This window comes from Stutzerimonas kunmingensis (genome assembly GCF_014764705.1).
In the GTDB taxonomy this organism is placed as follows: domain Bacteria; phylum Pseudomonadota; class Gammaproteobacteria; order Pseudomonadales; family Pseudomonadaceae; genus Stutzerimonas.
In genome coordinates this window covers 1-56,049 of the sequence record NZ_JACXXG010000025.1, presented here as the reverse complement: position 1 = coordinate 56,049, position 56,049 = coordinate 1, and the positions used below count along the sequence as shown (strand labels likewise).

Sequence of the window (56,049 nt, the reverse complement as noted above, 5' to 3'; positions counted from 1 at the left end):
CTTGGCCGAGCTGAAAAAGGCGCGTGGTTTCGGCTTCGATCTGGAATTGCTGACACGCGACAGCGCCAACCTCGATGACGACCAGCGTCGGCGGCTGGACGAGGGCGACACGGTGATGGCGCTCGCTCGCGGCGGTGATGCCGTGCGGGTGTTCGCGGCCATCGCCGGCACCGGCTGGATCATGCAGCTCGGTCCGCTGTACCAGATGAATCCCTATCCGCCGCAGCTGCTGATCTTGATCGGCCTGCTCGGCCTGTCGTTGATCGGTCTGACGGTGTACCTGCTGGTGCGCCAGCTGGAGCAGCGCCTGAGCGTGCTGGAAGGCGCGGCGACCCGCATCGCCGCGGGCAATCTGGAAACCCGCGTGCCGGATGTCGGTACCGATTCGGTCGGGCGCCTGGCGGCGGCGTTCAACGGTATGGCCAGGCATCTGCAGCGTTTGCTGGCGGTGCAGCGGGAGATGGTCAGCGCTGTGGCCCATGAGCTGCGCACGCCGGTCGCGCGACTGCGTTTCGGCCTGGAAATGAGCGCCGAGGCGCAGACCGACGAGGCCCGGCGCAAGTACCTGGAAGGCATGGACGGCGACATCGACGACCTCGATGCGCTGGTCGACGAAATGCTGGTGTATTCGCGGTTGGAGCGCGGCTCGCCGACCCTGCATTTCCAGCAGGTCGACCTGGGTGCGCTGGTCGATCAGGTGATCGGTGAGCTGGCGCCGTTACGTCCCGATGTCAGCGTCAGGCGTGGCGAATGCGCAACGGCAGCCGATGGCAGCTGCTGGGCCGAGGCGGAGCCGCAATACCTGCGCCGCGCCCTGAGCAACCTGATCACCAATGCAATGCGCCATGCCGAGAGTCGGGTGCAGGTCAGCTTCACCATCGATGGGCAAACGGTGCGGCTGGAGGTGGACGACGACGGCCCCGGCGTGCCGGAGGTGGATTGGGAAAAGGTCTTCACGCCGTTCCTGCGTCTGGATGACAGCCGCACCCGCGCCTCGGGTGGGCACGGGCTGGGCTTGTCCATCGTGCGGCGGATCATCTACTGGCACGGCGGCCGCTCGCAGCTGGGGCACAGCGACCTGGGCGGCGCGCGTTTCAGCCTGGTCTGGCCGCGGCGCAGGGCGGACCGAGCAGCGGCTGGCTGAAGCCAGCGCAGCTCGACCCAATCTCTCAAAGCAGTCCGAACACCTTTTTCGCCAGGCTGGTGGCCGCGGCGGCGGGATTCTTGCGAATGCTCGCTTCCTGCTCGGCGATCACGGTGAACAGGCCATCGAGCGCCTGTTCGGTGACGTAGCTTTCGATATTCGCGTAACTGCCGTTCATGCCAGCCGGCACCTTGGCGGCGACGGCGTTGTATTGCTGTGCCAGGCCGACCTGGTCGGTGGCCTGTTTGACGATGGGCAGGAATTTCGCGCGAATCTGCTCGCGGCTGGATTGGTTGAGGTACTGGGTGGCCGAGTCATCGCCACCGGCGAGAATGGCCTTGGCGTCCTGCACGGTCATCTTGCGCACGGCATCCAGCAGCAGTTGCTGGGCTTCCGGCACGGCCTTCTCGGCGGCCAGGTTCATGCTGTTCTCCAGCTGTTCGACCTGCGCACCCATGCCGAGCATCTTCAGCATCCGCGAGGCCTTGCCGATGTTGCCCGGCAGCTCGATACGCACGTCCGGATCGCTGCTGAAACCGCCAGGGCGACCGAGCTGCTGCACGGCGACCTTGGCGCCCTGGCTCAGGGCATCCTTGAGGCCGGCGCTGGCGTCGCTCTGGGTCAGGTCGGAAAGTGAAAGGGCGAAAGCGCTGGCGGAAAGCGCCAGGCCTGCAACGAGAGTGGTGATGCGCAACATGGCGTTAACCTCATGTTCATTGAATGGTGCAGATGCAGAAGCGGCGGGCTGCTAACTGCCGTATGGCCTGGCGCCGATGCTAAAGCAATACCGGGCAAGGCGCAGGCGTTTACCAGCAGTATGGGTCAGGCAGGCGGGGGACACGTTGTTACTGATGCGCTAAGGTTGCGGCCCCCGTCGTTATGGAGCCGACTCGCATGATCCGTCCCTTTCGCCCCGATGACCTGGAGCCGGTGCTGGCGATCTGGCTGGCTGCATCGATCCGCGCCCATGACTTCATTGCCCCGGCGTTCTGGGCGTCGAAGCTGGATGACATGCGCGATATCTATCTGCCGGCGGCGCAGATCTGGGTCGATGAGCGTGAAGGCGAGGTGCTGGGATTCGTCGCGCTGGTCGGGGACGTGCTGGCGGCGATCTTCGTGGCGCCGAGCGCTCAGGGCGGCGGTATCGGCTCGGCACTGATCGAGCAGGCCAAGACCGTGCGTGAGCGGCTCGAGCTGACGGTCTACAGCGCCAATGCCGCCAGCGTCGCCTTCTATCGCCGACATGGCTTTGCCGTGATCAGCGAACAGCTGGACCCGCACACTGGCCATCCTGAACTGGCGATGGCCTGGCAGCGGGACTGACTGTGTCAGGCAGCCTCGGGAGGCGTCGAATCGGAATCGTCATGATGACGCTCCAGCGCCACCTGACGGATCGACAGGCGAATCTCCGCCGGTAGCACGCGCTTGGCTGCGCCCTCGGCCAGTTCCGCGAGCTTCTCGTGATAGCCCAGCCGGCCGTTTTCGTCCGGGCTGACCACGCCCTGTTCCTGCATGCTCTGGATGAAATGGCGGAACAGCGCCTTGTCGAAGAACTCCGGCGCGTTGAGCCCATGCAGGATCGACAGGCGCTGGGCCATGACCGTGCAGAGGTTTTCCAGCTCCTCGGCGCTCAGGCTGTGCTGGCCACTGTTGAGCAGCAGCGAGGTGGCCATGTAGAAGCGCTGCAGGGTTTGCACCACGACGCGAGCGAGAAGGGTGAGCAGGACGAACTGCCGCGAGCTCGGGGCCGGGCGCACGTAGTGGTTGCCGTCCACCTTGAGCAGGCCGCGCTCGACGAAGGCCGCCAGCCACTGGTCGACCACGGCTTCCAGCTCCTCGACTTCCCAGCGCATGAACAGCTCGGCACGCAGGTACGGGTACAGCGCCTCGGTGAAGCGCTGGATCTGCTCGCGGCTGATGCGCGAACTGCTCTGGAAGAAGCTCGCCAGCAGTGCCGGCAGCGCGAAGATGTGCATCACGTTGTTGCGGTAGTAGGTCATCAGGACGGCGTTCTGCTCGTCCAGATAGAGGATGTTGCCCAGCGCGTCCTTCTGTTCGGCGAGCAGGTCGAGGCTCTTCACGTACGCGATCAGCGCGTTGCCGTCGCCTTCCGGCAGCGTGGTGTGCGGCGAGTAGGGCACCGCACGTAACAGCGCCTGATAGAGATCGAGAATCCGCGCCAGGGATTGCTGGTCCAGGGCCTGGCGGCTGGTGGAGAGCATCGCCAGCGCCACCAGGTTGACCGGATTGACCGCCGCCGCCTCGTTCAGGCGCTGGGCGATGCGCTCGGCCAGGCGATTGGTGGCGCCGTTCAGCCATTCGGGACGGTAGTCCGGCGCGTAGGTCTGCTGGCGCCAGCCAGGCTGCTCCTGGTCGAGGAATTCGTTGAGCTTGAGCGGTTCGCCGAAGTTGACCCAGACCTGGCCGAAGCGCTGCTTGAGCGCACCGATGACCTTGAAGATGTCGAAGATCGATTCCTTCTTCTTCGCCGCGCCGCGCAGTTCACCCAGGTAGGTGCGGCCTTCCAGCACGCGCTCGTAGCCGATGTAGACCGGCACGAACAGGATCGGCAGGCGTGACGAGCGCACGTAGCTGCGCAGGGTCAGGGCCAGCATGCCGGTCTTGGGTTGCAGCATGCGGCCGGTGCGCGAACGGCCGCCCTCGACGAAATACTCGACGGGGAAGCCGCGGGTGAACAGGTTGTGCAGGTATTCGTTGAACACCGAGGTGTACAGCGGGTTGCCCTTGAACGAGCGGCGCATGAAGAAGGCGCCACCGCGGCGCAGCAGGCTACCAATCACTGGCATGTTGAGGTTGATGCCGGCGGCGATGTGCGGCGGCGTCAGGCCGTTGCGGAACAGCAGGTAGGACAGCAGCAGGTAGTCGATATGGCTGCGATGGCAGGGGACGTAGATCACCTCGTAGCCGCGCACGGCTTCCTGTAGCGGCTCGATATGGTTGACGCGGATGCCGTCGTAGATCTTGTTCCAGAACCAGGACAGCACCACTTCGAGGAAGCGCACGGCGGTGTAGGCGTAGTCCGAGGCCACCTCGTTGCCGTAGCGCAGCGCCCTGGCTTCGGCCCGCTCGATGGAAATGTTCTCGCGCTCGGCCGCGTCGCGAATCGCCTGCCGTACCTGCGGTGCATGCACCAGGCCCTTGACCAGATTGCGCCGGTGCGACAGGTCGGGGCCGATCACGGCGGTCTTCTGGTTGCGGAAGTGCACGCGCAGCATGCGATGGACCATGCGCAGGGTGCGCTCGTGGCCCTTGTTCAGCGCGATCAGCTCGTTGAGCTGGATTGGTGCGGAGAACTGCACGCGGGTCTTGCGTCCTAGCACCAGGATGCTGAGCAGTTTGCGCAGGCGCCCGGTGACCGCCCAGCTGTCGGCGAACAGCAGCTTCCAGGCGCTGGTCTCGCGATTCGGCGACTGCCCCCAGAACACGCTGACCGGAATGATCTGCGCGTTTTCCACCGCGTTGTGCTCCAGTGCGCCGACCAGCCGGACCAGCGTTGGCGGCGCCACCAGACGCGTGCGTCGGCCAAACCAGCTCGTTGCCGGATTGAGAAAGAAGAACGCGGCCGGCTCGACGTGGTCGCCCACCGCCACATCGGCCACCGGGCGTGGTAACCCGGCCTTGCTGCACTCGACGTCCAGCACCGCGAGATCGCTCAGCGAGGGTTGCTGCAGCACGTAGAACACCGGCTTGCTGCGGTCCAGCTTGAGGGTGAAGGCAGACTGGTTGATGGTCTCCGAGCGCACCCAGAAGTACAGCACGCGGCGCAATACGGAGAAGATCAGACGGCGAAGGGGGGAGCGAGTCATACGGCAGATTCGGCTATGGAAGGGGCAATGCCCTCGAAGGCGGCAAGTGTGCCGCAAGCGGGGAGGGGGGGCAAAACTCTCTGCCGGCGAACCGCCAGCGATTGGCAGGGCTACTCGACGCCCGGATTCTCTGCGCAGACCTAACGCGGACACTGGAGTGTGAGGCGTAAATGGGGCGATAGGATGCGCTGTTTGAGGCTGCGCCTATCGTGCCGATAGGGAAATTCCATACGCGCCATTTCAGCCGCAGTCCGGGTAACTGGAAGCCGCTTGGTTGCTGCGCTGGCGCCGCTTTCAGCCTCGTTCCTGCAGCCCTGAAAACGCCGTCCTGGCCTTTTGTTCGTTCATGAGCTCGGTGCTAGGTTGTTTAAAGCGGCGCCTGATCGCGTCATCGACAACCGTGAGGAGCAGAACATGAACGAAGAGACTGGCGAAAAGACGGGTAGTGGTTGCCCATTCGGTCATGGCGCTGGTGCGCCCCGCAAACGCCCGGGCAATCGCGACTGGTGGCCTGAAGCACTGAGCCTCACGTCGCTCAACCAGCATTCGCCACGTTCCAATCCCTACGGTGGCGATTTCGACTATGCCGCGGAATTCAACTCCCTCGATCTCGACGCTGTGATTGCCGATCTTCACCAGGTGATGACCGATTCCCAGGACTGGTGGCCGGCGGATTTCGGCCATTACGGCGGGCTGTTCATTCGCCTGGCCTGGCACAGCGCCGGAACCTATCGGATCACCGATGGCCGCGGCGGCGCCGGTGGCGGTCAGCAGCGTTTCGCACCGCTCAACAGCTGGCCGGACAACGCCTCGCTGGACAAGGCGCGGCGCCTGCTCTGGCCGATCAAGCAGAAATACGGCCGTAAAATTTCCTGGGCGGACCTTTACGTGCTCACGGGCAACGTGGCGCTGGAATCCATGGGCTTCAAGACCTTTGGTTTCGCCGGCGGCCGTGCTGACACCTGGGAGCCGGAAGAACTCTTCTGGGGCCCCGAAGGCACCTGGCTAGGTGATGAGCGTTACAGCGGCGAGCGGCAGCTGCATCCGGGGCTGGGCGCCGTGCAGATGGGGTTGATCTACGTGAACCCGGAAGGCCCGAACGGCAATCCCGACCCCAAAGCCTCGGCCATCGATATCCGCGAAACCTTCGCCCGCATGGCGATGAACGACTATGAAACCGTGGCGCTGATCGCTGGCGGCCACACCTTTGGCAAAACCCACGGCGCGGGCGACCCCTCGCTGTTAGGGCCGGACCCGGAAGGCGCCGTCATCGAAGACCAGGGGCTGGGTTGGCGCAGCAGATTCCAGACCGGTGCGGGTGCCGATGCCATCACCTCCGGTCTCGAAGTCATCTGGAGCCAGACCCCGACGCAGTGGTCCAACTACTTCTTCGAGAACCTGTTCAACTTCGAATGGGAGCTGACCAAGAGCCCGGCCGGCGCGCATCAGTGGGAAGCCAAGGACGCACCGGAAATCATTCCAGACCCCTTCGACCCCAACAAAAAGCGCAAGCCGACCATGCTCACCTCGGACCTAGCGCTGCGTTTCGACCCGATCTACGAAAAAATCTCCCGCCACTTCTTGGAAAACCCGGACGAGTTCGCCGATGCCTTTGCCAAGGCGTGGTTCAAGCTGACGCACCGCGACATGGGTCCCATCGGCCGCTACCTCGGGCCACTGGTGCCGCAGGAAAAGCTGATCTGGCAGGACCCGATTCCCGAACGTGACCACCCGGTGATCGACGAGGCGGACATCGCCGCGCTGAAGCAGCAGCTGCTCGGTATGGGCTTTTCCGTGTCCGAGCTGGTGTCGGTAGCCTGGGCTTCGGCCGCCACCTATCGCGGATCGGACAAGCGCGGAGGCGCCAACGGTGCTCGTATCCGTTTCGCGCCGCAGAAGGATTGGGAGATCAACAACCCGGCCCTGCTGGATCGCGTGCTGCAGAAAATCGGCGAGATCCAGAACGCGTTCAACGCCTCGGCCAGCGGGGGCAAAAAGGTCTCCATGGCGGACCTGATCGTGCTCGCCGGCTGTGCCGCCATCGAGAAAGCGGCACAGGACGGCGGCGTGGCCATCACCGTGCCCTTCACGCCAGGGCGGATGGATGCGCTCGAAGAGTGGACCGATGAGCCCTCATTCGAAGCGCTGCGGCCGGTCGCCGATGGCTTCCGCAACTACTACCACGAGTCGCACTTCATGGCGCCCGAGGAAGCGCTGGTCGACAAGGCCCACCTGCTACGCCTGAGCGCACCGGAAATGACCGTGCTGGTCGGCGGCATGCGTGTGTTGGGCACCAACGCGGACGGCGGCAGGGAAGGCGTCTTCACCAAGCGCGTGGGCACGCTTTCGAACGACTTCTTCGTCAACCTGCTGAGCATGCAGAACGAGTGGGTCGCGACCGAGCACAAGAACCGCTTCCAGGGCCTCGACCGCAAGACCCGCCAGCCCACCTGGACCGCCACCCGCGTGGACCTCATCTTCGGCGCGCAATCGGAACTGCGTGCCCAGGCCGAGGTATACGGCATGGCCGACGGCAACGAGAAGTTCGTGCAGGACTTCGTCAAAGCCTGGGACAAGGTAATGAACGTGGACCGGCTCGATATCGGCAAGCCCGCCGATAATTTCAGCCAGAAGCTCTCAGCCTAGAGCTCGCGGCGGCGCCATCAGGCGCCGCCACGGGGCGGCTGCTGCTTTCGAGCCTGCCATCTGGTTCGGGCTCGGGAGCCGACATAGGCACCGACGAGAAAGACCAGGGAGCACAGCAGCACGAACACCAGCCCGACGGGGAGCAATGGCCCGGTCGGTAACCATCCGAGCAGATACAGAGTTTGCCCGGCCACACAGCCAACGTAGAGCGGCCACAAGGGTTTCGGCGCGATAGAGCCACACAAGCAGCCACCCAAGGCCAGCGCTGCGGTGTAATACAGGCCACCTGCATCCCAGGGCTCGACATGGCCGGTCATCGAAGGCGACAGGCCCCAGATCGCGGCACCGGCCAACGCGGCGATAAGGAACGAGCGCAACACGGGTTGCTTCATGCTCGGCCGGTCGGATGCAGCCGCCATGCCGCGGCGTTATTGTGCTTCGACCGTTGACCGCGTCGAGTACCAGGCGTGAATCAGCCCGGCCTGGTAGAACAGGACGGGGTCGGTGAAGCCGCCGGATTCGATGATGGCTGCGACCCGCTCGCGAGGCAGCACCGCCACATCGCGGGAGTAGGCTGCGCGCATCTGCTCCACACCGGCGGCCGGGATGCCAGCCGCGGTCATCATGTTCATCCAGGTTTCGAGCAGGGCCGTGTATTCGGCTGAGGCGGTATCCGATGCCAGGTCGGAGCTGGCCAGGCGTGCGCCCGGGCGAAGCCGGCTAGCGATGGCACGGAAAAACTCCGCACGGGCCCCTGGCTCCAGAATGAATTGCGACACGAGAAAGCACGTCGCGGCATCGAAGGCGTCCTGCTCGGGCAGCGATTGCAGATAGCCCTCATGAAACTGGCAGCGCTCGGCGTAGCCGCCCTCGATCGCCTTGTTGCGGCACACCTCGAGCATTGCACCGGAGGGCTCGACGGCGGTGAAGCTCCAGCGCGGGAAGCGCCTCGCCAGGTATGCGATTTCCTCGCCGGTGCCGGCACCGACGCACAGAATCCGGGCGTCGGCTGGAAGCTCGGCAAACACGGCTTCCAGAAGGAAATGCAGGCCGTCGCGAATCGGCGCGGTTCTCGCCCAGCGCTCGTCGTAGCTGGTTGCCTGCTGGTCGAAGATGGCCTTGATTTCATCGTTGCGCATGGCGGATTTCCCAGGAGGTTGTTCAGGATGGGCGCCTAGGCGCACCGTCCGGGTTGCTGCTGAGTTGCTTCAGTCCGCCGGCAGAATGCCTTTGGCTCGCAATGCGTTCAGGGCGATCTGCTGACGCAACGGCAGGTCCCTGACGGTTCGGGTGTCCAGGTTCAAGGCGAACAGCCAGGTATTCTCACCAGTCTCCACGTAGCCGATGTACCAGCCGGTGCCGGGCGTGCTGCGGGCGGCCCAGCCGGTCTTGGCGTAAAGACGATAGTCCTTGGCGGCTTCGGTGAGCATCACTGTCTTCAGGGTGTCGTAACTGCTGGTGCGGTACGGCAGGCTGCGCGCGGTCACGCGTTTGAGCAGCTCGATCTGTTGCTCGGCGCTGATGGTCAGCGAGCCATCCAGCCAGAACTCGGTACCGTTGAAGGGCTCGCTCAGCTGACCGTAATGCGCCTGGCGGATGTGTGGCGGATAGTCTGCAGCACCCACCCGCCGCGCCAGCCACTGATAGCACCAGACGCAACTGACCTGGAAGGCGCTCTTCAGCGTCTGGTCCCGGTTCCAGTCCTCGATCTCGTAACGGGTGTTGTCCCACGGGATGATCTCGTCGGCGCCGGCGATGGCGCCTTCCTCCAGCGCGATCAGCGTATTCAGGACCTTGAATGTGGAGGCGGCGGTGAACGGCTGCTTCGCGCGGGCTTCGTTGTGAACGTAGCGCTGGCCGGTTTCAGCCGATTCGATCACCAGTGTTCCGTCCACGCCAGCCTCGTCGAACAGCCGGGCGATATCGGCATCTTCCGCATGAGCGAAGCCGGAAAAGCCGAGGAACAGAAGCGCGAGGAACAGCTGAGGCATTGAAGAATATCCGTAGGGTGGGGATGAGGGTCCGGCTATGCGCGTGCCGTTCTAACAGGGTTTCCAGCGAAGTCCAGCCAATCGTGAATGAACGGTCATTCAGCTGCAGCCAACTGCGCCGCAAAGCGTTCGCGATCCAGTCGATACAGGCAGTGCCGGCGAAGCGGATGGCCGACGGGAACTCCTGGATGCTCGAACTCCTCCGTTTCACGCATGCCAAGGCGCTCCATCAGCGCACGTGAGCGCCGGTTCTCGATAGCGGTGAAGGACAGGATTTCGGAAAGATCGAGCGTGCCGAACCCTGTCTTTAGCGCGGCCCACGCCGCCTCGCTGGCCAATCCCTGGCCCCAGTAATCAGCCGCCAGGCGCCAACCTATTTCCACACACGGCGAGAACGGCAAGGTTGCCGACGGCGTATGCAGACCGACGAAGCCGATGAATGCGCCGCTGGCTTTCAGCTCGACGGCCCAGAATCCCCAGCCGCGCTCTTCGATCAGTGCCTGACAGCGGTCAGCCATCGCGTCGCTATCTACACGGCTGAGCAGGGCAGGGAAGTGCTGCATGACCCTGGGGTCCGCATTCATTCTGGCGAACGGTGCACGATCGGCTGGCGTCCATTGCCGCAGAAGCAGGCGCTTTGTCTGGAGGTCGCTCAGAACTGTCATCACAGGCCGTTCAATCCAGGGGTGTTCGCACCTTCCGCACGCTATCGGCGGCGTTCAGCAGATGCCTGGCGACCGCTTCATAGGCGGGCAAGGAAGTAGGGTCATTTGCCGCGTTGCTCGCCACTGGATGGCTGGCGAACCGTGCGATCACCATCTCCGCCAGCGGATCTACATAAAGCGCTTGTCCGTGGACCCCGCGGGCCATGAAAGCGCCATGCTCGTTATGGCTGACCCACCACATGTTGCGGTAGCTCCAGCCGGGTAGCAGTCGATAACCGGCTTTCGCAAAGTCGTCTCGATTTGCTCCACCACGGATATCTGCCACGACTTCCGGTGGCAGGATCTGAGTGCCGTTGTATCGACCTTCGTTACGCATCATTTCGCCAAAGCGCACAAGGTCGCGCAGGCTGGCATTCAGGCCGCCACCGGCAAACGGCGTACCGATGGAGTCTACCGACATGTAGGCATCCTGTTCCGCGCCCAATCGACTCCAGATGCGCTCCGACAACAGCTGTGCGACGTTCTGGCCGCTCACTCGCGCAATTACCCAGCCGAGAGCGTCGGAATTTGCGGTGCGGTAATTGAAGGCCTCGCCATGGCGACCTTGCGGTTTGACCGTTTGCAGAAACTCGTAATAGGTCCGTGGCCCCTGGTAATCAGCGGGTTTCGGCAGCGGATTGCCGGCGGCGGCGTGCGCCCATACTTCGGCCTTGGGGTCCGCATAATCCTCGCTGAAGTGAATGCCGGTGGTCATATCCATCAGCTGACGTACGCTGGCATCGCCAAAACCCGACGCTGCCAGCTCGGGAACGTAATCAGCGACCAGACGTTCGGGATCCAGCTTTTCTTCGGCCACAAGAAGCGCCGCCAATGTACCGGTGAAGGTTTTCGTAATCGACATGGCAGCATGCTGTCCTTCCGGCTTCAATACGCCGAAATAGCGCTCGTACACCAGTTTCCCTCGGTGAAGGATGATGATGCCGTCGGTGTAATTGGCTTGCAGCGATTGCTGCCAGGTCATTGGCTCGCCCCCACCAAGAGGGACGAATGTCAGCGCATCGATCTCGTTGCTTGGCTGGTGCTCGAGTAGTGAAGACTCACCTAGGCCGCGTGAGACATTGACGGTAGGCATCAGCTGTCGAAAGTTGACGACGCTCCAGCGCATCTGCGGGAAGCGAAAATAACTGCCATCCTCGAAGCGCAGGATTCGATCAGCCGGTGGCGGCGAGCCAACCATCCATCCCATTGTCGCTGGATCACTGGTTTGTGCGTCTGGAAACTCCGCAGGCTCACTGGCGTACGCTGAGCACGCCATGGCGCCAAACAAACAGCAGAGATGTACTTTCGCTAGCTCTCTGGACCTGCGTAGTTTCATGGTTTGTCCTTGCTAATGGCTTGGCGTTTCGCGGCATGCCGGCTTGGAAGTCTCACAATCTCTGCCGGCATTTTGGGCGTCTGCGATCCGTGCGGCATGGCCTTATAGCGAATTGCGCGCAGAGCGGTGATGACCAGCGTAGTCCTCTCAGTCTAGGGACTGGTTGCATTCGTCGGGTTGCTGTTCTTATAGTGCCGCCGGCATTTTTGCAGGACCTGGCTCGGGTCGCGCGGCGGCACGCCAGGGCCTTTGGTGCACTGGTGAGAGTCCATGATCGAAATAAGCAACCTGACCAAGCGTTTTGCCCAGCACACCGCGGTCGACGACCTGTCATTCCAGGTCCAGCGCGGCGAGGTGCTGGGATTTCTCGGCCCGAATGGTGCCGGCAAGTCCACCACTATGAAGATGCTGACCGGCTTTCTCGCGCCGACGTCGGGCACGGCGAGCATCCTCGGCCACGACATTCGCACCCAGACCCTGCAGGCCCAGCGGCAGATCGGTTATCTGCCCGAAGGCGCGCCCTGCTACGGCGACATGACGGTGCGCGGTTTTCTCGAGTTCATCGCTGAAGTCCGCGGCTTCCGTGGTGCGGACAAGCGCCAGCGGGTCGAAGCCGCGGTCGACCAGGTGGAGCTGGAGAACGTGCTGCGGCAGTCCATCGAGACGCTGTCCAAGGGCTTCAAGCGTCGCGTCGGCCTGGCCCAGGCGATCCTGCACGATCCGCAGGTGCTGATCCTCGACGAGCCCACCGATGGCCTCGACCCGAACCAGAAACACCAGGTACGTCAGCTGATCCAGGGGCTGGCGCAGGACAAGATTGTCATCATCTCCACGCATATCCTCGAAGAGGTCAGTGCGGTCTGCACCCGCGCGGTGGTCATCGCCCAGGGCCGACTGGTTGCCGACAGCACGCCGCTGGAGCTGGAGAGCCGGTCGAAATATCACCAGGCCGTCACGCTGGTCAGCGACGGTCCGATGGACGACGTTGCCCTGGCCGCGTTGCCCGGCGTGGCCGGTGTCGAATTCAACGAGCCCGAGCACAGCCTGACGTTGCTGGCGCAGCCGGGGCAGGTGATTTTCCCGCAGGTCAGTGCGCTGATCGCCCAGCATGGCTGGGTGGTGAAGGAGCTGGACGTGGAACGCGGCCGGTTGGATGAGGTGTTCCGTAACCTGACTCGCGGGGAGTCGCTATGACCCAGTTGCCGGTTATCTTCAAGCGCGAGCTGGGCAGCTATTTCGCCACGCCGCTGGCCTACGTGTTCATTGTGATCTTCCTGGTGCTCTCCGGGGTGTTCACCTTCTACCTGGGCGGTTTCTACGAGCGCGGCCAGGCCGACCTCACGCCGTTCTTCAGCTTCCATACCTGGCTGTACCTGTTCCTGGTGCCGGCGATCGCCATGCGCCTGTGGGCGGAGGAGCGCAAGTCCGGCTCGATCGAGCTCTTGATGACGCTGCCGATCACCCGCTTCGAGGCGGTTACCGGCAAGTTCCTCGCCGCCTGGGTATTCGCTGGCATCGCGCTGCTGCTGACCTTCCCGATGGTCATCACCGTCAATTACCTGGGCGAGCCGGACAACGGTGTGATCGTCGCTGGTTATTTCGGCAGCTGGCTGCTGGCGGGTGCGTTTCTGGCGATCGGCTCGTGCATGTCGGCGCTGGCGAAGAACCAGGTGATCGCCTTCATCCTCGCGGTGGCGGTGTGTTTCCTGTTCATCGTCAGCGGCCTGCCGATGGTGCTGGATGCCTTCGCCTGGGCGCCGCAGTGGCTGATCGATGCGGTGGCTTCGCTGAGCTTCCTGATCCGTTTCGATTCCATCAGCAAGGGTGTGATCGACCTGCGTGACCTGCTGTATTTCGTCACGCTGATCGTCGCCTGGCTGGCTGCCACTGCCGTGGTCGTCGATCTGAAGAAAGCCGCCTGAGGGAACAGACATGAAACGAATCATCTATTCCGGTGCCGGGCTGCTGCTGATCGCACTGGCATTTCTGCTGTTCAACGGCGTGTCCGGCATGCTGTTCACCAATGCGCGGCTCGACCTGACCGAGCAGAAGCTCTACACCATTTCCGAGGGCACCGAGCGCATTCTTGACGGCCTGAAGGAACCGATCGAACTGCACTTCTTCTACTCGGACGAGACCTCCAAGGAGCTGGTGGCGCTGCGCAACTACGCACGTCGCGTCGAGGAGATGCTCAAGGCCTACGAGCGGGCCTCCGCTGGCAAGCTCAAGCTGCATGTGATCGACCCGCAGCCGTTCTCCGAAGAGGAGGACCGTGCCGCCGAGTTCGGCCTGCAGGCGGTGCCGCTCAACCAGGGCGGTGACAAGATCTACTTCGGCCTCGCCGGCACCAATGCCGAGGGCAGCACGCAGATCATTCCGTTCTTCCCGCTGGATCAGGAAGAGTTTCTCGAGTACGAGATCAGCCGCCTGGTGCAGGGCCTGGCTAGTGGCGAGCTGCCGGTGGTCGGCGTGCTGTCAGGGTTGCAGCTGACCGGCGGTTTCGACATGCGGACTCAGCAGGCGACGCCGCCGTGGATGGTGCTGGAGGAAGTCCGCCAGCTGTTCCATATCGAAAGCCTGCGCCGCGATGTGGACATGATCCCGACCAACGTCTCGGTGTTGCTGCTGATTCACCCGAAGGATCTGCCCGAGCAGACGCTGTACGCCATCGACCAGTTCGTCCTGCGTGGCGGCAAGCTGCTGGTATTCGTCGATCCGCACAGCGAGGCCGATCCGGGCATGGGCATCGGTCCAGGAGAATTCGGCGAGGAGCGTGCGTCCGACCTCGAGCCACTGTTCAAGGCCTGGGGCGTGCGCATGGTGCCGCAACAGGCGCTGGTCGATGCAGCCTACGCGATGTCGGTTGGCGTCGGTGCGGAGCGCCGTCCGGTGCGTCACGCAGGCTGGTTGAGCCTGCCGCGCAACGCGCTGGATCAGGATGACGTGACCACCGCCGCGCTGGAAAACATCACCATCGCCAGTGCCGGCATTCTGGAGCCGCTGGAGGACGCGACGACGCGCTTCACGCCGCTGTTCGGCAGTTCCGACTACGCCATGCCGGTGGAGGCCGAGCGCTTCGCCACGCTGGACAACCCGGAAACCCTGCTGCTTGGCCTCGAGCCGACCGGCGAGCGCTACACCCTGGCGGCGCGCATCCAGGGGCCGGCGAAAACTGCCTTTCCGGACGGCATCGAAGGCCGTGAAGAGGGCATCAAGGAAAGCCAGAACATCAACGTGATCGCCGTCGCCGATACCGATCTGCTGAGTGATCGCATGTGGGTGCAGGTGCAGGACTTCTTCGGCCAGCGCGTTCCGCAGCCGTGGGCGGACAACGGCGCGTTCGTGATCAATGCGCTGGACAACCTTTCCGGCACCGATGCGCTGATCAGCGTGCGTTCGCGTGGTCGCTTCACCCGTCCGTTCGTGATGGTAGAAACCTTGCAGCGCGAGGCCGAAGATCGTTTCCGCGAGAAGGAAGAAGTGCTGCAGCAGCGCCTGGCTGATACCGAGCAGCAACTGGCCGAGCTGCAGAGTCCGGACCCGGAGCAGGCGCTGGAGCTGACGGCTGAGCAGGAGCAGGCGTTGCGTCAGTTCCAGCAGGAGAAGGTGCGTATCCGCAAGGAGTTGCGTGAGGTGCGCTACCAGCTCAATGCCGATATCGAAGCGCTGGGGCGTACGCTGAAGTTCGCCAACATCGCTCTGGTGCCCTTGCTGCTGACCCTGGGCGTGCTCGCCTTGTGGCTATGGCGCCGCCGCCGGAGCGCCTGAACAGAGCACCCGTTCCGGCATTGGCCGGGGCGGGTGAGGGTGTCAAATCCGCAGCGGAAAAAAGAGGCTGACAGCGAAAATCGTTGTTTTATACTCCGGCAACGGTCGCGTTCGAGTCGCATTTGCGCCGGAGCCGAATGCACGAAGGCCTGACCGTCGACCCCTCTTCCGAGGAATAACAAAAAGCGAGTTGGAGAAGTGGTAATGGCTGAGCGCGAGACCGGAACCGTCAAGTGGTTCAACGATGCAAAAGGCTATGGATTCATTCAGCGGGGTAATGGCGCCGACGTGTTCGTGCATTACCGCGCGATCCGTGGCGACGGCCACCGCTCGCTGGCCGAAGGGCAGCAGGTGGAGTTTTCGGTAACCCAGGGCCAGAAGGGCCTGCAGGCCGAAGACGTCGCCGGCGTGTAACTTCGGTTGCACAATGACAAAGCCCGTCCAAGTGACGGGCTTTGTTTTGCTATCCGGTGGTTTCGGTCCACCACGGATGAGCGATACGGCCGATGCCGATCAGCCCGTCCGCCATACGATTTCCTCTTCACCGTCATCGCTGATGCGGATCCAACGGTCGGCCTCTTCAACGGCTTCCTCTTCCTGCCAGCCGCCTGGCGCGCAGCGGATTTCCACACCCAAAGCCTGATACGCCGCGCGGGCGCAGGCGAGGTCATCGTCCCAGGGGGTGGCATCGCTTTCCAGCAGCAGACAGTGCCATTTGCCCACAGCCTTCGGCAGCCAGGTCACCGGAATGCTGGCGGCGCTGCACTTGAAGGTCTGGCCTTTCTGTTGCCAGGCGGAACATGAGCCAATGGCTTGGGCCAGCCACTCGCCGACGGCCTCCTGACTGGCATCCCTGAGGTAGATCTCGATATCGGGTTGACGCATGGGCGACTGCCTTATGTGGTGGTGCGAGGTTTTGGTCGTAGGCAAATATACGGACGCTAGGGTGTGCGTTCGATCCAGTCGTAGCGTATCGCAACCCGCACGCTGAGGTGACTGTCGATCACGGCGGCGCGGCGCTCGGCGCTGGCGCGCCAGCCGTGCGGGGTCATCGCCAGCAGGTCGGCACGGGCCTGGGCGTTGTCCAGCTGCAGCTCGTAGCTGAGGGTTTCGCTGTGGGCCAGGCGCATGCCTTCGGGAATCAGCGACAGGTGCTTCTCGTCATCGTAGTCGCGTACCTCGTCGTAGAGCCGGGCGCGTAGCTCCCATAGGTGCTCGCGGGTCGGTCCCATGCGCAGCAGTCCGCCGCCGGGTGCGAGCAGGCGTCGCGCCTCCTGCCAGTCCAGCGGGCTGAACACGCTGGCGAGCAGGTCGTAGCTGGCATCGGCCAGCGGCACGCGGGCCATGCTCGCCACCAGCCATTCCAGTTGCGGCGCGCGTTTGCAGGCGCGCTTGACCGCTTCGCGGGAGATGTCCAGTGCATAGCCTTCGGCGTCCGGTAATGCCTCGGCCAGCTGGGCGGTGTAGTAGCCCTCGCCACAGCCGATGTCCAGCCAGCGCTGCGGCGCGCGTTCGGCGGCCAGCTCGGCGAGGCGTCGGGCCAGCGGCGCATAGTGGCCGCCGTCGAGAAAGCGTCGCCGTGCTTCGACCATGGCCTGGTTGTCGCCCGGATCGCGGCTGTTCTTGTGCTGCACCGGAAGCAGGTTCAGGTAACCCTGACGCGCGCGGTCGAAACGGTGGTTGGCCGCGCAGACCACGCCGTTGTCGAGCGCGCTCAGCGGCGCCTGGCAGATCGGGCAGATCAGCATGCGAGCAGGTTCACCAGGGTCTGGTAGTAGATCTCGGTCAGCAGGTCGAGATCGCTGGCCAGGATGTGTTCGTCGACCTGGTGGATGGTCGCGTTGACCGGGCCGAGCTCGACCACCTGGGTGCCGAGGGCGGCGATAAAGCGCCCGTCCGAGGTGCCGCCGCTGGTGGACGGCGTGGTCTCTCGGCCGGTGACGCTGCGGATTGCCTTGGCCACGCCGTCGAGCAGCGCGCCCGGTTCGGTGAGGAACGGCAGGCCGGACAGTGCCCAGTCCACGTTCCAGTCCAGACCGTGCTTGTCGAGAATCGCGGCGGTGCGCTGCTTGAGTTGCTCGACGGTGGATTCGGTGGAGAAGCGGAAGTTGAACACCGCTTCCAGCGTGCCGGGAATGACATTGGTGGCGCCGGTGCCGGCATTCAGGTTGGAGATCTGGAAGCTGGTCGGCGGGAAGAAGGCATTGCCGTCGTCCCAGTGCTCGGCGGCCAATTCCGCTAGCGCAGGCGCGGCCAGGTGGATGGGGTTCTTCGCCAGATGCGGATAGGCCACATGGCCCTGCTGGCCGCGTACGGTGAGGGTGCCGCCGAGTGAGCCGCGGCGGCCATTCTTCACCACGTCACCTACCAAGGCGGTGCTCGACGGTTCGCCGACGATGCACCAGTCCAGGCGCTGGCCACGCTCGCGCAGGCGCTCGACCACCGCCTTGGTGCCATGGTGCGCCGGGCCTTCTTCATCGCTGGTGATCAGGAAGGCGATCTGCCCCTTGTGCTTCGGGTGATCGGCGGTGAAGCGCTCCACTGCCACGACCATCGCCGCCAGGCTGCCTTTCATATCTGCCGCGCCACGGCCGTGGAGCATGCCCTGCTCGTCGATGCGCGCACTGAACGGCGGATTCTGCCAGGCCTGCAGCGGGCCTGTAGGGACCACGTCAGTGTGGCCGGCGAAGCACAGCACCGGGCCTTCGTTGCCGCGAATGGCCCAGAAGTTCTCCACGTCCTCGATATGCATCGGCTCGATGGCGAAGCCGCAGGCCGCCAGGCGCTGGCTCATCAGCTGCTGGCAGCCTTCATCCAGCGGCGTCACCGATGGGCGATTGATCAGCTCGCAGGCGAGTTCGAGCGTCGGGGAGAGGGCAGGCGCGGTCATCAGGGCTCCGGTGCGGCGGGGAAAGGGCGCCATATTAAAGCAAAGGCGCGGTTGCGGTGACGGCTGGATGCAGTGGTCGTGGCGTGCTGAGGTCTTATAATCGCCAGGTTTTTTCCGGGGAGTCGGCATGTCTATCGATGATCAGCGTTTCGGCGGTATTGCCCGCCTGTATGGCCGCGTCGGCCTCGAGCGGCTGACGGCTGCGCATGTGGCGGTGGTCGGCATCGGTGGCGTCGGCTCGTGGGCGGCCGAGGCGCTGGCGCGCAGCGGGGTAGGCGAGATCAGCCTGTTCGACCTGGACGATGTGTGCATCACCAATACCAACCGGCAGATTCACGCCCTCGATGGCGCAGTGGGCAAAGCCAAGGTCGACGAGATGGCCGCACGTATTCGCGCCATCAACCCGGCCTGCCAGGTTCATGCAGTGGCGGATTTCGTCACCCGCGAAACCATGGCCGAGTACATCACCGAAGACATGGACTGCGTCATCGACTGCATCGACAGCGTGCCGGCCAAGGCGGCGCTGATCGCCTGGTGCAAGCGCCGCAAGATCCAGATCATCACCACCGGCGGCGCCGGCGGGCAGGTCGATCCGACACAAATCCAGGTCACTGATCTGAACAAGACCTTCAACGATCCGCTGGCGGCAAAGGTGCGCTCGCTGCTGCGTCGCGAATACAACTTCTCGCGCACGCCGGGGCGCACCTACAGCGTGCCCTGCGTGTTCTCCACCGAACAGCTGCGCTACCCGAAGCCTGATGGCGGCGTGTGCCAGAGCAAGAGCTTCGTCGGCGAGGGCGTCAAGCTCGACTGCGCCGGTGGCTTCGGCGCGGTGACCATGGTCACCGCCACCTTCGGCATGGTCGCCGCCGCGAAGGCGGTCGACAAACTGGTCGCCGGAGCCCGGCGGCCTAGCGAGCGCAACGCCCGCAGCTGATGAAAACGTGCCGCAGCCGCTCTGCGATGCGGCTCCCCGGAAAGTTCCGCTGTCACAAAAGCTTTACATATCAGTCATTTGGCTGACATACGCCGTCGCCAAGATTGCCCCCAACACAAAGAGCCCATCTCGTGTGTTTCCGACGCTAAACATAAAGGGGAATTTTGATGATCCGTAAGCACTTCGCCGGTTTCGCTGCCAGCGCCCTGGCTCTGGCCGTTTCCGCCCAGGCTTTCGCCGGTACCGTCACCACCGACGGCGCCGATCTCGTTATCAAGACCAAGGGCGGCCTGGAGGTCGGAACCACCGACAAGGAGTTCTCGTTCAAGATCAATGGCCGCCTGCAGGCTGATGCCGACAGCTTCGATGGTTTCTACACCCAGAACGGCGAGCGCGCAGACGAGACCTATTTCCGTCGTGCGCGTCTGGAGATTTCCGGTGTTGCCTTCACCGATTGGGGCTACACCTTCTACCGGAACTTCACCAACGATTCCAGCAACTGGAACGAACTGGCCATCCACTACAACGGCTGGAAGCCGGTCCAGGTTTCGATTGGCCGTATCAAACCGACCTTTGGCCTGGAAGAAGCGGTCAGCTCCAAGTGGATCACCGCCATCGAGCGCTCGGCGATCTATGACCTGGCGCCCTGGCTGAACGACCACGAAGACGGCGAAGGCATCCGCGTGCGTACCACTGTCGGCATGTTCCACGGCGAGGCCGGTGCCTATCGTCAGGATGGTGGCGACGGCGTCGACATGCTCGAGGACGAAGATGGCGCCAACAACACCAGCTTCGTGCTGCGTGGCGTGATCGCCCCGATCGTCGAGAAGGACCAGGTGCTGCACTTGGGCGCGAGCTTCGGTCAGCGTGACGTGGAAGAAGGTTACCTGGAACGCATCCGTCCGCGCCTGTCCGTGCGTGGCACCACCGAAGACAGTGCCAACGGCAACCGCGCCACCTTCGGCGGCACTCGCACCGACGGCAGCGATCAGGCCTGGGGTCTGGAAGCGGCTTACATGATCGGCCCGTTCTCGGTTCAGGGCGAATACCTGACCCGCACCGTCGACGCCATGGAAGGTTTCGAAGACCTCGAAGCCACCGGCTACAACGTCCAGCTGGCCTACACCCTGACCGGCGAGTCGCGTTCCTACAAGCTCGATGGCGGCAAGTTCGACAAGATCAAGCCGGAGAACAAGCAGATCGGTGCCTGGGAAGTGTTCTACCGCTTCGACGACATCACCGTCGATGAAACCGGTGTTGCACCGAGCGGTTATGTCGGGGCGCTGGACAGCGCAGAAGCTGGTGCGAAGACCCACACCATCGGTCTCAACTGGTACGCCAACGAGTCGGTGAAGCTCTCGGCCAACTACCTGAAGACCAGCGTGGACGACGTGGTAAACGCCAATGGCGACGACGACGGCGACGCCATCAGCCTGCGCGCCCAGTACGTGTTCTAAAACATCACCTCATCCGTGATGCTCCATTGAGCCCCGCCCTGGCGGGGCTTTTTTTCGCCTGCGGGACAGGCCAGACTGCGCGCATGCCTATCCAGACCCTGTACCGCCTCGCCGAACTGCCTCCCGCCGAATGGGATGCGCTGCTGAGCGATGATCAGCCCTTCCTTCGTCACGCCTTCCTCTGCGCGCTGGAAGACAGCGGCAGCGTGGGTGGGCGTAGCGGCTGGCAACCTGCCCATCTCCTGCTGCGCGACCCGCAGGGCGCGTTGCAGGCAGCCTTGCCGCTGTATCGCAAGTTTCATTCGTACGGCGAGTACGTGTTCGACTGGGCCTGGGCGGATGCCTGCCAGCGGGCTGGCATCGCCTACTACCCCAAGCTGCTTTGCGCGGTACCTTTCACTCCGGTCGCTGGCGGTCGCCTGCTGGGCGACATGCAGGCTGCCGCCGAGCTGCTCGATGTACTCACCGCTGGGCTTGAAAGGCAGGAGCTGTCGGGGTTGCATGTGAATTTCACCGAGCCGCTGGCCGATCAGCTGCTGGCGGGGCGGGAGGGCTGGCTGGAGCGCATCGGCTGCCAATTTCATTGGCACAACCGTGGCTACCGCGACTTTCAGGATTTTCTCGATGCACTGACCTCGCGCAAGCGCAAGCAGTTGCGCAAGGAGCGCGAACAGGTGGCGGGGCAGGGCATCAGCTTCGAGTGGCGCGATGGGCACGAGCTCAGCGAAGCGGAATGGGATTTTGTCTATGCCTGCTACGCCAACACCTATCAGGTCCGCGGTCAGACGCCCTATCTGACTCGGCAATTCTTCAGCCTGCTGGCCGAGCGCATGCCGCAGGCGATTCGCGTGGTGCTGGCATTACAGGGTTCGAGGCCGGTGGCGATGGCCTTCAGCCTGCGCAGTGCGTCTGGCCTGTACGGTCGTTACTGGGGCTGTCTGGCGGAGTTTGACCGGCTGCACTTCGAGACGTGCTTCTACCAGGGTATCGATCAGGCCATCGCGGGCGGCCTGGAGCGGTTCGATGCCGGGGCGCAGGGTGAGCACAAGCTCATTCGTGGCTTCGAGCCGGTGATCACGCGCTCCTGGCACTATCTGCAGCACCCCGGTTTGCGCGCCGCGGTAGCGGATTTCCTCCAGCAGGAACGTGCGGGGGTGCTGGCGTACGCCGAGGCGGCGCGCCAGGCGCTGCCGTACCGGCAGGCCGGCAGCTAGTCGTTTGTCTCAGGCGTGGGAGGCGGCGCTGTTCTCCTCGTGGATCAGCAGCATGCGTTGCAGTTCGCTACGCAGCAGCGGGTCCTGGCATCCCGGCAGGTACTCGCGCAGTTTGCGGATCACCCACTGCTGACCCCTGTCGATGAAGGGCAGACGCTCGTCCAGCGATTCGATAGCCATCGCCTTGCCGTAGAAGGCGCCGGTTTCCTTGTTGGGTTCCAGCCCCAGATGTTGCAGGCAGTTGAGCAGCAACTTGCAGCTTTCGATTTCGCCCTGGCGGACCTGCTCGAGCAGCTGCCGTTGCTCCGGTGTGCAGGGTTGTTGCAACGAGTCGCCGGCCACCTTGGCCCCGGCGCGCTCCGCGCTGAGCAGGTCCTGCAGCAGCTGGGCTTCGCCTTCCGGGGTGTTCAGTGGGCTTTGTGGTTCGGTCATGTCGCGATCTCCTGTCGGTTGAGGGTTTCGCACGCTGGCGGCAGCCGGGTATGTGCTGGCAGAAATGAAAAGGGCCGGTGAACCGGCCCCTCGGGGATCAGAGTTTCTTCGCGGTGATGATCTTCACCGGGGTCAGCGGCACGTTCTGCATCATGGCGCGGTTGCCGGTGGGCACCTGGGCGATCTGGTCGACCACCTCCATGCCGCGTACGACCTTGGCGAACACCGCGTAGCCAAAGTCGCGGCCACCGTGATCGAGGAAATCGTTGTCGCGATGGTTGATGAAGAACTGGCTGGTAGCCGAATTCACGTTCTGGGTCCGGGCCATTGCGACGGTGCCGCGCACGTTGTGCAGCCCATTGTCCGCCTCGTTCTTGATCGGGGCCTTGGTCGGCTTCTGGTTCAGGCCTTCGCCGAAGCCGCCGCCCTGGACCATGAACCCGGGAATGACGCGGTGGAACACGGTGCCGTCATAAAAGCCGCTGTCGACGTAGCCGAGGAAGTTCTCGACGCTGATCGGTGCCTTTTCCGCTTCGAGCTCCAGCTCGATCTCGCCCAGGCTGGTGGTCAGCAGTACGCGAGGGTTTTCCGCGGCGAACAGGTTGCCGGCCAGCAGAACGGTACAGGCGGCGAGGGCAATGCGTTTCAACATGATGTCTTTCCTGATGTTGGGGAAGCTGTCAGCCGGCCAGTGGAGTGGCCTGGCCAGCATCGTACGTCTTGATCAGCTCGATGAGAATCCGGGTAGCCGGCCCGAGCGGTCTGTCGTGGTTAGTGTAGAGATAGAACAGTGGTCGGCGAATACTGCCTTGGACCAGTGGCAGCGGCTTGAGTATGCCCTCGGCCAGTTCGCGCCCGATCAGATGCCGGGGCAGCCAGGCGAAGCCCAGACCGCTGCTGACGAAGGCTACGGACGTCGCCAGGCTGCCCACCGTCCAGCGCTGTTCGGCACCGAGCCAACCGGCATCACGGGGTTGGCGCAGGCCGGTATCGCGCACCACGATCTGCATCTGGCTCTGCAGGTCCTGCACGCTGAGCTTGCGTCCGAGCTGGTGAAGGGCATGGTTGGCGTGTGCCACGGCGACGAACTCCACGGTACTGAGCTCGCTGCCCAGATAGCCGGTGATGTCCAGGCCGCTGATGGCGAGGTCCGCGGTGCCGTCCTTGAGCACTTCCTCGACCCCGGAGAGCACTTCCTCGCGCAGGCGCACCCGGCAGCCGCGGCTCTTCGGCATGAACTCGGTGAGGGCCTGGATCAGCTTGGGGCTGGGGTAGGCGGCATCGACCACCAGGCGCACCTCGGCTTCCCAGCCTTGTTCCATGTGGTGCGCCAGTTCTTCCAGCTGACTGGCCTGTGTGACCAGCTGTCGCGACCGGCGCAGCAGCACTTCTCCTGCCTCGGTCAGCACTGCCTTGCGCCCGTCTATGCGCAGGAGCGGTACGCCCAATTGCTCCTGCATGCGTGCCACGGTGTAGCTGACCGACGACTGCGACCGATGCAGCGCTTCGGCCGCCTGGGCGAAGCCGCCGTGATCGATGACCGCCTGCAGGGTGCGCCACTGATCGAGGGTCACACGGGGCACTTTCATTCCTTCGGTTCCTTTAACAAGGTCTGTTAGGCTGGCCACTCTGTAGAGGAGCCCAGTCAAAATGAAAACAATCGGTTACCTACTCGTCGCCTTGCTGCCACTCACGGCCAATGCGGTCACTTATCCGGTAGACGTCGAGCAGCAGCTCAACGGCGCGGAGATCACCGTCACCCCGCAGACTATTGATCGTGACCTCGCCGGGCTACTGCTGCTCAACTATGGGGGCACGGCTGCGGTGTGTACCGCCGTGTTCCAGAACGGCCCGGAAGCGCCGCGCACGCGACGCACGGCGTTGCAACCAGGTGAGCGCAAGGCACTGACGTCCAAGTTCAAGCGCGACGTGATTCGCCTGCGCATCAAGTTGACCTGCCAGCCAGAGTAGGACGCTAGGCTGCCCTCATCGCACGGGCTGCCTGAACGCGAACCGATCAATCCAGTATGTTCTCGAGTATTTCGTAAACGATGCCGGTGGCGATGGCGACCAGAACCACATCGCGGCCGATCTGTTTCCACTCGTAGCCTTCGTAGCGCGGCAGGTGTCCCAGCAGGCGGCTGTCCATGTTCTTGGCGATGCCCGGCGGTAGCGGCTTGCCGCGCGCCAGATTCTTCTGGATGCCCGGTGGCAGAGACGAAACCGGCGCTAGCAGATCGCGATGACTACGCAGGGTGATGCGGACCGAACCGATGTCCACCGACGGACCCTGGTAGCGATGCGGCTGCTGTGCCGAAGGCTGATGCTGTTGTGCGCGGTCGGGCTTGCCCTTGCCAGGGTGATCACTGTTCGGCTGCGCTGCGCCGGCAGCGGTGTGTAGCGCCAGTGAAAGCGCGCCAGTCAGCAGTACCACTCGCTTTTTGGACATCATGCGAACCTCTTGGGTATTAAGCCGCTTCGATTTCCTCAGCTTAGCCTGTGTTTGCCTGGGAAAACATGGCGACCGTTACAGAACGCGCCTTTGCCCGGCAGACGAGTTACCCTATGCCATTGTTTTTTTCGACCTCCGAGGTAGCTCCCTTGTTTGACCAATTCGCCCTGCACGAACGCCTGCTAAAGGCTGTCGCCGAACTCAAATTCGTCGAGCCGACTCCAGTGCAGGTGGCGGCCATTCCGCCGGCGCTGGAAGGGCGTGACCTGCGGGTGACGGCACAGACTGGCAGCGGCAAGACCGCCGCCTTCGTACTGCCGATGCTCAATCGGCTGATTGGCGATGCCGTGGTGCGCACCGATGTTCGGGCGCTGATTCTGTTGCCGACCCGAGAGCTGGCGCAGCAGACGCTGAAGGAGGTCGAGCGTTTCTCGCAATTCACCTTCATCAAGTCGGCGATGATTACCGGTGGCGAGGACTTCAAGGTCCAGGCCGCAGTCATGCGCAAGGTGCCGGACATTCTCATCGGCACGCCTGGGCGCATGATCGAGCACCTGAATGCCGGCACGCTGGTCCTCAAGGATGTCGAGATGCTGATCCTCGACGAAGCCGACCGCATGCTCGACATGGGCTTTGCCGAGGACGTGCAGCGTCTGGTCGGCGAGTGCGCCAAACGCCAGCAGACGCTGCTGTTTTCCGCGACCAGTGGCGGCGCCGCGCTGCGCGAGATGACCGCCAGCGTGCTGCGCGATCCGCTGCACCTGCAGCTCAACCGCGTTAGCGAACTCAACGAAGGCACGCGCCAGCAGATCATCACTGCCGAAAACACCGAACATAAGGAAAAGTTGGTGCACTGGCTGCTGGCCAACGAGACGTACAAGAAGGCAGTGATCTTCACCAACACCCGCGTACAGGCCGACCGCCTCTACGGCCGGCTCGTTGCCGAGGGCGTGAAGGCGTTTGTGCTGCATGGCGACAAGGACCAGAAAGACCGCAAGCTGGCGATCGACCGGGTCAAGGAAGGTGGCGTCAAGGTGCTGGTAGCGACCGACGTGGCGGCGCGCGGGCTGGATATCGAAGGGCTGGATCTGGTGATCAACTTCGACATGCCGCGCTCGGGCGACGAGTACGTGCACCGTATCGGTCGTACAGGGCGCGCCGGTGGCGAAGGGCTGGCGATCTCGCTGATCTGCCACAACGACTGGAACCTGATGTCGAGCATCGAGCGTTATCTCAAGCAGCGTTTCGAGCGGCGGGTGATCAAGGGGCTGAAAGGCAGCTACATGGGCCCGAAGAACCTGAAAGCCTCGGGCAAGGCAGCTGGCACCAAGAAGAAAAAGATCGAGAAGAAGAAAGGCACCGAGAAGAAAGCCAAACCCGCCGGCAAGCGCCCGAACGGCGCCAAGCGCGAGTCACCGTCGCCGGTGGTGAGCCAGGATGGCATAGCGCCGCTCAAGCGCAAGAAGCCTACGGCCGAGTAACCGTCGGCCTTCAGCCTCAGCGCTGCGCGTCGGCCGGTGGGATGTCGGCCTCGCGCTCCGCTTCCTCGATCTGCGTCAGACGCTTGTCATAGGCCTCGCACTCATCGCCCAACTGGTCGGCGGTGCGCTTGGCTTCCATCTGGCGAATCTCCTCATTGATTTCCTTGGCGCGCTCCGGATTGCTCTTGGTGAGCTGATTCACGCGTTCGGCCAGCTGTTCGGCCTTGGCATTCACTTCGTCCGGGGTGCACGCGGCGTGCACGGTCGGGCTGGCCAGTGCGGCAGCGGTCAGGGCAATCATCAGCAATTTCATGGCTCGCTCCTCGTTCAATCGGTCTGAACGGTGGATCGCAGCGCCGCCACTTTAGTTCAGACAACGAACCGGTCGCCATGGTGAACGGTCCCAATCAGTAGGCGCCTCATTCGAGAGGCGGACATCTGCTGAGGGAGAACGACCATGAGCTATAACTGGGGCCTTATCCAGCGCCTGTTGCATGAAGTTCAACGCGGCGCCAATGACAGTTTCAAGCCACGCCACTACGCCGAAGAACATGCGACGCAGATGGAAAGTGAAGGTCAGCCGATGCCGAATCTGGACAGTCTGCGTGCCGAAGCGGCCGATTACGAAAGTCTGCTATTCGAGGGTGGCTTCATCGTTTCGCGGCCCGAGGAGGAGGGCGGCAATGGCGAGAATTTCGTCCTGACCGAGCGCGGCTCGCGTTTGCTGGCGATCCTTGACGATCCGCAGGAGGCGCAGCGCCAGCACCTGGCGGACAAGGGCGATGCGGCGCTGGTGCCGGAAGTGTTCGACGAGATGGCGGCCGGTCGCCCATGACCGGCGTTGTCGTCACAGGCGAAAGCCATCGGCGATGTAGCCGGCGAGCGTTTCGCTGACCGGCGACTGCTGCTGCGGGTTGCGCAGCAGCACGATGCTGGTCTGAGGCAGGCGCGGCAGGCTCTCCTTTTCACCGAGTATCTGCAGATCGGCAGGAATCAGGCTCTGCAGCTGTGCGGTCAGCGCCAATCCTGCACCCACGATCGCCATGATCGCCGACAGGCTCGGGCTGCTATAGGCGATCCGGTACTCGATTTCCCGCGCATCCAGCGCATTGCATACCCAGGCGCGACAGAAGCAATCGGTATTGAACGTTGCCAGCGGCAGGGGGCGATGCTCATGCAGGTCAAAGCCCGGGGCGGCGGCCCAGACGACGTGCTCCTGGCGCAGCAACTGGCCGATCTCGGTGCCCGGTTCGCGGGTGACGATGCTCAGGTCCAGATCCCGTCGCTGCAACAACTGGGTCGATGGCTCGCAATGCACCTCGACTTGCACCAGCGGATACGCTTGGGCGAAGCGCGAAAGAATGCCGGGTAGAAAACGCATGACGTAATCGTCCGGCGTGCCGATGCGCACCGCGCCGACCATGTGTGGCTGGCGCAGGGTGGTCATGACTTCGCCGTGCAGTTTGAGAATGCGCCGCGCGTAGCCCAGCAGTATCTGGCCCTCGGCAGTAAACCTGACCTGCCGACCATTGCGCTCGAATAGCGGACGCTGCAACACATCCTCTTCCAGGCGTTTCATCTGCATGCTCACCGCCGACTGGGTGCGGTTCACCGCGGCCGCGGCACGGGTGAAACCGCCGTGGTCAGCGATGGCCACGAAGCTGCGCAGCAGCTCGGTGTCGATATTCGGGTAGTTGGCCATTCATCAATCCTCGAGATGCGAGGCATCAGGAACATTCGTTGGATTGATCTTAATCCGGGCGCGAGACTGACGCCAACTCAACTGGAGGGCGTCGTGATGAACATGCACAAAGTCGCTTTGCAATCTTTCCATCTGCCGAAGGCACTTCGGGCACCCGCGTCGGGATTGCTGCGACAGGCCTGGCACAAGCTGCAGCGCTGGAACGAACTGGCGCGCCAACGGCGCCAGCTGGCCGCGCTCGGTGACGACATGCTCAAGGACATCGGCCGCAGCCGTGCCGACATCGAATGGGAAGCGAACCGGCCGTTTTGGGACGACCCTGATCGTCAGTGACCCAGCACCAGCTTTTGAATCCCCAGCGACAGGCTGACGGTGACCAACATCAGCGCGAACAGGCGCTGCAGCAGACTGCTGTTGAGGTATTGCGCCAGGCGATTACCGGCCAGCACGCCGAAGGCACCGCCCAGCGCCAGGCCACCGAGCAGCGGTAGCGGTGGCTCGGCATCGGTAAGGTAGAGCAGGAAGCCACCGCCGCTGACGACGGCGATCACCGCCATCGAGGTGGCCATGGCGCTGAGCAGCGATAGCGAAGTAAACCAGAGCAGCGCCGGGACGATGAGAAAGCCGCCGCCGACACCCATCAGCCCGGAGAGCAGGCCAACGCCAACGCCGATGCCCAGCAGCGCCAGCTGCCGGTCTTCGACGTTCTCCTTGGCCGGCAGGTTGGCGCCGCGCCACATGCGCCAGGCGGACCACAGCACCAACAGGCAGAAACCGATGATCAGTGCGCGCTCCGGTATGAACTGCCCGAGCCATTGACCGGCAGCGTTGCCCGGCAAGCCGCAGACAGCCAGCAGCATGACCGGGCGCCAGGCGATCTGGCCGAGCCGTGCCCGCGGAATCGCGCCGATGAGTGCGGACATGGCCACCGCGCCGAGGCTGACGCCGATGGCATCGCGCAATGGCAGGTGCAGGCTGAGTAGCAGGGGCAGGGCGACCAACGAGCCACCGGCGCCGGTGAGGCCAAGCAACAGGCCGAGAATGAGGCCGATGCCCAGTGCTTCCAGCTGTAGAACGTCCATCAGGCAAAGCTGCCGGATGCCAGGGGAATGGTAGGGACCGTATCGGTTTGCATGCGTGCTCCGTCGTCAGCGTTCCATCGTCCATCGTTGGTACGCTCGCGCTGGCGAGCGTTCCTTGGATGAACGGCGGGTCGCAGCGGTGCCACGCACCCGCCGACGGAGTGTACGGCCTATCAGCGTGGCAGGGCACGGCTGAGGGTGAAGGCGCCGCGCAGATCGCCCTCGCGAAACCCGTGGGCCTGATCCTGCGGGTAGTGCCGGTCGATCAGCTCCACCAGCTCCGGCTTGATCTTTTCGCCGTGACAACCCAGGCAGGCCTCAGCGGTGCCGATCGCCTGCATGTAGCGGTACTCGCCTGCCACTATCTCACCATGCTTGAGCTGTTCGATCGGTTCACCTGCAGCCGAACGCTTGGCGAACTGCTCCAGCACCGAGCGCTCCCAGGTGTCTGGTGCGTTGTCCGGATTGCGCAGCTTCAGCGCGGTGCGGCCTACCTTCCAGGGCGCCTGGCTATGCTGGCTGGCGATTTCCGGCGCGAGAAGACGGCATGCCTTGACGGCTTCCGCCGGGCCACCGTCTGCCATCGCCTGCTTGACCGTGCCAAGCAACTGCTGCTGGAACGGTGGAATCAGGCTGGCAGCCTCGCCGCGCAGCTGCTCGGTATCGACGTCAGGCGCGGCGTGGGCCTGCAATGCAAACCAGCCGAGCGTCAGCAAAGACAGTGATTTCATGATGCCTCCCAGGATGCGAAATATAGTGGGGGGAGTATCCGTGCGGGCGACGCACGATGCAAGTCACAGCCTGCGGTAGGCAGCGGCTCGGGCATCGGAGCGTCTCAGGTGCCGCGAATCAGCTTGCGTAGCAGGAAACGATTGGGGTGGCAGGCTTCGGCGACGTCCCGAGGCAACGGCAACGGTTCGTCGTCCAGCCAGGCGGCCAGCAGCTCGCCGGACAGCGGGGCGCTGATCATTCCGCGCGAGCCATGTGCAGTATTGACGTAGAGCCCGTCGAGCCACGGGCAGGGCGCGTGCAGCGACTGACGGGCGTTCTTGCCCAACGCCGCATAGGTTTCAGCGAAGGCCTCGGGCTCGGCCAGTGGCCCGATCAGCGGCAGATAGTCCGGGCTGGTACAGCGAAATGCCACGCGCCCGTCCAGCTCCTCGGTACGTTGCGGGTCCGCCTGCAGACGCTGGTACAGATCCGCTGAAATCTGCTCGAGCATTTCCAGATTCGCCTGGTGTTCGGCGACGCTGGGGGTATCGTCGGTCTGCTGGAAGTTGAAGCTGGCACCCAGCGTGTGCGTGCCATCTCGGGGTGGCGCGACGTAGCCCTTGGCGCACAGCACGGTGCGCAGCTGGCCGCTCTGGGTGTTCGCCGGCAGGCAGGAAATCTGCCCGCGAATACGCTTGAGCGGCAGCCAGGCGCTCTGGCTGAAGCGCGCGGCGTCCGCCGCGCCGGTCAGGACCACCACGGGCGCTTCGGCCAACAACGCTTGGCCGCCCAGCACCTGCCAGGATCGCCCATTACGGCGCAGTTCGAGCGCTTCATGATGCCTGTGCAGCTCGATTCCCGGTCGCCGCAGCAGCCATTGGCATAGCGCCGGTGGGTTGGCCCAGCCGGCTTCGGGGTAGAACAATCCGCCCTCGGCCAGGGCCACTCCGGCCAGCGCCTCAGCGGCTTCGCGCGACAGCGGATGGACCAGCGAGGCCGGGAAGGCTGCCGCCAGCTCGGCCTGGCGTTCGCGCTCCTTTTCGTCGTAGATCAGTTGCAGTACGCCGCACGCCTGCCAGTCCTGGCCTGCTTGCAGATTGCTCAGCAACCGGCGCGTGTAGCTGAAGCCGCTGACCACCAGCCGCGACAGTGCGGTGCCGTGGGCAGAAAGCTTGAGGTAGAGCACGCCTTGCGGGTTGCCCGAGCCTTCCTGTGCCGCCGCGGCGTGGCGCTCGAGGACCGTCACCTTCCAGCCGCGGGCGGCCAGCGATGCAGCCGTCGCGCAGCCGGCCAGGCCGGCGCCGACGATTACCGCGTGGCGTTCGGCCGTCGTATAGCCCGGGCGAGCGAACCAGGGCTTGTCCGAAATGCTGACGTTGGCGGCTCGCAGGCGCCCGCGCAGAATCTCGCGTTTGTGGCCGTAGCCGGGCACCCGCTGCATGTCGAAGCCGGCCTCGATCAGGCCGCGCCGCACAAAGCCGGCGCTGGTGAACGTGCCCAGCGTTGCGTCGGGCGCGGAAAGCCTGGCCAGCTCGGCGAACAGCATCGGTTGCCACATCTGCGGATTCTTCGCCGGGGCAAAGCCGTCGAGGAACCAGGCATCGACCTGCGCATCCAGGCTCGACAGGCATTCGAGCACGTCGCCGATCAGCAGGGTCAGCACAACGCGGCCGCCAGCGAAGACGAAACGCTGATAGCCCGGATTCAGCGCCACGTACTGTTGCAGCAGTTGCCCGGACTGCGCTTGCAGCTCCGGCCACAGCGCCAGTGCGCGCTGCAAGTCCTCGCGGGTCAGCGGGTGTTTTTCGACGCTGATGAAGTGCAGCCGCGCCTGCGGGTGGGCTACGCGCTCGAACAGATGCCACGCACAAAGAAAGTTCAGCCCGGTACCGAAGCCGGTCTCACCAATCACCAGGCGCTGGTTGTCCTGTAGCGCGGCGAAGCGTTGGGGCAGATCGTTTTGCGTGAGGAACACATGTTCGGTCTCAGCCATGCCGCTGGCGCGGGAGAAGTACACGTCGCCGTACTGGCGGGACTGCGGCAGGCCGTTCTCGTCCCAGTCGAGTTCGGCATGCTGGAAGGCGTCGGAAGCGGGGTGGTCGTTCATGCTGGTTCCTGAAAGGACGGGCAACGCGATGGGCGTCGCCGGGCGCAGATGAAGCACCCGGCACGGTCGATCAGCTGTCGACCTGGATTTCCTGCTCCAGGCGGCTGATGGCGGCGTCCAGCTCGTCGAGCGCGGCCTCGCTGTCCGGATGGTTCTGCTTGAGCAGGGTCTCGCTCTGCTGACAGGCGTTGCGCAACTGCGGCACGCCGCAATAACGGGTGGCGCCATGCAGGCGGTGTACGCGCTCGATCAACGCCTGGCGATCTCCTGCCTGGCGGGCTTCGCGAATGGTTCGGCGGTCGCCTTCCAGTGACTGCAGCAGCATGCCGAGCATGTCATCGGCGAGATCGGCCTTGCCTGCCGCCAGGCGCAGGCCTTCTTCCTCATCCAGCACTTTCAGGCTCGGTTCAGCCTGCTGCGGCGGCTCCGCTGCACGTTGCGGCTGGCTGCGCAGGGCCAGGCCGGTCCACTTCAGCACCACCTGGGCGAGCTGCCGGTCGCTGATCGGCTTGGTCAGGTAGTCGTCCATGCCGCTCTGCAGCAGCGAGCGTTTTTCATTCGCCAGTGCATGAGCCGTGAGCGCGATGATCGGTAACGGCGCGCTGTTGTTGGTGTGCTCCCAGTGGCGAATGGCTTCGGTAGCCTGTCGGCCGTCCATGCCGGGCATTTGCACGTCCATAAGGATCAGGTCGAACGCATGCTGCTTGACCGCTTCCAGCGCGGCGGGGCCGTTATCCACCGCAACGACTTCGGCGCCCATATCGCCGAGCAGCGTTTTTACCAGCAGCAGGTTGGCCGGATTGTCATCCACGCAAAGCACACGCGCCGGCCGGTCGGGCGCAGCTGCGGTGGGTTCCGGGTAGCTTTGGTTGGGGCGTACCAGCGCCACCAGTACGCGTTGCAGCTTGCGCGTGCAGGCGGGTTTGCCCTGCAGCTGGGTATAGCTGTGGGCTTCCGGGAGGGCGTCGTGGTAGTAGCCCTGCTCGGTGGTCGGGCACAGCACCACGCATTTGCAGCCGAGCGCCTCGATCTCCATCAGGCGCCGGCTGAGCGCGTCCGGCTCGATTTCGCGGCCGGTGACGCCGAGCACGGCGAGGTCGATCAGCTGGCTGCCCTGGCGCTGAGCGCTGATGGTTTCCTGCATCTGGTCGAGGGTATCGAAGGTATGCACTTCGAGGCCGAGGCTTTCCAGCTGATGCTGCAATGCCTGGCGGGCCAGTGGGTGCTGCTCCAGCAATGCGATCCGCCGGCCCTGCAAGGCCGGGTGCGGCAGGTCTTCGATGTCATCCCGCGCCTTCGGCAGGCTGAGGCTGATCCAGAACTCGGAGCCTTCGTCGGGGATGCTGTCGACACCGATCTCGCCGCCCATCTGCTCAATCAGTCGTTTGGAAATGACCAGTCCAAGGCCGGTACCGCCGGGCTGGCGCGACATGGAGTTGTCCGCCTGGCTGAAGGCCTGGAACAGCGCGCGCAGGTCCTGATCGGTCAGGCCGATGCCGGTGTCCTGCACGCTGATGCGCAGCTGGGCGCGATCGGTATTGTCGTCCTCGACCATGGCGCGGACGGCGATGGTGCCTTCGTTGGTGAACTTGATGGCGTTACTGATCAGATTGGTCAGCACCTGTTTGAGGCGCAGCGGATCGCCCAGCAGCGACAGCGGCGTGTCGCGATAGACCAGGCTGACCAGCTCCAGATGCTTGGTGTGTGCAGCCGGGGCGAGGATGGTCAATGTGTCCTCGATCAGATCACGGAGGTTGAACGGGACGCTGTCGAGCACCAGCTTGCCGGCCTCGATCTTGGAGAAGTCGAGAATCTCGTTGATGATTCCGAGCAGGCTGTCGGCGGACTGCTCGATGGTGCCCAGATAATCCTGCTGCCGCGGAGTGAGGTCGCTTTTCTGCAGCAGCTGGGTGAAGCCGAGGATGCCGTTCAGTGGCGTGCGGATCTCGTGGCTCATGTTGGCGAGGAATTCGGATTTGATCCGGCTGGCCTCCAGGGCCTCCTTGCGCGCCAGATCCAGTTCGATGTTCTGGATCTCGATGGTTTCCAGGTTCTGCTGCACATCCTCGGTGGCCTGGTCGATGCTCTGCTGCAGTTCTTCACGGGCGCTGAGCAGTGCTTCGGCCATGCGGTTGATGCCGGACGCGAGCTCGTCCATTTCATGGCTGCCCAATGGTGGCAGGCGGGTTTCCAGGTGGCCGTCCTTGAGCTGCGCGACGGCGCCTTTGACACGCTGCAGCGGCAGACTGATGGCGCGGCTCATGCGCAGAGCCAGCAGGGCGGTGATGATCAGGCCGGCACTCACCAGAAACAGGCTGGTAAGCAGGCTGCGATAGCCACGCAGCAGGGTGTTGTGGTGCGACAGTTCCAGCTCCAGCCAGCCGATCAGCTTTTCGTCCGGCCCGCGGGTTTCGTCGGCGAGGTTGAGGTGGCGGCTGAGCACCGGCATGAGAATGCGCGTGTGGTCCATGCTGCTGACGCGGGTCAGGCTCTCCGGATCGCTCGGCGGAGGCGGGGTCAACATGCGCGGACCGGCATGTACGCGCTGCACGCGTTCGGGATCGAGAATGGTCACGGCGCGGACGTCGGCCTGATCCAGCACCTGGGTCAGGATGCGCTGCAGGCGTTTGTCGTAGCCCAGATTCATGGCGGGCGCGGCCAGTGGCGCCAGCTGCTCGGCGATCAGCTGGCCGCGTTCGTCGAGCTGGTGGCGCATCTCGGACAGCTGCATCCAGGTGAAGTAGGCACCGAGCACCACCGCCAGCAAGGTGCTGGGCAGCAGCGTCAGCATCAGCACGCGGCCACGAATTCCTAGGTCTTTCAGCACAGTCCGTCCACCGATCCTGATTGCAGCGCGCTAGTGTAGCGACTCGGCTCGGTGGAATCTGCACGCCAAGTCTAGCCCTGGCGTCGCAGCCTCAGTCGAGGCCGCGGATTTCCTTGCCGTTGAAGTCCGGCAGCTTCCAGTGAAAGGTCATCGCCAGTACGCGGAACAGGAAGCCGCTGCCCAGCGCCGCCAGGGTGGCCAGCGTGGTGTTGATCTCCAGCCACAGCATGCCGACGTAGAACACACCGGTGAACAGCGCGACGGTGGCGTACAGCTCGCGCTGCAGGACCATCGGCACCTGGTTGCACAACACGTCGCGCATCAGCCCGCCGAAGATGCCGGTGATCACGCCAGCCAGTACGACGATGGACGGGTGTGCGCCCATGCCCATCGCCACATCGCAGCCGATCACGGTGAACGCCACCAGGCCGAGGCCATCCACCAGCAGGAAGACCATGCGCAGGTGATGCAGGTGGCGGGCGATGAAACCGGTGACGATCGCCGCGCCGATGGTGAAGGTCAGATACTCCGGGTGAGCGATCCAGCCGACCGGATAATGACCGAGCAGCACGTCCCGCGCGGTGCCGCCACCCAGCGCCGTCACGGTGCCGAGCAGGCAAATGCCGAACAGGTCCATGCCGCGGCGCATGCCCATGATGGCGCCGGACATGGCTTCGGCCGTGATGGCGATCAGGTAGATGGTGTGCAGCAGTTCCACGACGATACTCCGGACGGGCTGGGCTGCACACCGGTGGGGCGCTGCAGCGAGGGATGCGCGATTATGGAGCAATGCTGGTTAAATTTGTCGTGGCTAAGTATTTTTAGGCCATCCAAACATTTTCTTAATCGGCAGGTCGCATGAATCTCGATCCGAAGCAGACCGAAGCGTTTCGCACGGTGATCCGTACTGGCAGCTTCGAACAGGCTGCACAGCGCCTGCACCTGACGCCACCGGCGATTTCACAGCGGGTGCGCGCACTGGAGAGTGCGCTGGGCAGCGCGCTGGTTGTGCGCAGTCGACCCTGCCGACCCACCGAAACCGGTCAGCGCCTGCTGCAGTACCTCAAACGCGCCACCCTGCTCGAGGCCGATCTGCTGGCGGACCTCGCCGAGCGCAGCGATGCGCCACTGGTCGTGGTCGCGGCGCTCAATGCCGACAGCCTGGGCACCTGGTTCTTTCCGGCGCTGGCCGAGGTGCTGATCCGCGAGCGGGCCTTGCTCGATCTCACCGTCGAGGACCAGGATCACACCTACAGCCTGCTGGAGACGGGGCTGGCGATCGGTTGCATCAGCACCGAGCCCAAGCCGATGCGCGGCTGCACGGCCAGCCCGCTGGGCAGCATGCGCTACCGACTGGTGGCGTCGAGCGAGTTCCGGCAGAAGCACTTCGCCAATGGGCTGACCCGCAACGCGGCACGCAAGGCGCCGGTGGTTGCCTACACGCGCAAGGACACCCTGCAGTCGTCGTTCCTGCTGCGCCGCTTCGGGCTGCCGGAGGGCGCCTATCCCTGCCATTTCGTCCCCGGTGCCGAACCGCATTTCAGCGCGATCCGCTACGGGCTGGGGTACGGGATGGTGCCGGAACTGTTGCTGCATGATGCGTTGCAGACTGGTGAGGTGGTCGATCTGGCGACCGACGAACCGCTGGAAATTGCCCTCTACTGGCATACCTGGAAGGTGCAATCGCCACGTATGGAGCACCTTCCGCGACAGATCATCGAGGCGGCGCCGAAGATCCTTGCGCGGCCCTAGCCTGCTCGGGAAGGGGCGGCGGTTGGCCGATGTCATGCCGGTCAGGCAGAGACGGTCTGCCCGTCGTCGAGCGATGCCGGTATCATGGCAACCTTTCCCGCTGCCGTGCGACGCCATGACTACACACTATCCGACCATTGCCGATTGCATCGGCAACACCCCGCTGGTTCGTCTGCAGCGGATGCCGGGTAAGACCAGCAACACCATTCTGGTCAAGCTCGAGGGCAACAATCCGGCCGGTTCGGTCAAGGACCGCCCGGCGCTGTCGATGATCAACCGTGCCGAGCTGCGCGGCGACATCCAGCCCGGCGACACCCTGATCGAGGCGACCTCCGGCAACACCGGGATTGCCCTGGCCATGGCGGCGGCGATCAAGGGCTACCGGATGGTCCTGATCATGCCGGACAACTCCACGGCCGAGCGCAAGGCGGCGATGACCGCTTATGGCGCCGAGCTGATCCTGGTCAGCAAGGAAGAGGGCATGGAGGGTGCCCGCGACCTGGCGTTGAAGATGCAGGCTGAAGGTCGCGGCAAGGTGCTCGATCAGTTCGCCAATGGCGACAACCCGGAAGCGCACTACAACAGCACGGGGCCGGAGCTCTGGCGGCAGACTCACGGCAGCATCACCCATTTCATCAGCTCCATGGGTACCACCGGAACCATCATGGGCGTCTCGCGCTACCTCAAGGAGCAGAACGCCGCGGTGCAGATCGTCGGCCTACAGCCGATGGAGGGGGCGGCCATCCCCGGCATCCGCCGCTGGCCGCAGGAATACCTGCCGAAGATCTATCAGGCCGAGCGCGTCGACCGCGTCGTCGACATGTCGCAGGCCGAGGCCGAGCAGGTCATGCGCCGTCTGGCCCGCGAAGAGGGCATCTTCTGTGGCGTGTCCTCCGGTGGCGCCGTTGCCGCGGCGTTGCGTCTGTCGCAGGAGGTCGAGAACGCGGTGATCGTGGCGATCATCTGCGACCGCGGCGACCGCTATCTGTCGACCGGTGTGTATGACGCGCCCAATTGACTCGCGCATCAGCGGTGCGCTCCCACGCGCCGCATTGCGTCGCCCATGACATTTTCAACAAACACTACAGCGCAGGTTTCAGCTGATGGCCAAACGTAGCGGCGCTCTGCGCTTTCAACCTAGCGGCGGCGAGCGCAGGCCCCAAGTGCCGGTCGGCAAGAAGCAGCGCCTGATTATCGAGCGACTGGCCAATGATGGGCGCGGCATTGCCTTCATAGAGGGGCGCACCTGGTTCGTCGAAGGCGCGCTGGCTGGCGAAGAGGTCGAGGCGCGCGTGCTGGCTGCGCGCAGTCAGATCGTCGAAGCGCGCTGCGAGCGCGTGCTCCAGGCCAGTGCGCAGCGTCGGGCCGAACCCTGTCCGCATGCTCGCCGATGTGGCGGTTGCAACCTGCAGCATGTGCCCGTCGCCGATCAGCTTGCGCTGAAACAGCACACGCTCGCCGAGCAGTTCGCGCGGGTGGCCGATCTGCAGCCGGAGGTATGGGCCGAGCCGCTGGTGGGACCGGCTTTCGGCTATCGCCGTCGAGCTCGGTTGGCGGTGCGCTGGGACATCAAGCGCAAGCATCTGGACATCGGTTTCCGCGCCAGCGCCAGCCAGGAAATCGTCTCCATCAGTGAATGCCCGGTTCTGGTACAGCCCTTGCAATCGCTGCTGCCGGCATTGCTGGCTGCATTGCGTGATCTGAGCAAGCCGCAGGCTATCGGCCACGTCGAACTCTTCAGTGGTACGGCCGAGGCGGTGCTGATCCGCCACACCGCAGCCTTGTCGGAAACAGACGTGGCACGGTTGCGCAGCTTCGCCACCGACAATGGAGCGCAGCTCTGGTGGCAGGGCGAAGGTGAGCCTGAATCGGATGATCCCGCGGCGACGCTGGGTTACCGACTGGATGCCTGGGATCTGGAGCCGGCCTGGCGTCCGGGCGATTTCGTCCAGGTCAACGCGCCGGTCAATGATGCGATGGTCGCTCAGGCTCTGGAATGGCTGGATGCCGGCCAGGATGAGACAGTGCTTGATCTGTTCTGCGGGCTAGGCAATTTCAGCCTGCCGCTGGCGCGCTCGGGCGCTCAAGTAGTGGGTGTCGAGGGTGTAGAGACGATGGTTACGCGGGCGCAGGAAAATGCCCGTCGCAATGCTCTGGTGCACGCGCACTTTTATCGGGCCGACTTGTCGAAGCCGCTGGCTGACGCACCCTGGGCGCGCAATGATTTTGCCGCGGTGCTGCTCGATCCGCCGCGCGACGGCGCGCTGGAAATCGTTCGACAAATGTCGAAGCTGAAGGCGCGGCGCGTGGTCTATGTTTCATGCAATCCGGCCACCCTGGCGCGCGATGCGCGCGAGCTGGCCAGCCAGGGATATCGCCTGAAGCGTGCGGGTGTGCTGGACATGTTCCCGCAGACCGCCCACGTCGAGGCCATGGCGTTGTTCGAGCGGGGTTAGCGCTCGACGCTGCATTCTTGACAGGCGAATTGCCTGTGGTTCAACCGACCGGCACGCAGAATGCCGGCGTTCATGGCGCATTAGCTGCGCAGAAGGGAAGGTTTAGATGGTACAGGTCAGAGCGCTTCAGCCGATCAATACGGACGGTAGTATCAACCTGGATGGCTGGCTCGATCATGTGCTGGGGATGGACCCGGCACTCGACCGCGCGGCTCTTAAGGAGGCCTGCGAGTTTGCCCGCGAGGCGGAACAGCAGGCCAATGCGGCGCAGAACCTCTGGAGTGAAGGCACCTCCAGCTACCAGATCGGCCTCGAGATCGCCGAGATCCTCGCCGACCTCAAGCTGGACCAGGACAGCCTGGTCGCCGCCGTTATCTACCGTGGCGTGCGCGAAGGCAAGATCCAGTTGGCCGATGTGAACCAGCGTTTTGGCCCGGTGGTGGCCAAGCTGGTCGAAGGCGTGCTTCGCATGGCGGCGATCAGCGCCAGTCTCAACCCACGCGAATCGCTCGTGCTCGGCTCCCAGGCGCAGGTGGAAAACCTGCGCAAGATGCTGGTGGCCATGGTCGATGACGTGCGCGTCGCGCTGATCAAGCTGGCCGAGCGCACCTGTGCCATTCGCGCGGTGAAGCTGGCCGACGACGAGAAGCGTCAACGGGTGGCCCGCGAAGTCTTCGATATCTACGCGCCGCTGGCCCATCGCCTGGGCATCGGCCATATCAAGTGGGAGCTGGAGGACCTGTCTTTCCGCTACCTCGAGCCCGAGCAGTACAAGCAGATCGCCCAGCTCTTGCACGAGCGTCGCCTCGATCGCGAACAGTACATCCAGAACGTCGTGCAGCAGCTCAGGGACGAACTGACTGCGACCGGCATCCAGCCCGACATCGACGGGCGTGCCAAGCACATCTATTCCATCTGGCGAAAGATGCAGAAGAAAGGCCTGCAGTTCAGCCAGATCTACGACGTTCGCGCCGTTCGTGTGCTGGTGCCGGAAGTTCGCGATTGCTACACCGCGCTGGGGATCGTGCATACCCTGTGGCGGCACATTCCGAAGGAGTTCGACGACTACATCGCCAACCCCAAGGAGAACGGCTATCGCTCGCTGCACACCGCGGTGATCGGCCCGGAGGGTAAGGTGCTGGAGGTGCAGATTCGCACCCACGCCATGCACGAAGAGGCCGAGCTGGGCGTCTGCGCGCACTGGCGCTACAAGGGCACCGATGTCAATTCCGGCTCCGACCATTACGAGGAGAAGATCGCCTGGTTGCGTCAGGTGCTCGAATGGCACGAAGAGCTGGGCGACATCGGTGGCCTGGCCGACCAGCTGCGGGTGGATATCGAGCCGGATCGGGTCTACGTGTTCACCCCGGACGGCCATGCCATCGACCTGCCCAAGGGCGCCACGCCGCTGGACTTCGCCTATCGAGTGCATACCGAGATCGGCCACAACTGTCGCGGTGCCAAGATCAACGGGCGCATCGTGCCGCTCAACTACAGCCTGCAGACCGGCGAGCAGGTGGAGATCATCACCAGCAAGCACGGCTCGCCGAGCCGCGACTGGCTGAACCCGAACCTGGGCTACATCACCACCTCACGCTCGCGGGCGAAGATCGTCCACTGGTTCAAACTGCAGGCTCGTGACCAGAACGTCGCCGCCGGCAAGGCGCTGCTGGAGCGCGAACTGGGACGTCTGGATCTGCCGCCGGTGGACTTCGACAAGCTGGCCGAAAAGGCCAACCTGAAGAACGCCGAGGACATGTTCGCCGCCCTTGGCGCCGGCGACCTGCGCCTGGCGCACCTGGTCAACATGGCGCAGCAGCTGGTCGAGCCGGAGCGCGGTTACGACCAGCTGGAGCTGATTCCGCGGCGCTCGGCGCCGTACAAGCCGGGCAAGCGCGGCGACGTGCAGATCCAGGGCGTCGGCAACCTGCTGACGCAGATGGCCGGCTGCTGCCAGCCGCTGCCGGGCGATCCCATCGTCGGTTACATCACCCAGGGGCGCGGTGTCAGTATCCACCGTCAGGACTGCCCGTCCGTGCTGCAACTGGCCGGGCGCGAGCCGGAGCGGATCATCCAGGTCAGCTGGGGTCCTGTACCGGAGAAGACCTATCCGGTGGAAATCATGATCCGCGCCTACGACCGCGCCGGCTTGCTGCGTGACATCTCGCAGATGCTGCTCAACGAGCGCATCAACGTGCTGTCGATGAACACCCGCTCGAACAAGGAAGACAGCACCGCGCAGATGACGCTGACCATCGAGATTCCCGGGCTGAACGCCCTGGGTCGCCTGCTCAGCCGTATTTCGCAGCTGCCGAACATCATCGAAGCCAAGCGCCAAAGAGCCACGTAAGGCTCGGCACAGCGGCGGCGCCAACCGCGCCATGGTGGATGGTTGAAGCGTCATCCACCCTACGATGCAATACGGTTTTGGGGCGTTTTGCCCGAGACCGAACCGTAGGGCGGATGTCGTTTTTCACATCCACCGTGATGCCATCAGCGCCCTCACCAGCCCTCGATTCGCTGAGGAATCCATGTACCAACTCAACGATCTCCTGCACCTGATGGCCCGGCTGCGTGATCCACAGCTTGGTTGCCCGTGGGACCTGCAGCAGAACTACGCGAGCATCGTGCCGCATACGCTGGAAGAGGCCTACGAGGTGGCCGATGCCATCGAGAGCGGCGACTTCGATCATCTGCCCGGCGAGCTGGGGGACCTGCTGTTCCAGGTCGTCTACTACAGCCAGCTGGCCCGGGAGGAAGGGCGCTTCGAGTTCGCCACGGTGGTCGATGCCATCACCCGCAAGCTGATCCGTCGCCACCCCCACGTGTTCCCCGATGGCGATCTGTATGGCTCGCCGGAGCTGCCGCGCCTCGATGAAGCGGCGATCAAGCAGCGCTGGGAGGAGATCAAGGCCGAAGAGCGTGCCGAGAAAGCCGCCGCACCTGAACAATTGTCCTTGCTCGATGACGTGCCCAGCGCGCTGCCGGCGCTCAGTCGGGCCGCGAAACTGCAGAAGCGTGCGGCGCAGGTCGGTTTCGACTGGCCCGAGGCGCTGCCGGTGGTGGACAAGGTGCGCGAGGAACTCGGCGAAGTGCTGGAGGCAATGAGCGAGAACGATCCGCAGGCCATTGCCGAAGAGCTGGGTGATCTGCTGTTCGTTGTGGTCAACCTGGCGCGGCATCTCAAGGTCGATCCTGAGAACGCCTTGCGTGCCGCGAATGGCAAGTTCGAGCGGCGTTTTCGCTTCATCGAGCAGGCCTTGCGTGAAGCGGGGCGGCCAATCGAGAACTGCGATCTCGAAGAGCTTGACGCGCTCTGGGGCGAGGCGAAGAAGGCCGAACGATCGCCGTCCTGCGCCTAACTGCACTTTCCGGGTGGATGTGGCTTTTCACATCCACCACAATGCCGCTCGGTGGGCGGCCGAAGCGTCCACCCGCGTCCCACTTGAACTCACGACGAGACGAGCCGAAACATGAGTCTTTCCCTCCGTGATCAGCTGCTCAAAGCCGGGCTGGTCAACGAAAAGCAGGCCAAGCAGGCCGTCAAGCAGAAGCAGAAGCAGCAGCGCCTGGAGAAGAAAGGCCAGGTCGAGAAGGATGATTCGCAGCGCGAAGCGGCACTGAAGGCGCAGGCGGAAAAGATCGCCCGCGATCAGGAGCTCAACCGCCAGCAGCAGCAAAAGGCCGAACAGAAGGCCCGTACAGCGCAGATCAAGCAGTTGATCGAGACCAGCCGTCTGCCGAAGCTGACCACCGAGGATTACTACAACTTCGTCGACGACAAGAAGGTCAAGCGGCTGTCGGTGAACAAGCTGATGCGTGAAAAGCTGGCCAGCGGCTCGCTGGCAATCGTTCGTCATGGCGGCGGCTACGAAGTGATCCCGCGTGAAGCGGCGCTTAAGATTCAGGAGCGCGACCCGCAGCGGGTGGTGCAGCTCAACATCCGCACCGAGGAGCCGGATGCCGACGATCCCTACGCCGCCTATCAGGTGCCGGACGACCTGATGTGGTAATCCGCTGGGGCAGGTCGGCCGCCCGACGGAAGGTTGGATAGAAAGCGCCTGCCCCGACCTCTACTACAGACCAGCCCGCAGCTGCGGGTTAATGCAGTGGAGGACGTTATGGACGCTCGATCGAATCGCTATTTCCACGCCGCCGATACCGATGGCTGGCACGCCGCCGGCATTCCAGGTGATCCGGAGGAGCCAGGCGTTCCCACCCAGCCGTCCGAGCCCGGCGAGCCCACCGTGCCCGATCAGCCACCGCCAGCGCCGGTGGCATAAGCCGGTCGACTGTCCCTTTCTTGCGTGACGGCGTCGCAGCGCTCCGGCGCCGCGATGACGTCTTACTCGCCGAACGGGTAAGTATCCGGTACGACGCTCGCATCGATGTCCTGCGGGCCGATGGGCGTCACCGCCTGCGTCTGGTCGAACCAGATCAACGCATCGAACTGCTCGGCAAGGATGGCGCGGAAGTAGTGACTCTGTCGCTCGGTCAGCGGCCGGTAGATGACGCCAATCGCACGCTCAAGCCGTGGATGGCTGAGCGCCTTGCGAAATTCGCCGCGATCATCGCGCCAGTCGGTCAGCGAGGCCGGCACGCCGGCACGCAGAAAAAGCTGCTCCCAGCTGTCCGAGCGTGACGGGATGACCTGCTTGATTTGCATCGGTTCGTCCCAGTTGGCCGCCGCTGCCACCTCGCCGCGATCGGTTGCCATGCCGATCAGTACTGCGTCGCGACCGAAGGCGGTGCGGCAGAGTTCGCCGATGTTGAACTCGCCACCCCAGCCCATCGAAGTCGCCGCAGCATTGCCGATATGCGAGTTGTGCGCCCAGATTACCGCTTTCGCGTTTGCCCCGCGGTGGTCGAGCAGAGCCCGCAGGGTGTCGAACATGTGGCGGTCGCGCAGATTCCAGGATTCTGTCGAGCCGCGGTACATCGCCCGGTAGTAACTCTCCGCGGCAAGTACCACCCGCGCGTTGCGCTCGGTGTTGAAGAAGCGTTCACCATCCTGGCCGATATATTCGAGACGCTGGGCGAGCAGGGCCTGCAGCTGTTCGATCACTGCCTTTTCGCAGGTTGGCTGGCCGAGCATGACGTTTCGACCGTAGTCGGCCGGGTCTTCATGCCAGGGGCTCAGACAGCCATAGCGCTGGCGCGCATCCGCCGCGGCTTCAGGGTCGGTGTGGTCGAGGTAACGCAGCACCTCGCGGATCGAGCTGCCTAGGCTGTAAACGTCCAGGCCGCGAAACTCGACGCGCCGTGCGGCATCAAGTGCAGCATTGTGCTCGTGCAGCCAGCGGACAAAAGCGCCGACTTCGCGATTGCGCCACATCCAGGTCGGGAAGCGTTTGAACGCATCCTCTGTCCAGGCGACCGATTCACGCTGGCGACAGTAGCAGTCGATTCGCGCGGCATCGGGCCAATCCGCCTCGACCGCGACGATGGAAAAACCATGGCGCTCGATCAGGCGCCGGGTGATCGCGGCCCGGGCGCGGTAGAACTCAGAGGTGCCGTGGCTGGCTTCACCGATCAGCACCACCCGAGCGTCGGCGAAGCGTTCGAATGCATCGGCGAAGCGCGGGCCATCCAGAGCGGGCAGTGGTTCGGCGTGCTGGCGCAGCAAGCTCACCAAATGCTCTTCGGACGGTTCGGTAATGCGTAGAGGCGAGGCATTCATATTCCCGACTCCATGGTGTTTGCATACGGATGACCGGGGCGTCCGCATGGTTGTTCCTGGCAATTCAATTAAAGCTGCTAACTTTGAAGTGAGGGACCGAACTGCCGACGCCGGATGGGTCTAAAAACTTACAAAAACCAAAATGGGCGTTATTACGTTCACACGGGTTTCTTTAAGGCGAGGGGCACTTTCATGACGACTTGGATCATTGCGTACAACAAAGACGGCAACACCGCGACACTGAAGATCGACTCGGCCCACCAGCCGGATATCGATGAGGCTGTGGAGCTGGTGAGTCGCAAGGCAGAAGAGCTGTATCCGGATCAGGAGATCGAGCACGAGCACGAGCCCGATCTGGAGGACACCCCGGCCACACGCCTGGCCGAGCGTTATGGCATCACCATCACGGGCATATCCCAGGCCTGACGGGCGCAGGGCGTCTCAGCGGCCAGACCTCTCCATCCCCGATCACATAAATCTGCCAGTTGTCTTCGGCTGCCACCGTCATCGTTCCGGTGAAGTTGCCAAAGGCCGGCAGCAGGCTGAGCCGCGCTCCGATGCAGAAGCACGGCAGGCGCAGGCGCTGGCGGCCGCGGCCATGTAGCTGAAAGGCTGGATGTACGTGGCCAGCGAGTACGTGATGGGTCGGATGCGGGTCCGGCTCATGCTGCAGGGCATAGGGGCCGAGCAGTAACGGTTCGCTGACTACGCTTATGTCCAACTCGCGCGGTGGGTCGCCGGCACGGCGGTCGTGGTTGCCACGCACCAGCGTGATGTCCAGTTGCGCATGTTGCGCACGCCATTCGGCCAGACGGGCCAGCGTGGATGGTGCACGGGACTCCGGCGCGTGCAGGAAATCACCGAGAAAGATCAGCTGGCGGCAGGCGTACCGCGCCAGCAGATCGTCCAGCTGGCGCAGGTTAGCGTCGGTGGTGCCGTGGGGCACGGGCTGGCCCAGGCGCCGGTAGGCTGCGGCCTTGCCGAAATGTATATCTGCTATCAGCAACGCCTGCTGCTCAGGCCAGTAGACGGCCTTTTCCGCAAGCAGCCAGAGCGTACGGCCGGCCAGTTCGATGGGCTGGTAAGGATTCATGTGAGACATGGGCGTGCTGAGGCTAGCGTCATGGGGCGCGTTTCGGCTTCCTGAGGCGTGGCGTGCCGTCCTTGGTCTGCCGCGGTTTGCGCTTGGGCGCGGTTTCACGTTCGACCATGATGCTGGCATTCGCTTCTGGCTGATAGCCGCCGGGACCAGCCGCCTTGTCCAGCTCGGCGACCACGCGGCGGATGCGGTCGGCGAGTTTTTCCGAGGTCATGCTCTCGCGGAAACGTTCGACCATCAACGGGAAAGCTAGGGGTGTCGTGCGTTTGACCTGGTGTATGTCCAGCTGTCGTTGCTGCAACCGCTTCAGTGTCTGCTGCAGCCGCTCGACCTCCAGTTCCTGACGCAGCACTTCTTCTTCGGCCTGGGTCAGCAGCAGGTTGGCCGGGTCGTACTGGCGGAAGACGTCAAAGAACAGTCCGCTGGAAGCCTGCAGCTGACGCGCGCTTTTCTGCGCTCCGGGGTAGCCGGAAAACACCAAACCTGCGATGCGCGCGATCTCACGAAAACGGCGGCGCGCCAGCTCACTGGCATTGAGGCTGGCGAGCACGTCTTGCAGCAGGTCGTTTTCACTGAAAAGCGCCGGCGTCAGCCAGTGCAGCCAGTCCACCTCGGTGGCCGAAAGCAGTTCGAAGCCATAGTCGTTGACCGCGATGGAAAAGGTCAGCGGCTGCCGTTGGCCCATGCGCCAGGCCAGCAGGCTGGCCAGGCCCAGGTGCACATGGCGCCCGGCGAAGGGGTAGAGGAACAGGTGCCAGCCTTCGCGGGACTTCATCACCTCGGCCAGCAAGGTGGTCTTGGTGGGCAGCGCCGACCAGTCCATCTGGACGCGAAGCAGCGGTTCGACCAGGCGCATTTCGGGCGTGCTGAACTGCTCGCGCGAGGCAGCACCGAGCTGCTCGACCACGGCATCGGCCAGCTCGCTGGATAGCGGCATGCGCCCGCCGTTCCAGCGCGGCACGGCAGCCTTCTTGCCCGTCGCGCGGCTGACGTAGGCGGTCATGTTCTCGACCCGCACCAGTTCCAGCAGGCGACCGCCGAAGAGAAAGTTATCGCCGGGGCGCAGGCGCGCGATGAAACCTTCCTCGATGCTGCCCAGCGAACGCCCGCTGCCGCCCTTGGCCCAGAACTTCACCGTCAGGCTGGCGTCGCTGACGATGGTGCCGATGCTCATACGATGGCGCAGCGCCACGCGGCGACTGGGTACTTTCCAGAGGCCGGTGTCGTCCGGCTCCACACGCTGGTAATCCGGGTAGGCGGTCAGGGAATGCCCGCCGTGCCGCACGAAGGCCAGCGCCCATTGCCAGTGATCGCCAGTGAGATCGCGGTACGACCAGGCCTGCCTAACCTCATCGAACAATTCTTCCGGACGAAACCCACCGCCCAGCGCCATGCTCACCAGGTGCTGCACCAGTACGTCCAGTGGTCGATGGGGCGCGCTGCGGGCTTCGATGCGGCGTTCGGCGATCGCGATCTGGGCGGCAGCGGCTTCCACAACTTCGACGCTGTGTGTAGGCACCAGCGTGACGCGGGAAGTCCGACCCGGCGCATGCCCGGAGCGACCGGCCCGCTGCATCAGCCGAGCCACGCCCTTGGGCGAACCGATCTGCAGGACCCGCTCGACGGGTAAAAAATCGACGCCGAGATCCAGGCTCGAGGTGCAGACCACCGCTTTCAGCGCACCTTGTTTGAGGCCCAGCTCCACCCAGTCGCGTACCTCGCGAGCGAGCGAGCCGTGGTGCAACGCGATCAGCCCCGCCCAGTCCGGCCGCGCGCCGAGGATCGCCTGGTACCAGATTTCCGACTGGGAGCGGGTATTGGTAAAGACCAGCGTTGTGGCAGCCGAGTCGATCTGCTCGACCACTTGCGGCAGCATGCGCAGCCCGAGATGGCCGGCCCATGGGAAGCGTTCGATGCTCGGCGGCAGCAAGGTATCGACACGCAGATCCTTGTCGACCCGACCTTGCACCAGCTTGCCGCGCCCCGGATGCAACAACACCTCCAGCGCATGGGGCTGGTTGCCGAGGGTCGCCGACAGCCCCCACACGATGAGCTCCGGCATCCACTGACGAAGCCGCGCCAGCGCCAGTTGCAGCTGCACGCCACGCTTATTGCCCAGCAGCTCATGCCACTCGTCCACCACCAGCATGCGCAGGCCCGAGAAGGCCTGGCGCGCATCGGCACGGGTCAGCAGCAGGGTCAGGCTTTCCGGTGTGGTCACCAGCGCGGTGGGTAGCCGTCTTCCCTGGCGCGCGCGTTCTGAACTGCTGGTGTCGCCGGTACGCAGGCCGATGCTCCAGTTGATCTCGAGGTCTTCTAACGGTGCTTGCAGAGCACGCGCGGTATCGGCCGCCAATGCGCGCATCGGGGTGATCCAGAGCACCGTCAAAGGCGCTGGCTTGTCCGTCGCGCTGGAAGAGGGTGCCTTGGTCGCAAAGCGATTCAGGGCTCCGAGCCAGACAGCGTAGGTCTTGCCGGAGCCGGTGGTGGCGTGCAGCAGCCCCGATTCACCATGGTCTATCGCTTGCCACACCTCCTGCTGGAACGGGAAGGGTTGCCAGGCACGGCTGGAAAACCAGCCCGCAGCGAGGCTCTCAGCCCCGTCCTTCACCCCCTCTCCCGGAGGGAGAGGGGAGTGATCGTGTGGCTGCTCGGCATCTTCGCCTGGCACTGCTCCGCTCTTGCTCCCTCTCCTTCTGGGAGAGGGTTGGGGTGAGGGCTGAGCGGGTGCCGGGTGCCTTGGTTTCATCCCAGCAATTCCCGCAGGGTGGTCAGGGTATCGGCCTCATCCACCGGCTTGTCGAGGCGCCAGCGCAGCATGCGGGGGAAGCGCACGGCGATGCCGCTTTTGTGCCGGCTGCTGGCGGCGATGCCTTCGAAGCCCAGCTCGAACACCAGAGTCGGCGTCACGCTGCGCACGGGGCCGAACTTCTCCACGGTTGTCTTGCGCACGATGGCGTCGACTTTGCGCATCTCCTCGTCGGTAAGCCCGGAATACGCCTTGGCGAAGGGCACCAGCTTGCGCTCCGGGTCGCCCGGCTCGCCGTCCCAGACGGCAAAGGTGTAATCGGTGTAGAGGCTGGCGCGGCGGCCATGACCGCGCTGGGCATAGATCAGCACGGCATCGACGGAGTAGGGGTCGATCTTCCATTTCCACCAGACGCCGACGTCCTTGGTCCGACCGACGCCGTACTGGGCGGCGCGCGCCTTGATCATCATGCCTTCCACGCCCAACGAGCGGGAGGATTCGCGCTGGCGGGCCAGGTCCTGCCAATCCGTTCCACTCACCAGCGGCGAAAGCATCAGCTGCGGGCTGGGGCATTGGCCTACGACCGCCTCGAGCTGCTGGCGGCGTTCGCGGTGCTCGCGCTGCCGCCAGTCGTCGCCCTGCCATTCCAGCAGGTCGTAGGCGAGCACCGCCACCGGCGCATCCTGCAGTACCTTGGCGGTCAGGTTCTTGCGGCCGATGCGCTGTTGCAACAGGGCGAAGGGTTGTACGCCGAAGCGTTCGGTTGTGTCGGTATCACCGCGGTCCGGCTGCTCGAAGAGTTCGGTTGCTGGGTCGCCCGGCGCGTGCTTCCAGACCAGGATCTCGCCGTCGATCACCGTGCCATCCGGCAGTTCGCTGGCCAGCTCGCAGAGTTCCGGGAAGCGCTCGCTGACCAGCTCTTCGCCACGCGACCAGACCCAGATCTGCCCGTCGCGCTTGACCAGCTGGGCGCGGATGCCGTCCCACTTCCATTCGACGAACCAGTTCTCCGGCGCGCTGAGCAGGGTGTCGAACTCCTCGACCGGGGCCTGCAGCGGATGGGCGAGAAAGAAGGGGTAGGGCTGGCCGCCGCGCTGCGCATGTTCGTGTTCGGACTCGTCGGCAATCAGCGCGAGGTAGCCTTCGGCGCTGGGACGGTGCGAAAGGTCGGTATAGCCAACCAGCCGCTGCGCGACCCGTTTCGGATCGAGATCGACCAGCGAGGCCAGCGCACGGGTGACCAGCAATTTCGAGACGCCCACACGAAAGGCGCCGGTGATCAGTTTGATGCAGACCATCAGGCTGAGCCGGTCCAGCTGCGCCCATAGTGCCGGCAAGCGCTCGGCCAGCTCCTCTGGTGGCAGACCGCGCAAGGGCAGTAGCTTGTCCTGCATCCATACGGCGAGGCCATCGTCGGAGCTGTGCTTGGCCTCGGGCATCAGCAGCGAGATGGTTTCGGCCATATCACCGACGGCCTGATAGCTTTCCTCGAACAGCCATTCCGGTAGCGCAGAAACTTTCATGGCGGTTTCGCGCAATACCTTGGTCGGCACAAGTTGGCGAGGTCGACCGCCGGAAAGGAAGTAGACCGCCCAGGCGGCGTCGGCCGGATCGGCCTCGCGGAAATAGTCGCGCATTGCCGCGAGCTTGGCGTTGCTCGAGGTGGTCGCGTCGAGGCGGCTATAGAGAGTGGCGAAGGCTTTCATGCGGCGCCTCCGTACCGGTGTGGTGCGGCCGGTTTGCGCGCAAGCTCGCTCCTACAAGGCGGCGTGGTGATCCGCCTAGTCATTCGGCCTCCTGGGTGTTCGCGTCGTCTTCGTCGCCATATTCGGTCTCGAAGGCCTGCGCATCGAGCCCGCGCATCTCACGCAGATAACGGACCAGGATCGGAACGGAACCGTGGGTGACCATCACCCGCTCGGCGCCGGTCTGCTCGATGGCCCAGAGCAGGCCCGGCCAGTCGGCGTGATCGGAGAGCACGAACCCACGGTCGACACCACGCCTACGGCGGGTGCCGCGCAACATCATCCAGCCGCTGGCGAAGGCATCGGCATAGTCACCGAAACGGCGCATCCAGGTGCTGCCGCCAGCCGACGGCGGGGCGAGGATGATGGCACGCTTCAGGCGAGGGTCGCCCTTTTTCAGGTCGCCGGCATAAACGGTCGGTGGAAGATAGACGCCGCCTTCGCGATAGACCTTGTTCAGTGGCTCCACCGTGCCATGGACGACGATGGTGCCGATGCTTTCATCCAATCCGTGAAGGATGCGCTGCGCCTTGCCGAAGGCGTAGCAGAACAGCACCGAGGCGCGCCCGGCTGCGGCGTTGGCGCGCCACCAGTCATTGATGTCGCGGAATACCTCGGCCTGGGACGGCCATTTGTAGATCGGCAAACCGAAGGTCGATTCGGTAATGAAGGTGTGGCAGCGCACCGGCTCGAACGGGGCGCAGGTGCCGTCCGGCTCGACCTTGTAGTCGCCTGAGGCCACCCAGACTTCACCCTTGTATTCCAGTCGCACCTGAGCCGAGCCGAGCACATGGCCGGCCGGGTGGAAGCTGAGCTTTACGCCGTGATGTTCGATGGATTCCCCATAGGCCAGCGTTCGCAGCGGCATATCTGCGGCGATGCGTGAACGCAGAATGCCTTCGCTGTCGCTTGAAGCCAGGTAATGGCCCATGCCCCAGCGCGCGTGGTCGCCGTGGGCGTGGGTGATGACGGCGCGATCGACCGGACGCCAGGGATCGATGTAGAAATCACCGGGTGGGCAGTAGAGGCCTTCGGGACGAGCAACGACAAGATCCATGACGACTGGCAGTTCGATGGGCTTGCAGGGTTGGAGCCCGGCGAGGCGTTTGGAGTTCGCTCGCCAGGCTATGGCAGGGGCAGGCCCGTTCAATGAACGGGCTGCAGGGCTGGTCGGAAATCAGCGGATTCGTCCTTCCTGCAACTCCAGGTCCTCCTTGGCGAAGTCGTCCACGTCGATGACTTTGCGCCGTGCGAGCTCTGCCATCTGCAGCTGCTCGGCCTCCACGGCATCTATGACGCCGGCAGCCAGCGCGGCATCGATCGAACTTTCGCCAGCGGCCGGCATGACCGCGCCGGACTTGAGCGCCTTGGCCAGCTTCTTCGCTGCGTCCTGGCTGGTGGCGAGGATTTCGAAAGCGTGCTTCAGCGCGCCGAGCGGCTGCTCGGGGTCCTGCGGGCGGTGCATGCCGTCGAGGATGCGTTCCAGCGCCGGATCGCCTTCAGGGCGGCCGAGCAGGGCGGCGACTTCGGCGTCGAGCGTGTCCGATGGCCCCTTGTGCCGCGCACCGAAGGGGAACACCAGCGCATGCAGCAGGTGTCCGAGGATGCGGTTGGGGAAGTTGGCCAGCACGTCCTGCAGGGCTGATTCGGCCTTCTCCAGGCAATCCTCCAGCGCCCAGCGCAGCAGCGGCTCCTGTTCGGTTGGATGGCCGAGGTCGTGGAACTGTTTGAGCGCCGCCGAGGCGAGGTAGAGATGGCTGAGCACGTCGCCCAGGCGCGCCGACAGCCGTTCGCGCCGTTTGAGCTCGCCGCCCAGCAGCATCATCGACAGATCGGCCAGCATGGCGAAGGCTGCGGCGATGCGGTTGAGCGCGCGGAAGTGGGGTTGCGTGACGCTCGTCCCCGGCACACGCCCCATCAGGCCGAAGCTCAGACCCAGCAGCAGGGTGCTGGCCGTGTTGCTGACGGCGAAGCCGATATGCTGCATCAGCAGGTCATCGAATTTCACCACCGCGGCTTCGCGATCCGGCTCGTGGACCAGCTCCATTTCCTTGAGCACGAACGGATGGCAGCGAATCGCGCCCTGGCCGAAGATCATCAGGTTGCGCGAGAGGATATTGGCACCTTCCACGGTGATCGAGATCGGCGCTGACAGCCACATCCGGCCGAGGTAGTTGTTCGGCCCGAGGATGATGCCCTTGCCGCCGTGGATATCCATGGCGTCGGTGATGCAGGCGCGGCCGCGTTCGGTGAGGTGGTACTTGAGAATGGCCGACAGCACCGAGGGCTTTTCGCCCAGGTCGACGGCGTTGGCGGTGAGGATACGTGCCGCGTCCATCAGCCAGGCGTTGCCGCCGATGCGCGCCAGCGGTTCCTGGATGCCTTCGAAGGCGGCGAGCGGCACGTTGAACTGCTCGCGGACCTGCGCATAGCGACCGCTCACGTAGCTGCAGACCTTGGCGGCGCTGGTGCCGGTCGCCGGCAGGGAGATCGAGCGGCCGACCGACAGGCAGTTCATCAGCATCATCCAGCCTTTGCCGATCATGTCGCGGCCGCCGATGATGGCTTCCAGTGGCACGAAGACGTCCTTGCCCCAGTTCGGCCCATTCATGAAGGCTGCGCCCAGCGGCAGATGGCGACGGCCGATCTCAACGCCGGGCGTGTCGGTGGGGATCAGCGCCAGGCTGATGCCGAGCTCTTCTTCATCGCCCAGCAGGTGGTCCGGGTCGTAGGTCTTGAAGGCCACGCCGAGCAGCGTCGCCACCGGGCCGAGGGTGATGTAGCGCTTCTCCCAGTTCAGGCGCAGGCCGAGCACTTCCTCGCCTTGCCATTTGCCGCGGCAGATCACGCCGCTGTCGTTCATGGCGCCGGCATCGCTCCCGGCGTAGGGGCCGGTGAGGGCGAAGCAGGGGATGTCGGTGCCGTTGGCCAGGCGTGGCAGGTAGTGGTTGCGTTGCTCCTCGGTGCCGTAGTGCATCAGCAGCTCGGCCGGGCCGAGGGAGTTGGGCACCATCACGGTGCTGGCAAGGTCGCCGCTGCGGGTGGCGAGCTTCATCACGATCTGCGAATGGGCATAGGCGGAGAAGCCCTTGCCGCCATATTCCTTGGGGATGATCAGGGCAAAGAAGCCCTCGGCCTTGATGTAGTCCCAGGCGGCGGGCGGCAGGTCCATGCGCTGGGCGATATCCCATTCGCTGACCAGGGCGCAGAGGGTTTCGGTAGGGCCGTCGAGAAAGGCCTGTTCTTCATCCGTGAGGCGCGCCTTCGGATAGCCGAGCAGGGTGTCCCACGCCGGGCGGCCGCTAAAGAGTTCGCCGTCCCACCAGACGGTACCGGCGTCGATGGCGTCGCGCTCGGTGGCGGAAATCGGCGGTAGCACCTTCTTGAACCAGTCGAACATCGGCCCGCTGAAGTACTTGCGGCGCACGTCTGCGACCAATAGAGGCACCGCAATGGCGATCAAGGCGAGCCAGAGCAGGAATACCACCACCCCGGAGGTGTCGGCAGCGGTCATGAAGACCAGGTAGGTGGCGACGAACACCAGTGCCGGCACCGGCGACAGGCGCAGGTGGGCGATTACGGCAATGCCGAGCAGTAGAACCAGCAACCAGAGCAGCGTCATGAGTCTTATCCTTTCAGGTTCGAACAGCTTCCGTCTTCAGCATAGGCGCTTGCGCCGCTGCAGCGAAGGGACGAGGTATCGCCGCCGGCCAACGGGCGGCGACGGGGGATGGTTCAGCTCGGCCGGGCGCCGAGCATTTGCGTGTCGGCATCGTCGGCGTTCTGGTTGGCTGCCGGCTTTTCCTGCGGCACGCCGGCAACATTGATTTCCGGCAATCGCCCACCGATGAATTCGATGCTGCGGGTGGGGAAGGCGAACTGCACGTCCATGTCGCGAATGCCCTGCAGCAGGGCGAGGTTGATCGCCTGCTGGGTGTCCATGTACTTGTTGTAGTCCGAGACCTGCATGATGTAGACGACCTCGAAGGTCAGCTGGCTGTCGTCGAAGCCGAGGAAATGCGCGCGGTCGAACTTCGCCACTTCGATGCCTTCGATGATGCGCTTCACCAGTTCTGCCACCTCTTTCACCTTTTCGGTTGGCGTGTCGTAGGTGATGCCGAACTTGAAGACGATCCGCCGCGTGTTCATGCGCTTGTAGTTGTGCACGATCTGCCGCAACAGGTCGGCGTTGGATACGACCACCTGTTCGCCGCTGAGGGCGCGAATGCGCGTGGTTTTCAGGCCGATGTGCTCGATGTTGCCGGCCACCTCGCCGAATACCACGAAGTCACCTATCTCGAACGGCTTGTCCACGCCGATGGACAGTGAGGCGAAGATGTCGCTGAGCAGCGTCTGTACTGCCAGGGCGATGGCGATACCGCCAACGCCGAGGCTGGCGACCATGGCGGTGATGTCGACACCCAGGTTGGCGAGGATCGATAGCAGCATCATGGTCCAGACCACGATACGGATCATGATGCCGATGATGGTGGTGGTGACCGGATTGCGAGCCTTGCCGTCGCGGGTCAGGCTCTCCATCCACAGGCGCACACCGGTGTCCATCCACAGCGCGAACTGGAACGCGAGGGCGATGAACCAGCCGTGGGACATTGTCGATTCCCAGCGAGGCGACAGTTCAACCGTCTTCAGTGCGATCAGCAGTGAGAACGCCAGGATCAGCAGATTGCTGGTGCGTGAAAGCAGTTCGGCGGTGATGCCGAGGAACTTGGTCTTGGACCCGGTTGCGAGTTTGTTGAGGCGCCTGGTGACGATCCCAAGGATGGTGCGCAGGACCAGGTAGCTGACGATGGTGATCCCCAGCACGATAGCCAGGTTGATCCAGAGTGTCTCGTTGAGCAGGGCGTCCCAGTTCATTCATATCCTCCGATAAGGGTGCGCATGATGCAGCGAAGACCACGTTTTTCAGTGGTCCTCGCTGCTCATAAGTTCCCTATGTCGGCGGTCGGATGGGTGGTGCTAGCGGGCTCGGTGGTTGCGTTGGTGCTATCAGTCGCTCGGTAAGGAAGTGGCGAGCTCGTCGTAGCCGCCGGCGTTAATGACCTGTGTGTAGCCGAGCTTCTCGAGCACGTCCTGCGCTTCGGAGGCGCGTCGGCCGCTGCGGCAGTAGAGCACGACCGGTGTGTCCTTTTCCGGGGCCAGTGTTCCGATCCGCTCGGCGATATCCGGAGTCTCGATGCGGACCGCGCCGGGCAGCGCTCCTTCGGCGAACTCGTCAGCAGTCCTTACATCGATCAGTACGGTGTCGGCTCGCTGCAGCATCTGCACGGCGGTGGGCTGATCGATCTCGCCAGCCGAAGCGTGCAGGCTCAGAGCCAGCAGTAGGGAAAGAATCGGGGCGCGCATGGGAACTCCTCGCAGCGCGCCGGTGGCGCGCTCAGCTGAATATACGGGTCAGGTTGGGCAGGATGAGAATCACTGCCGTGGCAATGACGATCAGTGTCGCCTGCCGAAATTTCTTCTGCTTGAGCATGACATGGCCTTTTATTCTTGTGTGTAGCGATTATCGCCTTGCCGAAGGGCGGAGACGGTACGTGACCGCGGTTTCCAGAATCCGACGCCGGTAAACGAGACGTGCTGGACATTCGCCCAGACTCAAGAGAAAGCAATTTCCGCACCAGCGAACGCTCTAGAGATGGAGCTGGTCGCTTCTTTTGGTTGTCTTCCGTTTTACACCGCATCGGAGGACAGACAATGAACAAGCCGAAGTTACCGCTAGTGTCCTGAGCGGTTAGTTCAATAATCTATTTTTCATCGCGCCCAGTTTAGCTTTGTGCACTGAGCTGATGATCGATTCGGCCGTTTTATTCCATTTGAATGGCTTGGCGGAAAGCTCGTTGTG

At 63.9% G+C, this 56,049-nt stretch carries 51 protein-coding genes (1 of these 51 only partly in view); 22 read left to right on the top strand and 29 right to left on the bottom strand.

The genetic code is table 11. The features are described 5' to 3' along the window. Positions 1-1,144, top strand: partial view of an ATP-binding protein gene (locus IEG05_RS17265; RefSeq protein ID WP_046621220.1) — the 3' portion only. Its footprint begins 473 nt before the window's first position; 1,144 of the gene's 1,617 nt are visible here — the last part of the coding sequence; the start codon falls outside the window, past its left edge; it ends in the stop codon at positions 1,142-1,144. 25 nt (positions 1,145-1,169) lie between these two features. Here the strand turns inward: IEG05_RS17265 and IEG05_RS17260 are convergent, their stop codons facing one another. Next, positions 1,170-1,841 carry a DUF4197 domain-containing protein gene (locus tag IEG05_RS17260; RefSeq protein WP_014819999.1) on the bottom strand — a complete coding sequence of 224 codons (672 nt, stop codon included), beginning with the start codon at positions 1,839-1,841 and terminating at the stop codon, positions 1,170-1,172. Positions 1,842-2,038: 197 nt separating this feature from the next. On the opposite strand from IEG05_RS17260, the gene IEG05_RS17255 reads away from it, so the two are divergent. After that, on the top strand, positions 2,039-2,467 hold the full coding sequence (locus IEG05_RS17255) for an N-acetyltransferase (protein ID WP_014820000.1): 429 nt from the start codon (positions 2,039-2,041) through the stop codon (positions 2,465-2,467). 5 nt (positions 2,468-2,472) lie between these two features. Here the strand turns inward: IEG05_RS17255 and plsB are convergent, their stop codons facing one another. Then, positions 2,473-4,971 carry a glycerol-3-phosphate 1-O-acyltransferase PlsB gene (plsB, locus tag IEG05_RS17250; RefSeq protein WP_046621216.1) on the bottom strand — a complete coding sequence of 833 codons (2,499 nt, stop codon included), beginning with the start codon at positions 4,969-4,971 and terminating at the stop codon, positions 2,473-2,475. 414 nt (positions 4,972-5,385) lie between these two features. Here plsB and katG point away from each other — a divergent pair, with 414 nt between their 5' ends. After that, entirely contained in the window at positions 5,386-7,617 is a 2,232-nt protein-coding gene (katG, locus tag IEG05_RS17245) for a catalase/peroxidase HPI (RefSeq protein WP_046621205.1), read from the top strand. Positions 7,618-7,634: 17 nt separating this feature from the next. Here katG and IEG05_RS17240 read toward each other — a convergent pair whose 3' ends face one another. From IEG05_RS17240 to IEG05_RS17220, 5 genes are all read right to left on the bottom strand, one after another. Continuing rightward, positions 7,635-8,009 carry a hypothetical protein gene (locus tag IEG05_RS17240; protein WP_224742871.1) on the bottom strand — a complete coding sequence of 125 codons (375 nt, stop codon included), beginning with the start codon at positions 8,007-8,009 and terminating at the stop codon, positions 7,635-7,637. A gap of 36 nt (positions 8,010-8,045) precedes the next feature. Beyond that, positions 8,046-8,756: a class I SAM-dependent methyltransferase gene (locus tag IEG05_RS17235; RefSeq protein ID WP_046621200.1), complete on the bottom strand. Its 711-nt coding sequence runs from the start codon at positions 8,754-8,756 to the stop codon at positions 8,046-8,048. Between the two features lie 69 nt (positions 8,757-8,825). Next, positions 8,826-9,608, bottom strand: a complete 783-nt coding sequence (gene blaOXA, locus IEG05_RS17230) for a class D beta-lactamase (RefSeq protein WP_046621198.1) — start codon at positions 9,606-9,608, stop codon at positions 8,826-8,828. A 95-nt stretch (positions 9,609-9,703) separates the two neighbouring features. Then, positions 9,704-10,273, bottom strand: a complete 570-nt coding sequence (locus IEG05_RS17225) for a GNAT family N-acetyltransferase (RefSeq protein WP_046621196.1) — start codon at positions 10,271-10,273, stop codon at positions 9,704-9,706. Between the two features lie 10 nt (positions 10,274-10,283). After that, positions 10,284-11,648: a serine hydrolase domain-containing protein gene (locus IEG05_RS17220; protein ID WP_152664424.1), complete on the bottom strand. Its 1,365-nt coding sequence runs from the start codon at positions 11,646-11,648 to the stop codon at positions 10,284-10,286. Between the two features lie 270 nt (positions 11,649-11,918). On the opposite strand from IEG05_RS17220, the gene IEG05_RS17215 reads away from it, so the two are divergent. The 4 genes from IEG05_RS17215 (at position 11,919) to IEG05_RS17200 (ending at position 15,830) form a co-directional block, all read left to right on the top strand. Then, a complete protein-coding gene (locus IEG05_RS17215) occupies positions 11,919-12,842 on the top strand; it encodes an ABC transporter ATP-binding protein (protein WP_046621189.1) in 924 nt (307 codons plus the stop codon). Beyond that, a complete protein-coding gene (locus IEG05_RS17210; protein WP_014820009.1) occupies positions 12,839-13,570 on the top strand; it encodes an ABC transporter permease subunit in 732 nt (243 codons plus the stop codon). The genes IEG05_RS17215 and IEG05_RS17210 overlap by 4 nt, the downstream gene beginning before the upstream one ends. 10 nt (positions 13,571-13,580) lie before the next feature. Continuing rightward, positions 13,581-15,416: a GldG family protein gene (locus IEG05_RS17205; protein WP_191122433.1), complete on the top strand. Its 1,836-nt coding sequence runs from the start codon at positions 13,581-13,583 to the stop codon at positions 15,414-15,416. A 204-nt stretch (positions 15,417-15,620) separates the two neighbouring features. Continuing rightward, positions 15,621-15,830 carry a cold-shock protein gene (locus tag IEG05_RS17200; protein WP_003283763.1) on the top strand — a complete coding sequence of 70 codons (210 nt, stop codon included), beginning with the start codon at positions 15,621-15,623 and terminating at the stop codon, positions 15,828-15,830. A gap of 99 nt (positions 15,831-15,929) precedes the next feature. Here IEG05_RS17200 and IEG05_RS17195 read toward each other — a convergent pair whose 3' ends face one another. From IEG05_RS17195 to dapE, 3 genes are read right to left on the bottom strand one after another with little or no spacing between them, the layout of a single operon-like run. Further along, positions 15,930-16,301 (bottom strand): hypothetical protein, encoded by a 372-nt coding sequence (locus IEG05_RS17195; RefSeq protein WP_046621184.1) that lies wholly within the window; start codon positions 16,299-16,301, stop codon positions 15,930-15,932. A gap of 56 nt (positions 16,302-16,357) precedes the next feature. Continuing rightward, the gene (locus IEG05_RS17190; protein WP_046621181.1) at positions 16,358-17,164 is read right to left on the bottom strand and encodes a putative RNA methyltransferase; all 807 of its coding nucleotides are present in this window, start codon (positions 17,162-17,164) and stop codon (positions 16,358-16,360) included. Beyond that, positions 17,158-18,306: a succinyl-diaminopimelate desuccinylase gene (gene dapE, locus IEG05_RS17185; RefSeq protein WP_046621177.1), complete on the bottom strand. Its 1,149-nt coding sequence runs from the start codon at positions 18,304-18,306 to the stop codon at positions 17,158-17,160. The genes IEG05_RS17190 and dapE overlap by 7 nt, the downstream gene beginning before the upstream one ends. Positions 18,307-18,433: 127 nt before the next feature. Here dapE and tcdA point away from each other — a divergent pair, with 127 nt between their 5' ends. The 3 genes from tcdA to IEG05_RS17170 all read left to right on the top strand — a co-directional run bounded on the left by tcdA (position 18,434) and on the right by IEG05_RS17170 (position 21,914). Next, complete coding sequence (gene tcdA, locus IEG05_RS17180; RefSeq protein WP_044314830.1) at positions 18,434-19,243, top strand: tRNA cyclic N6-threonylcarbamoyladenosine(37) synthase TcdA; 810 nt, start codon at positions 18,434-18,436, stop codon at positions 19,241-19,243. Between the two features lie 167 nt (positions 19,244-19,410). Beyond that, positions 19,411-20,700: an OprO/OprP family phosphate-selective porin gene (locus IEG05_RS17175; RefSeq protein WP_042928005.1), complete on the top strand. Its 1,290-nt coding sequence runs from the start codon at positions 19,411-19,413 to the stop codon at positions 20,698-20,700. Between the two features lie 83 nt (positions 20,701-20,783). After that, the gene (locus IEG05_RS17170) at positions 20,784-21,914 is read left to right on the top strand and encodes a GNAT family N-acetyltransferase (RefSeq protein ID WP_042928004.1); all 1,131 of its coding nucleotides are present in this window, start codon (positions 20,784-20,786) and stop codon (positions 21,912-21,914) included. A 9-nt stretch (positions 21,915-21,923) separates the two neighbouring features. Here the strand turns inward: IEG05_RS17170 and IEG05_RS17165 are convergent, their stop codons facing one another. The 3 genes from IEG05_RS17165 to IEG05_RS17155 form a co-directional block, all read right to left on the bottom strand. After that, positions 21,924-22,346, bottom strand: a complete 423-nt coding sequence (locus tag IEG05_RS17165; RefSeq protein ID WP_014820017.1) for a DUF6306 domain-containing protein — start codon at positions 22,344-22,346, stop codon at positions 21,924-21,926. 97 nt (positions 22,347-22,443) lie between these two features. Beyond that, the gene (locus IEG05_RS17160; protein ID WP_003303960.1) at positions 22,444-22,998 is read right to left on the bottom strand and encodes a peptidylprolyl isomerase; all 555 of its coding nucleotides are present in this window, start codon (positions 22,996-22,998) and stop codon (positions 22,444-22,446) included. Between the two features lie 28 nt (positions 22,999-23,026). Then, positions 23,027-23,935, bottom strand: a complete 909-nt coding sequence (locus IEG05_RS17155) for a LysR family transcriptional regulator (RefSeq protein WP_046621174.1) — start codon at positions 23,933-23,935, stop codon at positions 23,027-23,029. Between the two features lie 61 nt (positions 23,936-23,996). On the opposite strand from IEG05_RS17155, the gene IEG05_RS17150 reads away from it, so the two are divergent. Continuing rightward, a complete protein-coding gene (locus IEG05_RS17150) occupies positions 23,997-24,317 on the top strand; it encodes a hypothetical protein (RefSeq protein WP_046621172.1) in 321 nt (106 codons plus the stop codon). Between the two features lie 46 nt (positions 24,318-24,363). On the opposite strand, the gene IEG05_RS17145 is transcribed toward IEG05_RS17150, so the two are convergent. Next, entirely contained in the window at positions 24,364-24,798 is a 435-nt protein-coding gene (locus IEG05_RS17145) for an anti-virulence regulator CigR family protein (RefSeq protein ID WP_046621169.1), read from the bottom strand. A 149-nt stretch (positions 24,799-24,947) separates the two neighbouring features. Between IEG05_RS17145 and IEG05_RS17140 the strand changes: the two genes are divergently transcribed. Continuing rightward, positions 24,948-26,279: a DEAD/DEAH box helicase gene (locus IEG05_RS17140; protein WP_191122432.1), complete on the top strand. Its 1,332-nt coding sequence runs from the start codon at positions 24,948-24,950 to the stop codon at positions 26,277-26,279. Positions 26,280-26,295: 16 nt separating this feature from the next. On the opposite strand, the gene IEG05_RS17135 is transcribed toward IEG05_RS17140, so the two are convergent. After that, positions 26,296-26,592: a hypothetical protein gene (locus IEG05_RS17135; protein WP_046621168.1), complete on the bottom strand. Its 297-nt coding sequence runs from the start codon at positions 26,590-26,592 to the stop codon at positions 26,296-26,298. Positions 26,593-26,736: 144 nt separating this feature from the next. On the opposite strand from IEG05_RS17135, the gene IEG05_RS17130 reads away from it, so the two are divergent. Further along, the gene (locus tag IEG05_RS17130; protein ID WP_003303971.1) at positions 26,737-27,114 is read left to right on the top strand and encodes a hypothetical protein; all 378 of its coding nucleotides are present in this window, start codon (positions 26,737-26,739) and stop codon (positions 27,112-27,114) included. A gap of 12 nt (positions 27,115-27,126) precedes the next feature. Here the strand turns inward: IEG05_RS17130 and IEG05_RS17125 are convergent, their stop codons facing one another. Then, positions 27,127-27,981 carry a LysR substrate-binding domain-containing protein gene (locus IEG05_RS17125; RefSeq protein ID WP_046621165.1) on the bottom strand — a complete coding sequence of 285 codons (855 nt, stop codon included), beginning with the start codon at positions 27,979-27,981 and terminating at the stop codon, positions 27,127-27,129. Between the two features lie 96 nt (positions 27,982-28,077). Between IEG05_RS17125 and IEG05_RS17120 the strand changes: the two genes are divergently transcribed. Beyond that, a complete protein-coding gene (locus IEG05_RS17120) occupies positions 28,078-28,314 on the top strand; it encodes a DUF1127 domain-containing protein (RefSeq protein WP_046621162.1) in 237 nt (78 codons plus the stop codon). Here the strand turns inward: IEG05_RS17120 and IEG05_RS17115 are convergent. The 5 genes from IEG05_RS17115 to IEG05_RS17095 all read right to left on the bottom strand — a co-directional run bounded on the left by IEG05_RS17115 (position 28,308) and on the right by IEG05_RS17095 (position 35,426). After that, positions 28,308-29,063, bottom strand: a complete 756-nt coding sequence (locus tag IEG05_RS17115; RefSeq protein WP_046621159.1) for a sulfite exporter TauE/SafE family protein — start codon at positions 29,061-29,063, stop codon at positions 28,308-28,310. The genes IEG05_RS17120 and IEG05_RS17115 overlap by 7 nt on opposite strands. A 173-nt stretch (positions 29,064-29,236) precedes the next feature. Further along, a complete protein-coding gene (locus IEG05_RS17110) occupies positions 29,237-29,794 on the bottom strand; it encodes a Tll0287-like domain-containing protein (RefSeq protein ID WP_046621156.1) in 558 nt (185 codons plus the stop codon). Positions 29,795-29,898: 104 nt separating this feature from the next. After that, complete coding sequence (gene mnmC / locus IEG05_RS17105; RefSeq protein WP_046621154.1) at positions 29,899-31,881, bottom strand: bifunctional tRNA (5-methylaminomethyl-2-thiouridine)(34)-methyltransferase MnmC2/FAD-dependent 5-carboxymethylaminomethyl-2-thiouridine(34) oxidoreductase MnmC1; 1,983 nt, start codon at positions 31,879-31,881, stop codon at positions 29,899-29,901. A 70-nt stretch (positions 31,882-31,951) separates the two neighbouring features. Further along, positions 31,952-34,708 (bottom strand): response regulator, encoded by a 2,757-nt coding sequence (locus IEG05_RS17100; protein WP_185744002.1) that lies wholly within the window; start codon positions 34,706-34,708, stop codon positions 31,952-31,954. Between the two features lie 91 nt (positions 34,709-34,799). Next, complete coding sequence (locus IEG05_RS17095; protein WP_003283735.1) at positions 34,800-35,426, bottom strand: trimeric intracellular cation channel family protein; 627 nt, start codon at positions 35,424-35,426, stop codon at positions 34,800-34,802. A 140-nt stretch (positions 35,427-35,566) separates the two neighbouring features. Between IEG05_RS17095 and IEG05_RS17090 the strand changes: the two genes are divergently transcribed. The 7 genes from IEG05_RS17090 (at position 35,567) to IEG05_RS17060 (ending at position 43,199) form a co-directional block, all read left to right on the top strand. Continuing rightward, on the top strand, positions 35,567-36,460 hold the full coding sequence (locus tag IEG05_RS17090; RefSeq protein WP_046621149.1) for an HTH-type transcriptional regulator ArgP: 894 nt from the start codon (positions 35,567-35,569) through the stop codon (positions 36,458-36,460). 115 nt (positions 36,461-36,575) lie between these two features. Next, positions 36,576-37,478, top strand: a complete 903-nt coding sequence (gene cysM / locus IEG05_RS17085) for a cysteine synthase CysM (RefSeq protein WP_046621148.1) — start codon at positions 36,576-36,578, stop codon at positions 37,476-37,478. 85 nt (positions 37,479-37,563) lie between these two features. Next, on the top strand, positions 37,564-38,916 hold the full coding sequence (rlmD, locus tag IEG05_RS17080; RefSeq protein WP_046621147.1) for a 23S rRNA (uracil(1939)-C(5))-methyltransferase RlmD: 1,353 nt from the start codon (positions 37,564-37,566) through the stop codon (positions 38,914-38,916). Between the two features lie 106 nt (positions 38,917-39,022). Further along, positions 39,023-41,266: a GTP diphosphokinase gene (gene relA / locus IEG05_RS17075; protein WP_003303988.1), complete on the top strand. Its 2,244-nt coding sequence runs from the start codon at positions 39,023-39,025 to the stop codon at positions 41,264-41,266. 181 nt (positions 41,267-41,447) lie between these two features. Further along, positions 41,448-42,278 carry a nucleoside triphosphate pyrophosphohydrolase gene (gene mazG / locus IEG05_RS17070; protein WP_046621145.1) on the top strand — a complete coding sequence of 277 codons (831 nt, stop codon included), beginning with the start codon at positions 41,448-41,450 and terminating at the stop codon, positions 42,276-42,278. 111 nt (positions 42,279-42,389) lie between these two features. Further along, positions 42,390-42,929: a DUF2058 domain-containing protein gene (locus IEG05_RS17065; RefSeq protein ID WP_014820031.1), complete on the top strand. Its 540-nt coding sequence runs from the start codon at positions 42,390-42,392 to the stop codon at positions 42,927-42,929. 108 nt (positions 42,930-43,037) lie between these two features. Then, complete coding sequence (locus IEG05_RS17060) at positions 43,038-43,199, top strand: hypothetical protein (protein WP_162488655.1); 162 nt, start codon at positions 43,038-43,040, stop codon at positions 43,197-43,199. A 62-nt stretch (positions 43,200-43,261) separates the two neighbouring features. Here the strand turns inward: IEG05_RS17060 and IEG05_RS17055 are convergent, their stop codons facing one another. Then, entirely contained in the window at positions 43,262-44,596 is a 1,335-nt protein-coding gene (locus IEG05_RS17055) for an erythromycin esterase family protein (RefSeq protein ID WP_046621141.1), read from the bottom strand. 192 nt (positions 44,597-44,788) lie between these two features. On the opposite strand from IEG05_RS17055, the gene IEG05_RS17050 reads away from it, so the two are divergent. Then, complete coding sequence (locus IEG05_RS17050) at positions 44,789-45,022, top strand: hypothetical protein (protein ID WP_023447125.1); 234 nt, start codon at positions 44,789-44,791, stop codon at positions 45,020-45,022. Here the strand turns inward: IEG05_RS17050 and pdeM are convergent. The 7 genes from pdeM to IEG05_RS17015 form a co-directional block, all read right to left on the bottom strand. Then, positions 45,000-45,689 carry a ligase-associated DNA damage response endonuclease PdeM gene (gene pdeM / locus IEG05_RS17045; protein WP_046621139.1) on the bottom strand — a complete coding sequence of 230 codons (690 nt, stop codon included), beginning with the start codon at positions 45,687-45,689 and terminating at the stop codon, positions 45,000-45,002. The two genes, IEG05_RS17050 and pdeM, sit on opposite strands and share 23 nt — an antisense overlap. A 28-nt stretch (positions 45,690-45,717) precedes the next feature. Further along, on the bottom strand, positions 45,718-48,306 hold the full coding sequence (locus IEG05_RS17040) for a ligase-associated DNA damage response DEXH box helicase (RefSeq protein ID WP_046621137.1): 2,589 nt from the start codon (positions 48,304-48,306) through the stop codon (positions 45,718-45,720). Between the two features lie 134 nt (positions 48,307-48,440). Then, a complete protein-coding gene (locus tag IEG05_RS17035; protein WP_046621134.1) occupies positions 48,441-50,150 on the bottom strand; it encodes an ATP-dependent DNA ligase in 1,710 nt (569 codons plus the stop codon). Positions 50,151-50,229: 79 nt separating this feature from the next. Further along, the gene (locus IEG05_RS17030) at positions 50,230-51,246 is read right to left on the bottom strand and encodes a ligase-associated DNA damage response exonuclease (protein ID WP_046621133.1); all 1,017 of its coding nucleotides are present in this window, start codon (positions 51,244-51,246) and stop codon (positions 50,230-50,232) included. Between the two features lie 120 nt (positions 51,247-51,366). Continuing rightward, on the bottom strand, positions 51,367-53,811 hold the full coding sequence (locus tag IEG05_RS17025) for an acyl-CoA dehydrogenase (RefSeq protein ID WP_046621131.1): 2,445 nt from the start codon (positions 53,809-53,811) through the stop codon (positions 51,367-51,369). A 113-nt stretch (positions 53,812-53,924) separates the two neighbouring features. Continuing rightward, positions 53,925-55,064: a mechanosensitive ion channel family protein gene (locus IEG05_RS17020; protein WP_046621128.1), complete on the bottom strand. Its 1,140-nt coding sequence runs from the start codon at positions 55,062-55,064 to the stop codon at positions 53,925-53,927. A 132-nt stretch (positions 55,065-55,196) separates the two neighbouring features. Beyond that, positions 55,197-55,553 carry a rhodanese-like domain-containing protein gene (locus IEG05_RS17015; protein WP_046621126.1) on the bottom strand — a complete coding sequence of 119 codons (357 nt, stop codon included), beginning with the start codon at positions 55,551-55,553 and terminating at the stop codon, positions 55,197-55,199. Positions 55,554-56,049: the final 496 nt, after the last annotated feature.

Excerpts from the sequence above, each read along its gene's own strand:
- IEG05_RS17030 (WP_046621133.1), bottom strand. The coding sequence starts at position 51,246 with ATGGATCTTGTCGTTGCTCGTCCCGAAGGCCTCTACTGCCCACCCGGT.
- katG (WP_046621205.1), top strand. The coding sequence starts at position 5,386 with ATGAACGAAGAGACTGGCGAAAAGACGGGTAGTGGTTGCCCATTCGGT.
- IEG05_RS17135 (WP_046621168.1), bottom strand. The coding sequence starts at position 26,592 with ATGAAATTGCTGATGATTGCCCTGACCGCTGCCGCACTGGCCAGCCCG.
- IEG05_RS17255 (WP_014820000.1), top strand. The coding sequence starts at position 2,039 with ATGATCCGTCCCTTTCGCCCCGATGACCTGGAGCCGGTGCTGGCGATC.
- IEG05_RS17210 (WP_014820009.1), top strand. The coding sequence starts at position 12,839 with ATGACCCAGTTGCCGGTTATCTTCAAGCGCGAGCTGGGCAGCTATTTC.
- IEG05_RS17190 (WP_046621181.1), bottom strand. The coding sequence starts at position 17,164 with ATGCTGATCTGCCCGATCTGCCAGGCGCCGCTGAGCGCGCTCGACAAC.
- cysM (WP_046621148.1), top strand. The coding sequence starts at position 36,576 with ATGACTACACACTATCCGACCATTGCCGATTGCATCGGCAACACCCCG.
- IEG05_RS17240 (WP_224742871.1), bottom strand. The coding sequence starts at position 8,009 with ATGAAGCAACCCGTGTTGCGCTCGTTCCTTATCGCCGCGTTGGCCGGT.
- IEG05_RS17015 (WP_046621126.1), bottom strand. The coding sequence starts at position 55,553 with ATGCGCGCCCCGATTCTTTCCCTACTGCTGGCTCTGAGCCTGCACGCT.
- IEG05_RS17215 (WP_046621189.1), top strand. The coding sequence starts at position 11,919 with ATGATCGAAATAAGCAACCTGACCAAGCGTTTTGCCCAGCACACCGCG.
- dapE (WP_046621177.1), bottom strand. The coding sequence starts at position 18,306 with ATGACCGCGCCTGCCCTCTCCCCGACGCTCGAACTCGCCTGCGAGCTG.
- IEG05_RS17020 (WP_046621128.1), bottom strand. The coding sequence starts at position 55,064 with ATGAACTGGGACGCCCTGCTCAACGAGACACTCTGGATCAACCTGGCT.
- IEG05_RS17195 (WP_046621184.1), bottom strand. The coding sequence starts at position 16,301 with ATGCGTCAACCCGATATCGAGATCTACCTCAGGGATGCCAGTCAGGAG.
- IEG05_RS17225 (WP_046621196.1), bottom strand. The coding sequence starts at position 10,273 with ATGACAGTTCTGAGCGACCTCCAGACAAAGCGCCTGCTTCTGCGGCAA.
- IEG05_RS17065 (WP_014820031.1), top strand. The coding sequence starts at position 42,390 with ATGAGTCTTTCCCTCCGTGATCAGCTGCTCAAAGCCGGGCTGGTCAAC.
- IEG05_RS17025 (WP_046621131.1), bottom strand. The coding sequence starts at position 53,811 with ATGACGCTGCTCTGGTTGCTGGTTCTACTGCTCGGCATTGCCGTAATC.
- IEG05_RS17165 (WP_014820017.1), bottom strand. The coding sequence starts at position 22,346 with ATGACCGAACCACAAAGCCCACTGAACACCCCGGAAGGCGAAGCCCAG.
- IEG05_RS17090 (WP_046621149.1), top strand. The coding sequence starts at position 35,567 with ATGAATCTCGATCCGAAGCAGACCGAAGCGTTTCGCACGGTGATCCGT.
- IEG05_RS17205 (WP_191122433.1), top strand. The coding sequence starts at position 13,581 with ATGAAACGAATCATCTATTCCGGTGCCGGGCTGCTGCTGATCGCACTG.
- pdeM (WP_046621139.1), bottom strand. The coding sequence starts at position 45,689 with ATGAATCCTTACCAGCCCATCGAACTGGCCGGCCGTACGCTCTGGCTG.
- IEG05_RS17130 (WP_003303971.1), top strand. The coding sequence starts at position 26,737 with ATGAGCTATAACTGGGGCCTTATCCAGCGCCTGTTGCATGAAGTTCAA.
- IEG05_RS17050 (WP_023447125.1), top strand. The coding sequence starts at position 44,789 with ATGACGACTTGGATCATTGCGTACAACAAAGACGGCAACACCGCGACA.
- rlmD (WP_046621147.1), top strand. The coding sequence starts at position 37,564 with ATGGCCAAACGTAGCGGCGCTCTGCGCTTTCAACCTAGCGGCGGCGAG.
- IEG05_RS17160 (WP_003303960.1), bottom strand. The coding sequence starts at position 22,998 with ATGTTGAAACGCATTGCCCTCGCCGCCTGTACCGTTCTGCTGGCCGGC.
- IEG05_RS17120 (WP_046621162.1), top strand. The coding sequence starts at position 28,078 with ATGAACATGCACAAAGTCGCTTTGCAATCTTTCCATCTGCCGAAGGCA.
- tcdA (WP_044314830.1), top strand. The coding sequence starts at position 18,434 with ATGTCTATCGATGATCAGCGTTTCGGCGGTATTGCCCGCCTGTATGGC.
- IEG05_RS17115 (WP_046621159.1), bottom strand. The coding sequence starts at position 29,063 with ATGGACGTTCTACAGCTGGAAGCACTGGGCATCGGCCTCATTCTCGGC.
- IEG05_RS17110 (WP_046621156.1), bottom strand. The coding sequence starts at position 29,794 with ATGAAATCACTGTCTTTGCTGACGCTCGGCTGGTTTGCATTGCAGGCC.
- IEG05_RS17150 (WP_046621172.1), top strand. The coding sequence starts at position 23,997 with ATGAAAACAATCGGTTACCTACTCGTCGCCTTGCTGCCACTCACGGCC.
- IEG05_RS17200 (WP_003283763.1), top strand. The coding sequence starts at position 15,621 with ATGGCTGAGCGCGAGACCGGAACCGTCAAGTGGTTCAACGATGCAAAA.
- IEG05_RS17145 (WP_046621169.1), bottom strand. The coding sequence starts at position 24,798 with ATGATGTCCAAAAAGCGAGTGGTACTGCTGACTGGCGCGCTTTCACTG.
- IEG05_RS17260 (WP_014819999.1), bottom strand. The coding sequence starts at position 1,841 with ATGTTGCGCATCACCACTCTCGTTGCAGGCCTGGCGCTTTCCGCCAGC.
- IEG05_RS17125 (WP_046621165.1), bottom strand. The coding sequence starts at position 27,981 with ATGGCCAACTACCCGAATATCGACACCGAGCTGCTGCGCAGCTTCGTG.
- IEG05_RS17220 (WP_152664424.1), bottom strand. The coding sequence starts at position 11,648 with ATGAAACTACGCAGGTCCAGAGAGCTAGCGAAAGTACATCTCTGCTGT.
- IEG05_RS17060 (WP_162488655.1), top strand. The coding sequence starts at position 43,038 with ATGGACGCTCGATCGAATCGCTATTTCCACGCCGCCGATACCGATGGC.
- IEG05_RS17235 (WP_046621200.1), bottom strand. The coding sequence starts at position 8,756 with ATGCGCAACGATGAAATCAAGGCCATCTTCGACCAGCAGGCAACCAGC.
- plsB (WP_046621216.1), bottom strand. The coding sequence starts at position 4,971 with ATGACTCGCTCCCCCCTTCGCCGTCTGATCTTCTCCGTATTGCGCCGC.
- IEG05_RS17155 (WP_046621174.1), bottom strand. The coding sequence starts at position 23,935 with ATGAAAGTGCCCCGTGTGACCCTCGATCAGTGGCGCACCCTGCAGGCG.
- IEG05_RS17175 (WP_042928005.1), top strand. The coding sequence starts at position 19,411 with ATGATCCGTAAGCACTTCGCCGGTTTCGCTGCCAGCGCCCTGGCTCTG.
- IEG05_RS17170 (WP_042928004.1), top strand. The coding sequence starts at position 20,784 with ATGCCTATCCAGACCCTGTACCGCCTCGCCGAACTGCCTCCCGCCGAA.
- IEG05_RS17035 (WP_046621134.1), bottom strand. The coding sequence starts at position 50,150 with ATGAAAGCCTTCGCCACTCTCTATAGCCGCCTCGACGCGACCACCTCG.
- mazG (WP_046621145.1), top strand. The coding sequence starts at position 41,448 with ATGTACCAACTCAACGATCTCCTGCACCTGATGGCCCGGCTGCGTGAT.
- relA (WP_003303988.1), top strand. The coding sequence starts at position 39,023 with ATGGTACAGGTCAGAGCGCTTCAGCCGATCAATACGGACGGTAGTATC.
- blaOXA (WP_046621198.1), bottom strand. The coding sequence starts at position 9,608 with ATGCCTCAGCTGTTCCTCGCGCTTCTGTTCCTCGGCTTTTCCGGCTTC.
- IEG05_RS17055 (WP_046621141.1), bottom strand. The coding sequence starts at position 44,596 with ATGAATGCCTCGCCTCTACGCATTACCGAACCGTCCGAAGAGCATTTG.
- mnmC (WP_046621154.1), bottom strand. The coding sequence starts at position 31,881 with ATGAACGACCACCCCGCTTCCGACGCCTTCCAGCATGCCGAACTCGAC.